Origin of the sequence: Leptospira wolffii serovar Khorat str. Khorat-H2 (genome assembly GCF_000306115.2) — a bacterium.
Lineage (GTDB): Bacteria > Spirochaetota > Leptospiria > Leptospirales > Leptospiraceae > Leptospira_B > Leptospira_B wolffii.
The window spans coordinates 655,515-713,185 of the sequence record NZ_AKWX02000004.1 but is presented as its reverse complement, the minus strand read 5'-3'; the positions used below and the strand labels follow the sequence as shown (position 1 = coordinate 713,185).

Annotated in this window: 42 protein-coding genes and 1 tRNA gene (1 of these 43 only partly in view); 34 read left to right on the top strand and 9 right to left on the bottom strand. The window is 45.2% G+C overall.

The window, feature by feature from the left end:
• From LEP1GSC061_RS03245 to LEP1GSC061_RS03190, 10 genes are all read left to right on the top strand, one after another.
• Positions 1–41, top strand: partial view of an RHS repeat-associated core domain-containing protein gene (locus LEP1GSC061_RS03245; RefSeq protein WP_016543987.1) — the 3' end only. 7,270 nt of this gene lie to the left of the window's left edge; 41 of the gene's 7,311 nt are visible here — the last part of the coding sequence; the start codon falls outside the window, past its left edge; its stop codon occupies positions 39–41.
• Positions 38–706: a hypothetical protein gene (locus tag LEP1GSC061_RS03240; RefSeq protein WP_016544109.1), complete on the top strand. Its 669-nt coding sequence runs from the start codon at positions 38–40 to the stop codon at positions 704–706. Before LEP1GSC061_RS03245 ends, LEP1GSC061_RS03240 begins: the two co-directional genes overlap by 4 nt.
• Before the next feature lie 373 nt (positions 707–1,079).
• Complete coding sequence (locus tag LEP1GSC061_RS21370; protein WP_156844475.1) at positions 1,080–1,499, top strand: hypothetical protein; 420 nt, start codon at positions 1,080–1,082, stop codon at positions 1,497–1,499.
• Between the two features lie 770 nt (positions 1,500–2,269).
• Positions 2,270–2,851, top strand: coding sequence for a hypothetical protein (locus tag LEP1GSC061_RS03225; protein ID WP_040507701.1), 582 nt, complete (start codon positions 2,270–2,272; stop codon positions 2,849–2,851).
• A 683-nt stretch (positions 2,852–3,534) separates the two neighbouring features.
• A complete protein-coding gene (locus tag LEP1GSC061_RS03215) occupies positions 3,535–3,927 on the top strand; it encodes a TIGR04452 family lipoprotein (protein WP_016544107.1) in 393 nt (130 codons plus the stop codon).
• 60 nt (positions 3,928–3,987) lie between these two features.
• Entirely contained in the window at positions 3,988–4,371 is a 384-nt protein-coding gene (locus LEP1GSC061_RS03210; RefSeq protein WP_016543988.1) for a TIGR04452 family lipoprotein, read from the top strand.
• 186 nt (positions 4,372–4,557) lie between these two features.
• On the top strand, positions 4,558–5,193 hold the full coding sequence (locus LEP1GSC061_RS03205; RefSeq protein ID WP_016543381.1) for a hypothetical protein: 636 nt from the start codon (positions 4,558–4,560) through the stop codon (positions 5,191–5,193).
• A 1-nt stretch (position 5,194) separates the two neighbouring features.
• A complete protein-coding gene (locus tag LEP1GSC061_RS03200) occupies positions 5,195–5,953 on the top strand; it encodes a hypothetical protein (RefSeq protein WP_016543637.1) in 759 nt (252 codons plus the stop codon).
• A 180-nt stretch (positions 5,954–6,133) separates the two neighbouring features.
• Entirely contained in the window at positions 6,134–6,724 is a 591-nt protein-coding gene (locus LEP1GSC061_RS03195) for an LBF_2127 family putative lipoprotein (RefSeq protein WP_016544012.1), read from the top strand.
• A gap of 113 nt (positions 6,725–6,837) precedes the next feature.
• The gene (locus LEP1GSC061_RS03190) at positions 6,838–7,041 is read left to right on the top strand and encodes a hypothetical protein (RefSeq protein WP_016543492.1); all 204 of its coding nucleotides are present in this window, start codon (positions 6,838–6,840) and stop codon (positions 7,039–7,041) included.
• A gap of 334 nt (positions 7,042–7,375) precedes the next feature.
• Here LEP1GSC061_RS03190 and LEP1GSC061_RS03185 read toward each other — a convergent pair.
• Positions 7,376–7,447 (bottom strand) — tRNA-Arg (locus tag LEP1GSC061_RS03185).
• Positions 7,448–7,592: 145 nt separating this feature from the next.
• Between LEP1GSC061_RS03185 and omp85 the strand changes: the two genes are divergently transcribed.
• Positions 7,593–9,032 (top strand): Omp85 family outer membrane protein, encoded by a 1,440-nt coding sequence (omp85, locus tag LEP1GSC061_RS03180; RefSeq protein WP_016543841.1) that lies wholly within the window; start codon positions 7,593–7,595, stop codon positions 9,030–9,032.
• A gap of 164 nt (positions 9,033–9,196) precedes the next feature.
• The gene (locus LEP1GSC061_RS03175) at positions 9,197–9,541 is read left to right on the top strand and encodes an LIC10421/LIC12816 family protein (RefSeq protein ID WP_016543819.1); all 345 of its coding nucleotides are present in this window, start codon (positions 9,197–9,199) and stop codon (positions 9,539–9,541) included.
• Here the strand turns inward: LEP1GSC061_RS03175 and tmk are convergent.
• Positions 9,535–10,128: a dTMP kinase gene (gene tmk, locus LEP1GSC061_RS03170; protein ID WP_016543914.1), complete on the bottom strand. Its 594-nt coding sequence runs from the start codon at positions 10,126–10,128 to the stop codon at positions 9,535–9,537. The genes LEP1GSC061_RS03175 and tmk overlap by 7 nt on opposite strands.
• Positions 10,129–10,217: 89 nt before the next feature.
• Here tmk and LEP1GSC061_RS03165 point away from each other — a divergent pair, with 89 nt between their 5' ends.
• From LEP1GSC061_RS03165 to LEP1GSC061_RS03125, 8 genes are all read left to right on the top strand, one after another.
• A complete protein-coding gene (locus LEP1GSC061_RS03165) occupies positions 10,218–11,357 on the top strand; it encodes a trypsin-like peptidase domain-containing protein (RefSeq protein ID WP_016543934.1) in 1,140 nt (379 codons plus the stop codon).
• A gap of 10 nt (positions 11,358–11,367) precedes the next feature.
• Positions 11,368–12,399: a Holliday junction branch migration DNA helicase RuvB gene (ruvB, locus tag LEP1GSC061_RS03160; protein ID WP_016543577.1), complete on the top strand. Its 1,032-nt coding sequence runs from the start codon at positions 11,368–11,370 to the stop codon at positions 12,397–12,399.
• On the top strand, positions 12,377–13,309 hold the full coding sequence (locus tag LEP1GSC061_RS03155) for an energy transducer TonB family protein (protein WP_052006474.1): 933 nt from the start codon (positions 12,377–12,379) through the stop codon (positions 13,307–13,309). Before ruvB ends, LEP1GSC061_RS03155 begins: the two co-directional genes overlap by 23 nt.
• A 142-nt stretch (positions 13,310–13,451) precedes the next feature.
• Complete coding sequence (locus tag LEP1GSC061_RS03150; protein ID WP_156844474.1) at positions 13,452–14,507, top strand: hypothetical protein; 1,056 nt, start codon at positions 13,452–13,454, stop codon at positions 14,505–14,507.
• A 916-nt stretch (positions 14,508–15,423) separates the two neighbouring features.
• The gene (locus LEP1GSC061_RS03140) at positions 15,424–19,788 is read left to right on the top strand and encodes an LIC12048 family lipoprotein (RefSeq protein ID WP_016543820.1); all 4,365 of its coding nucleotides are present in this window, start codon (positions 15,424–15,426) and stop codon (positions 19,786–19,788) included.
• Between the two features lie 9 nt (positions 19,789–19,797).
• Positions 19,798–24,093 (top strand): LIC12048 family lipoprotein, encoded by a 4,296-nt coding sequence (locus tag LEP1GSC061_RS03135; RefSeq protein ID WP_232218352.1) that lies wholly within the window; start codon positions 19,798–19,800, stop codon positions 24,091–24,093.
• Positions 24,094–24,116: 23 nt separating this feature from the next.
• Entirely contained in the window at positions 24,117–31,640 is a 7,524-nt protein-coding gene (locus LEP1GSC061_RS03130) for a SpvB/TcaC N-terminal domain-containing protein (protein WP_016544141.1), read from the top strand.
• 17 nt (positions 31,641–31,657) lie between these two features.
• Positions 31,658–32,107 (top strand): hypothetical protein, encoded by a 450-nt coding sequence (locus LEP1GSC061_RS03125; RefSeq protein WP_040507686.1) that lies wholly within the window; start codon positions 31,658–31,660, stop codon positions 32,105–32,107.
• 242 nt (positions 32,108–32,349) lie between these two features.
• Here the strand turns inward: LEP1GSC061_RS03125 and LEP1GSC061_RS03120 are convergent, their stop codons facing one another.
• Positions 32,350–33,402: an IS481 family transposase gene (locus LEP1GSC061_RS03120; protein WP_016543982.1), complete on the bottom strand. Its 1,053-nt coding sequence runs from the start codon at positions 33,400–33,402 to the stop codon at positions 32,350–32,352.
• Between the two features lie 308 nt (positions 33,403–33,710).
• Between LEP1GSC061_RS03120 and LEP1GSC061_RS03115 the strand changes: the two genes are divergently transcribed.
• The gene (locus LEP1GSC061_RS03115) at positions 33,711–34,469 is read left to right on the top strand and encodes a HipA family kinase (protein ID WP_016543516.1); all 759 of its coding nucleotides are present in this window, start codon (positions 33,711–33,713) and stop codon (positions 34,467–34,469) included.
• A 5-nt stretch (positions 34,470–34,474) separates the two neighbouring features.
• Here the strand turns inward: LEP1GSC061_RS03115 and LEP1GSC061_RS03110 are convergent, their stop codons facing one another.
• Positions 34,475–34,834: an LIC12806 family lipoprotein gene (locus LEP1GSC061_RS03110; RefSeq protein WP_016543649.1), complete on the bottom strand. Its 360-nt coding sequence runs from the start codon at positions 34,832–34,834 to the stop codon at positions 34,475–34,477.
• 4 nt (positions 34,835–34,838) lie between these two features.
• The gene (locus LEP1GSC061_RS03105; protein ID WP_016543397.1) at positions 34,839–35,831 is read right to left on the bottom strand and encodes a hypothetical protein; all 993 of its coding nucleotides are present in this window, start codon (positions 35,829–35,831) and stop codon (positions 34,839–34,841) included.
• A 104-nt stretch (positions 35,832–35,935) separates the two neighbouring features.
• Between LEP1GSC061_RS03105 and LEP1GSC061_RS03100 the strand changes: the two genes are divergently transcribed.
• The 5 genes from LEP1GSC061_RS03100 to carB all read left to right on the top strand — a co-directional run bounded on the left by LEP1GSC061_RS03100 (position 35,936) and on the right by carB (position 42,971).
• On the top strand, positions 35,936–36,127 hold the full coding sequence (locus tag LEP1GSC061_RS03100; RefSeq protein ID WP_016543514.1) for a hypothetical protein: 192 nt from the start codon (positions 35,936–35,938) through the stop codon (positions 36,125–36,127).
• Positions 36,128–36,150: 23 nt separating this feature from the next.
• Positions 36,151–36,699 carry a hypothetical protein gene (locus LEP1GSC061_RS03095; protein ID WP_016543971.1) on the top strand — a complete coding sequence of 183 codons (549 nt, stop codon included), beginning with the start codon at positions 36,151–36,153 and terminating at the stop codon, positions 36,697–36,699.
• A complete protein-coding gene (locus tag LEP1GSC061_RS03090) occupies positions 36,696–37,280 on the top strand; it encodes an RsmD family RNA methyltransferase (RefSeq protein ID WP_016544119.1) in 585 nt (194 codons plus the stop codon). The genes LEP1GSC061_RS03095 and LEP1GSC061_RS03090 overlap by 4 nt, the downstream gene beginning before the upstream one ends.
• Positions 37,261–39,537 carry a sulfatase-like hydrolase/transferase gene (locus LEP1GSC061_RS03085; protein WP_016543844.1) on the top strand — a complete coding sequence of 759 codons (2,277 nt, stop codon included), beginning with the start codon at positions 37,261–37,263 and terminating at the stop codon, positions 39,535–39,537. The genes LEP1GSC061_RS03090 and LEP1GSC061_RS03085 overlap by 20 nt, the downstream gene beginning before the upstream one ends.
• 125 nt (positions 39,538–39,662) lie before the next feature.
• Positions 39,663–42,971 (top strand): carbamoyl-phosphate synthase large subunit, encoded by a 3,309-nt coding sequence (gene carB, locus LEP1GSC061_RS03080; RefSeq protein ID WP_016543526.1) that lies wholly within the window; start codon positions 39,663–39,665, stop codon positions 42,969–42,971.
• Positions 42,972–42,983: 12 nt separating this feature from the next.
• On the opposite strand, the gene LEP1GSC061_RS03075 is transcribed toward carB, so the two are convergent.
• Positions 42,984–43,379, bottom strand: a complete 396-nt coding sequence (locus LEP1GSC061_RS03075) for a hypothetical protein (protein ID WP_016544036.1) — start codon at positions 43,377–43,379, stop codon at positions 42,984–42,986.
• On the bottom strand, positions 43,376–43,783 hold the full coding sequence (locus LEP1GSC061_RS03070) for a hypothetical protein (protein WP_016543512.1): 408 nt from the start codon (positions 43,781–43,783) through the stop codon (positions 43,376–43,378). Before LEP1GSC061_RS03070 ends, LEP1GSC061_RS03075 begins: the two co-directional genes overlap by 4 nt.
• Before the next feature lie 529 nt (positions 43,784–44,312).
• On the opposite strand from LEP1GSC061_RS03070, the gene LEP1GSC061_RS03065 reads away from it, so the two are divergent.
• The 6 genes from LEP1GSC061_RS03065 (at position 44,313) to LEP1GSC061_RS03040 (ending at position 53,058) form a co-directional block, all read left to right on the top strand.
• The gene (locus LEP1GSC061_RS03065) at positions 44,313–44,510 is read left to right on the top strand and encodes a hypothetical protein (RefSeq protein ID WP_016543667.1); all 198 of its coding nucleotides are present in this window, start codon (positions 44,313–44,315) and stop codon (positions 44,508–44,510) included.
• Positions 44,511–44,632: 122 nt separating this feature from the next.
• A complete protein-coding gene (locus LEP1GSC061_RS03060; RefSeq protein WP_016543913.1) occupies positions 44,633–46,096 on the top strand; it encodes a flagellar hook-length control protein FliK in 1,464 nt (487 codons plus the stop codon).
• Between the two features lie 10 nt (positions 46,097–46,106).
• Positions 46,107–46,799 carry a flagellar hook capping FlgD N-terminal domain-containing protein gene (locus LEP1GSC061_RS03055; protein WP_016544015.1) on the top strand — a complete coding sequence of 231 codons (693 nt, stop codon included), beginning with the start codon at positions 46,107–46,109 and terminating at the stop codon, positions 46,797–46,799.
• A 30-nt stretch (positions 46,800–46,829) separates the two neighbouring features.
• Positions 46,830–48,224 (top strand): flagellar hook protein FlgE, encoded by a 1,395-nt coding sequence (gene flgE / locus LEP1GSC061_RS03050; RefSeq protein ID WP_016544155.1) that lies wholly within the window; start codon positions 46,830–46,832, stop codon positions 48,222–48,224.
• Between the two features lie 283 nt (positions 48,225–48,507).
• Complete coding sequence (locus tag LEP1GSC061_RS03045; RefSeq protein ID WP_016543371.1) at positions 48,508–50,859, top strand: patatin-like phospholipase family protein; 2,352 nt, start codon at positions 48,508–48,510, stop codon at positions 50,857–50,859.
• A 213-nt stretch (positions 50,860–51,072) separates the two neighbouring features.
• The gene (locus LEP1GSC061_RS03040) at positions 51,073–53,058 is read left to right on the top strand and encodes an HD family phosphohydrolase (protein WP_040508012.1); all 1,986 of its coding nucleotides are present in this window, start codon (positions 51,073–51,075) and stop codon (positions 53,056–53,058) included.
• 85 nt (positions 53,059–53,143) lie between these two features.
• On the opposite strand, the gene LEP1GSC061_RS03035 is transcribed toward LEP1GSC061_RS03040, so the two are convergent.
• Both LEP1GSC061_RS03035 and murD read right to left on the bottom strand, forming a co-directional pair.
• Positions 53,144–54,868, bottom strand: a complete 1,725-nt coding sequence (locus LEP1GSC061_RS03035; RefSeq protein ID WP_016543601.1) for a methyl-accepting chemotaxis protein — start codon at positions 54,866–54,868, stop codon at positions 53,144–53,146.
• Between the two features lie 162 nt (positions 54,869–55,030).
• On the bottom strand, positions 55,031–56,380 hold the full coding sequence (murD, locus tag LEP1GSC061_RS03030; protein ID WP_016543584.1) for a UDP-N-acetylmuramoyl-L-alanine--D-glutamate ligase: 1,350 nt from the start codon (positions 56,378–56,380) through the stop codon (positions 55,031–55,033).
• Between the two features lie 73 nt (positions 56,381–56,453).
• Between murD and LEP1GSC061_RS03025 the strand changes: the two genes are divergently transcribed.
• A complete protein-coding gene (locus tag LEP1GSC061_RS03025) occupies positions 56,454–56,792 on the top strand; it encodes an STAS domain-containing protein (RefSeq protein WP_016543694.1) in 339 nt (112 codons plus the stop codon).
• A 3-nt stretch (positions 56,793–56,795) separates the two neighbouring features.
• On the top strand, positions 56,796–57,548 hold the full coding sequence (locus LEP1GSC061_RS03020; RefSeq protein ID WP_016543368.1) for a beta/alpha barrel domain-containing protein: 753 nt from the start codon (positions 56,796–56,798) through the stop codon (positions 57,546–57,548).
• The last annotated feature ends 123 nt before the right edge of the window (positions 57,549–57,671 follow it).

The following is a 57,671-nucleotide window of genomic DNA, read 5'->3' as shown; positions in this document are numbered from 1 at the left end:
ACGGAACTGCTGTTCATAATAAGTGCGGAGGGAGTTTGTGAAGACGGGACTTTTATTTGTCTTCCTTTTTGTTTCCGGATGTCATACGGCAGGGTTAGTCCCTCCTAAGCGGGCTATTCCCATCCGAAACCAAGAGAATACATACCTAAAATTTAAAGTGCAAAATTATGATAAATCCAAGGAGGCCGAAAGAAATCTACTCTTTCGGTTTTACAAAGATAATTACCAAGCAGTAATACAGTGGTATGATCCGGATCCACCGGCCATATTATTATGGAGTTCTCCCTATCCGATCAATCCGTCCCATAATTATTTCAAGAAAAAAGAAGACGGACAACACTTGAATCCATTATGGCAATTTGTTGTTGGAGATCGCCGAAGTAATTTTCGTTTTGATTGCGAATATTGGATCCCTCTTCCTGCAGGAGAAAATGAATTTTCCTTTATGGTATTTGATTCGGGCGGGAATCGACGAGGGTATCTTAGGCAGAAATTTGATCTTTCCCCCAATCATTCCATACGCTTATCTATCACTCCTTTGTATTTAGCGAATGAGGATGAGGAAATTGCCTGGAAACGAAGCAAGGGTTGGCCTGAGTTCTTTATCAAACTTTGGGACCGGCCATTCGATTTGCAGACCACTATCGAGCCGAATGTTCCTGGGCAAGAGGATAGTAAATGCGATCCCTTGGAGGGGGAGAAATGAAGCTGGAACCGGCGATTATTGCGGGGGGAGCGGCTTTGATTACAATGTTGTCGTTCGAGTTTGGTAGGTTTGGTGCGATTTCTGCTGCCTATTCGGCCGGAAAGATTTCGAACGGGATTTGTGGCGGTACTTTGTGATATTCTCTAATTCTAAAATTTCGCTATACTCTATCCTATTTATTTCGATTTTAATTAATTGTTATACAGGAAGCAGGGGTGGCGTGGCTAGAAGTGAATATTATTCTCCTCGTGAAATGGAAAACTTTGAGAATACGTATATAAAGTTTAAATATTCCGAAAATGAGAGTCCTCAAAATCGGAATTCCTATACATATTATTCGCTCTATGCAAATTACAGGGATTGGAAAATGTTTATGGGTTTTCCATCTAGCTTTCATCCGGAAATGGATTATTGGCGGAGTTATTACGTAGATTTCGATCGGATTCCGGAGGGAATTAAGAATGTACGTTTTGATTTTATAGAAGGTTGTGAATACCGCATGCCTACAGTGTCCGGAAAAACACAATATGGATTCACTTTTATAGATTTGAAGACCTGGAAGCAAGGGGTTTTTGATAAAGAAATCGATCTACCGGCAGGGCATACGATTCGTTTGGAGTTCGTGGATTTGCGTAAACTCACGGAAGAGGAGATAGATGCGATTCCTGAGGTATCCGGCTACAGACCAGGTTATAGGAAGCCTAATATTGGATATCATATTATCGCAACGATCGAGCCAAGCGGCAAGGATGATGAGATCCAACCGTGCGAACCGATTCGTTCGCAGGATTAAGGTTTGTATGATCGATAGAAGCGGAAAGAAAGTCGGTGAGTCTTGCGGGGGAAGTCTTTGAAGATTATATTTTTACTGCTTCAGCTAAGTTTCATGAGTTGTATTTCACTCGCGGGGATAGCCGGCCCGGAAAGAGCCATTCCTATTCGAGGCCAAGACAATACATATCTCAAATTTAGAATACAGGCCTACGACCAGGATAGGGAGGCGAAGGAAAATCGATTTTTAGAGTTTAACAGGTATCGCTATCAAGCGGTCATTGAATTGTATGATGCAAATTCACCGGTTTGGAACAATCCTTATCCGATCAATCCGTCTCAAAGTTATTTCGAGAAGAAAGAAGATGGACAACATTTGGGTTTGTTTTGGCAATTTTTTGCGGGCAATCGCAGAGAGAACTTTCGTTTTGACTGTGAATACTGGATTCCTCTCCCCGCAGGAGAAAATGAATTTTCCTTTATGGTGAACGATTTTGGTCGAAACCGACGGGGGTATCTGCGCCGGAAGTTCCTCCTCCCGCCGGACCATTCGATACGTTTGTCGATCATTCCTCTAAGGTTTGGAACGGAAGACGAAGAAATAGCTTGGAAACGGAGTAAGGGTTGGCCTGAATTCTTTATCAAACTCTGGAATCGCCCATTCGATTTGCAAGCCACAGTCGAACCGAATATTCCAGGAGAGGTCGACCAAAAATGTGATCCTATCGAGGAGAAGAGATGAGATTTCTTATGGATAGGACAGGAGAGTCTTGCGGGGGAACTTTGTAAGAAATGAAGGTCGGGGTAACTGTAATTTACATTTTTTTGATGTGTCCGCTGTTGAATTGCTATCAGGAGTCGGTGTATTGGAGAAAGGTTCCTCATCCAATTAAAGAATCCTCGGAAAATTATATAAGAATCGAGTTGCCCGGAGAACTTGCGGATGGAGATGAGAGGAAGAAAATAGAAACCTATTGGCTCTGGGTTTGGGAGGAGGAAATCGGGGAGTGGATGGATCGATTTATTTTAATTACTCCGGATCGAAATCTTTCACAGGCTTCGCTGGACCTATCTGAGCAGGCGCAGTTCAAATCAGGCTGTGAATTGCAATTTAGGGCTTCGGGAGGGAAAAAAAGGTATGAGATGAAAATAGGCGAATATCCTCCTGTCGGGCTTCGTGTACACGAAATAAAAGAATTTGAATTAAAACCTAATCAGTCCCTGCGCATTAAGATGATCTATGTGAGTCGGCCTTTTTCCAATCCAAGTTCTTGGGTAGAGGCCAGAGAAAATGCCCGCCATAAATCATTACGATTGAAGTATTCCATCGAGGATAGCGCTCTTCCGAATAAAATGGAGCTATGCAAGTTTTGAGCTGATATGGAGAGGTTAATTAATTTCATATTTCGATCATTCATCATTGCGGTGCTGATTTCATTTTCACGATGCGTCGGTCCTGCAGCCTATCGGGATATTCCTGCAAATATTGAATCTAACGATTCCTTTATTCGTTTTCGTCTTCCGGATCTTGGCGCTACATCTGCTTTAGAGGCACCGGGGGAATATACTACCGTTCAAGATAGAAAGACTTATTTTCTTGCAATATACTTGAACAATTCCTCTCTATTACGGCAACATCGGGCTTTGAGTCCTTTGGAGTCGCATTGGAAGAAGTTTTATCGAAATTTTTCTTCTCTCCCGAGTGCGATCGTTTCCGAACCCCGTTTCAATATTCTCCCCAATTGCGAATATTATTTCCCTGTGCCTTCCGGCGTTCATCAATTCAACGTCTTTACTTATAATAGAAACCACGCTCCTGTAGGTGGTGGAGGAATATACAAAACGATAAATATTCCCGCTGAACATTCTCTTCGAATCCATTTACGAAATCCTAAAGATCTGCCCGAGTCACAAATCGATCCGACTAAGTATATGTCTTATTCCGTAGGAGACCAGATTTTATTTTCTCTCGAGCCCACGCCTAAACGAATGGAGCCGCAGATTTGCGAACCGGAATTGCATTCAAAAAATGGAAAATAAAATATAGGAAAATCAGAATGAAAAAAATTTACACCTTCTTGCTTTTGCTTCTCGCGCTTGCCGCCACCGATTGCGTCGTTTTGGATGAGACCGGTTATTCGGATAGTTATACCGGAAAAGAAACCAAGAGGAGGATCCAGGAACAGGCGTTTGCGCTAGACTATTTCCAATACAATCGGACTTATTCCGCCGATATGGCTTTACTCGGAACGGTGGTGGATCAAGTGGTGGTGGAGATTATTTCGGATATAGACGAATCCAAATATTATAATAAAGAAGATGTTCACAAATGCGAATACGATATGTCGAAGACCATATTTGCACTCGGTAGAGACTCCGACGCGGGGACCGCACTGCTATTCGCTCCTGGATGTAAGGCATTGAAACCGAACGGGCTCATAATCAAATAAAGGGTTTTTCCTCAAATATATAGAGAAACGAATCTCAACCCATGAAAAAGGAAAAAACGAATGAAAAAGAAAACTTATCTACTGGTGCTTCTGTTCGCACTTGCTTACGGCAATTGCCTTCTACTGGATAATGCGGGGTTATCCGACAGCTATACGGGAAAAGAAGCCAAGAAGAAGATTAAGGACGCGGCTTTGATCGGCGACACATGGTCCTACGGTTTGGTGTACGGACCAGACTCCGCCGGTTCTTTGGCGGTATTGGATCAGGTGTTGGTCGAGCTCTTTTCGAAAATCGACGAAGGAAAGTTTTACGAGAGAACGGATGTGGATAAATGCGCGGATGACGTAAGAAATTTCGCGATTCTACTCATCTCCGATGCGAGTACGACCACTTTGATCAGTAGCAATTGCTCCGGTATCAAGGCCAACGGAGCGATTTACTAATTCGATTTCGCTCGAAGACATCTTTAAAAGGCCCGTTTCCATAAGGATCGGGCTTTTTTTTTGAAGATTTTTGTCTTTCTTTAAAGAGGAGCGGATAGGCGAAAAGGGGGAAATATGCGCATTCAAGCGAGTCTTTTAATCATTCTATTTCTTTTAAGCAATTGTCGTCATCGGGAATATCGACAAGTGATTTCTTCCGAATTGGTAAAAGAAAAGAAAGTGAGAGATGCTCTTCGGGTCCGGATTTGGGGATTGGACCAGTCGTATCTTTCTACATTTCGTCTAACTTTAGAATTGAAAAAAGCTTATGAATTCAAACCGGACCAATACGGATTCGGAAAACATGATTTTTCCGATATTTGTGAAGAAAAATGCGATAACTACACTGTGGATTTGCCTCCCGGAGAATACTACGGAAAGATTACTGTTTCCCGATCCGAAACGACCCCGTTTGTGAAGACTGATTTTAGCCATATGGAAGTGCATTTCGGATATTATAATGAAAACGGTGCCGCCCGTCCCACCGGACAATATGTGCGTTACACCGATTCCAAATGTATTACCAATCGTAAGGGAAATGAATGGGCGATGACTTCCATTCTTTGTCCCGCATTGTATGTGGATGAGACTCATCCGAATTTTTTACAACTACAGATCGATTCAAAAAGCGAACCGAGCGAAAAGGGGACGGCCATAATCTGGATCACAACATTTTTCTATTCTCTTTTTACATTGTCGCCTGCGGGATTTCTGATCCCCGTTATAGTGGGTCCGATCGGTTTTGAAAAGCAGGTATTTCATAATCTAACTCCGGAGGAATGAAATGTTCCCAGTTAAGAAAAGAAGTTTCTATCTACCGATTCTTTGTTTCCTATTCTTGTTCGAGGGATGCCTGTTTCCGGATAGGGACCGTCAATCCCTCTCTTTCCATCCGGATTCGGTCCGAGAAAACGAGTTGGATGTGATTCATACGTATGAGGTCCGGGAAGAGGGGCTTTCTGGAAGCATATATCTGATGAAGTCCGATTCGAATTTGGTGGAGCTTTTTCTTTCTAACATAGTAGTGGACAATTCCAAGTCGGCAATGATGCACCTTTCTCCTAAGTATCTGGTCGCGTTAGCTGTGGTGGAAAATACTTCGGAAGAAACTAAGATTTTATCTTATCATAAATTGAATCTAAGTCTGGAGAATCGGACCTTAATTCCTCTCGAACCGAAAGATTATCCTAAGGAGATCCGTTGCTTCAATTGGAAAGGAACGGCTAAGAACTTTTATAATTTTATCGCGATCAGTGTAGTGGCAGTCTATACTGTCAATGCGATGTTTGGTTGTCTCGAAGGGAAATGCGACGCAATTCGAGATCTCCAAAAGGAGACGGAAACACATCCTCCATTTCTAAACGATGGAAGTTATTTCTCAGATTTGAATTTTACTACCGCATTGGATTTTCGAAACGGCGAATCGGAAGGATTTTTAATCCAGCCGAAAACGGTTGCCAAAGGAGTTTTCTTATATAGAAATCCCAAAGGTTTCTCCGAGACCAAGGAATTTTTAACGAAAGGAAATTGCGAGATCAGATAAGATTTTCGTATCTACAAACGAAATTCCTCCTTGACTTGAATTCGACAAAGACCGCTCGGTTCTATTCTTTATTTTTAAACCGATCGTTCGAAACGATTCGATTAAAAATTTCCTTTTCCCTGTCTCTGTAAGTATCGTATTCTGATATATTCCAATATTATAAAAGGGAAAAAGAATCAGATGAAAATAAAGAGAAGTTTTCTTCCGATCCTTCTCGGAATTTCCGTATTTTGGAATTGCGCGGTCGATGTGAAACAAGTTCCGCGCGGCGGATTTCCCAATCCGAATCCTACCGCTTACAACGAACCGGTCTATATCGGAAAATTCGAAGTTCTGGACAATACGGAAATCGGATATGCTTCCGCCTGGAAGCATGCGTTTCGCTCTTCGTTACTGGATAATCGGGTATTCTCGGAGGTGATCGCAAATTTGCCTTCCGAAAAAAGGGTCGCGAATTCGCTCGTCTTGGATGTGGAGATTTCTCCGAACTACGAGGAAAAATACAATATGTGGTGGACCTGGCCCGCGATCTATCCGTTCACTTTTACCTGGCCGGTGCAGATGCGGACCGGAAATTATTCGATCACGATCCGGTATTCCTTATATAGGGATAATCAGGTCCTAACCCAATCCAAGATCGAGGAACGAAGTTCCGAAACGGTCACAATCTACGGATTTTATAATACGACCCCTTTCGAGAATATGATCGAAACTACGAATGCAAAAGCCCTGGTATTATGCGCCGCGAATATTTCCAAAAAACTGCAATAACATCGTTCCTTCTTTTTTCATTTTGTATCTCGATTCCCGAAAAATCTAAATCGGAAACGGACGAATGTGTATCACAATTCTTTTACGCTCATAAGAGAATGAAGGAGGTCCAAATGCGACAAAGGCATTTGGTTGCGGGCATTATGGGCGGATCCTTCGGAGTCGCATTTTGGGCGGGGCCCGTGGCTCTGATCCCGATCTTAGTTCTTCCTTTTACCCGATATTGGAACAAGGAAGAAGTAGAGGAAATTCGTATCAATTATGAGGAGAAATATTGTAAGGAACCGGTTCCGCAGGAAGGAGAGAAGAGCGGATAGGCGGCTTTTCGCTCGAGCATTGGAAGAATTTATGAGACTGCATATGGCCGGGACTCGCCGTTACATTTTTCCGCGCCAATAGAAAGCGGAAAAACCCGTAGGGTTGCTGAATAAAATGAAGCAAAATCTATAACGGATACCGACGCCGGACGATGCGGCTGAGTAAGAATTGCGTCGTCTCCCCTCCTGGTCGACTTGGCTCTGGGGCGTCTTTTGCACTCGCTTCGCCATCCCTGGCTCGCGACGCAATCGTTACGCTCTCTACGGATCGCTACGATTGCTTTCGTGCAAAAGCTTCGAGTCCCTCAGGATGCAATTTGAAGTTTTGGAAGAGTGCACCTACCGGGACTCGAACCCGGACCCCAGGCTCCGGAGGCCTGTACTCTATCCGTTGAGCTATAGGTGCGTATGTGGGAGAGTTTTTTGGATCAAGCTTGGTAGTCAACCGCTTCCTTTTGTGAATCCTGGGTTTAGCGATTTGTATCGATTTCGTTTCGGTTTTTTGCTTACATTCTGCTCCTGTTTCCCAATTTGCCCATAGGTACAGGTCCGTGTTTCTTCGTGGGTTTCTTTTATTCTACTTGGTCTTCGCTTCCGCCTTGGTGGCCGACGAAAGAGTCGCCATCGATCTAAGCGAATCCAAACGTCTTTCCAAATCCGAACTGGAAGAGAAAAGGGAAGGTATGTATCTTACCGGACTTCCCGTTTTTTCGGAAGATCCGGTCCGAGGCCAGGGATACGGTGCCAGGGGATATCTGTACCAAAACGGAAATCGTTCGGATCCTTACTTCGAATTCCAACCTTATAAATATCGTTTCGGCGCCCAGGCATACAAGACCACTAAGGGCGCCGAATATTACGAATTTACGTTCGATAGTCCTTTTCTTTTCGATACCGCGTTTCGTTTGAAGACGAGCGTGTCCTATAGCACCAATAAGAATTCCCAGTATTTCGGTATCGGGACCTCTACGATGCGAGATCTTACCTATCGGGAAAGAAACCAACCCGACGGCACTCTTAAAAGCGGAGGTTCTTTTTCCGCAAGAGAGGATGCGCTTTCTTTCGCCAGGCCTTCTCCTGCCGGTTCCGTCTTTCCTTACGAAAGCAATCGGGAATACAATACCTACGAATTCAAATCCACCACGGCCACCTTCTCCATTGACGAAACGTTTTGGAAGGCCTTCCGCTGGATCGTCGCTCCCGAATTATCCCAGAACGTCATTCGTACATTCGATTATCCTAATAATAGAATTAGCGGGAAATCGGATTATTTTTCTCCGGCCACGGATCCGAATACGGGCTGGGGTTCCACTTATCCGAACGGAACTTCGAAACTGACCGAAGATTACCAAAAAGGATTAATTCACGGCTTCCACGGCGGTTATGTGAATTATGTTCATATGGGAATCGCCTACGACACCCGGGACTTCGAGCCCGACCCCGATTCTGGAGTCCTTCTGGAGATGAATTACACCGCGTCTTCCAAAAGGGCGGGTTCCGATTTCGAATTCGAAAAATTCTTCGCTCAAGGGAAATTCTTCTATATGCCCTTTCCGAAAATTTTCGAGGAGCTTGTGATCGGAGGAAGAGCCGCCTTGCATTATACTAAAGGAGAAGACGTTCCTTTTTCCGAATACAGATATATGTGGTCCATAGACGGTCCTATCAACGGCCTAGGCGGTTTGCAAACCTTGCGAGGATACCGCCAGGAAAGATTCATCGCTCCCATGATCGGATTCGGCAATTTGGAAGTGCGTTGGAGATTCGGGACCATGAAATTCTGGGACCAGCTAGTTACCTTGAGTCTCGTTCCATTTTACGACTTCGGTAGAGTCTGGGACGGATACAGAGATATAGGAACGATCGGCTATAAATTCTCGTACGGAACAGGACTCAGGATCGTATGGAACCAAGCAACGGTTATCCTGATCGACTACGGAAAATCCAGAGAGGATTCCCAGCTATTCATAGATGTGGGACATATCTTCTGATCCTAAATTCTTTTCTTAGAGAACTTGCTTTTTCTCCACTCTCGGCGTAGGAATTCCAACGAAGAATTTTCCTTTTCAGAATAGGACCCTCTCGGATCCTATGGGATGTGTCCGAAATAAATAGAATCGGGCCTTAAAGAACTATAGAGATAACGAGACAATTTATGAAGTATAGGTTTCTTGCCTGGATCCTTGCGGTCCTCGCCCTGTTTCCCTTTTCGGTTTCCTCCTTCTCCGCGGAAGAAGAGACTAGACTCATCGAAAAAGCCTTGGTGGAAAGTTTATCCACTGCGGAGCAAAAAGAGATCGTAGGAAAATATCTGCGAAATTTAGCCAAGAAAAAGAGAAACGAGGCAAGTCATTTGAGAGAACTCGCCGTTTCCGAACCCAAAAAGGAAACGGGAGTCGCTCGCAAAAAGAAACTGATCGAACTCGCCATCCAATTGGAAAAAGAAGCTTCCATTCACGAGGAAACTCTGAAGCATTTGGATTCCTCGGTTCTTCAATAAGATATTCTTTCTTCCGCCAATTCCACCAATCGCTCCGGAGCCAATTTCGCATCCAAGCGGATTGTATTTGTAGGAAGAATTTCCTCGTAGGCTTCGGAGATTTTACGCAAGACGGAAAGAGTTTCGAATCTTTCCGTCTTTTCATTTCTACTCTGTAAGCGCGATAACGCCGTCTCCGGAGAAAGTTCCAAATAAAATACGGATATCGGCTCCGGAAATCCGCGATCTAAATTTCTACGTAGGATCTCCGACGCGGAGAATTGTTTTCCTGCCTGGTATGCCGCCGTGGAATACATGTAGCGATCCAATAAAACGATTTTTTTTTCCCTTAATGCGGGGAGAATATTTCTCTCCAAGGAGACTGCTCGGTCGTCTAAAAACGCTTGGATCTGTTCTTCCGGAGAAAGTTCGATTTCTCCGCTCAAAAATCTTCTTAGAAATATTCCGGACTCGTATTTGGTCGGCTCCGCAAACGAAATACAGGGAACGCCTTTCGAAACGAGTCGGTCTAATAAAAGTCGGCAGAGGGTACTTTTCCCGCTTCCGTCTAAACCTTCAAATACGTAAAATCCCGGTGTATATGTCATTCGCTCGGAGGAAACCCACTTGACAGTTCGGGTTTTGCTTCGAATGCTGAAGCGTATTACCGGAATCTCATTTTCGAGGACAGGAATCCATGAAAAAAACCGATAGATTCAAAAATTTCCTGGTGATAGGTATATCCGTGATGGCGGGAGTGATCCTTTCTCCCATTCTTTACTGCGGACAAGGAAACCAGGGTACTCTTTTTCTAAATGCAAAAGCGGACCGGGAACCGACTGCTGCTGCTAAATCCGCGATTACTATCCAAAAGGCTTTTGAAGAAGTATACGAAAACGTTTCACCTAGCGTAGTGTTGATCGCTACGGAAGGAACGGTTAACGTTCCTCAATACAACGATCCTTTTCAGGAGTTCTTTTACGGACCTCAAGGAAGAGTCAGAAACCAAAAAAGAAAAGTGAGCGGCTTAGGTTCCGGCTTCATTCTGAACAAGGAAGGTTACATTCTCACCAACGATCACGTGGTTCGAGGATTCGATAAATTTAAAGTAGTTTTTAAGAATGTGAAAGAGCCGGTCTCCGCAAAATTGATCGGTAGCGACCAAACCATCGACGTGGCTCTCTTAAAGGTCGAAGCCAACCAGAATCTGCAGCCGATCGAAATCGGAGATTCTTCCGCGGTAAAAGTGGGAGACTGGGCGATTGCCATCGGAGCGCCTTTCGGATTGGAGCAATCTATGACCGTAGGTGTGATCTCCAAAGTGGGTCGCGGCGGTATCGATAATTCCGGCGTGCATTATATCCAAACCGACGCAGCAATCAACCAAGGAAATTCCGGAGGACCTCTTCTGGATATCAACGGTAGAGTGGTTGGGATCAACCGTATGATCGTTTCTCCGAGCGGAGGATCCATCGGTTTAGGGTTCGCGATTCCTATTAACGAGGCTAAGGCTATCGTCGAAGAATTGAAATCCGACGGAAAAATCAAAAGAGCCAGACTCGGGGTTGCTTTGGATGACATAACCGAGGAGACTGCGAAAGAACTGAAGCTACCCGCTCCGGAGGGCGCATTCGTTCGTCAGGTTCAGAACGGGTCGGCAGCTGCGGAAGCGGGGATCGATGTGGATGACGTCATTCTAGAGATAGAAGGCGCCAAGATCAAAAACGCTTCCGATGTGGTTTCCAAAATCAGGGCTTCCAAGGTGGGGCAGAGAATTTCTATATTAGTTTTCCGTAAAGGACAAACCCTGAAAATCTCGGTCAAACTGGCGGAATAAGAGCAATAGATTGGCAGGACATACCCTAAATCCCGAGGATAAATTCGAGGAAGAGGCATCCCTCCGCCCGAGCCTATTCTCGGAATTCGTGGGTCAAAAGGAGATTCTTGCCAATCTTTCCGTATTCGTAGGCGCGGCTAAGAAGAGAGGACAGGCGATGGATCATGTCCTTCTTTCCGGTCCTCCCGGCTTGGGCAAGACCACACTAGCCGGTATCATTTCCCAGGAATTGGGTACGAGACTCGTCGTGACTTCGGCTCCGGTCCTCACTCGGGGCGCCGATCTTGCCAAACTTCTCACGGACCTGGAAGAAAAAGACATTCTGTTCATAGACGAGATTCATTCTCTCGGAAGAAAGGTGGAAGAGATCCTATATCCTGCCATGGAGAATTTCATGATCGATCTTCTCGTGGGAGAAGGGATCACCGCCCAGACCATCCAGATCAAATTGAAACCTTTCACATTGATCGGAGCCACCACTCGTAGCGGCCTGATTTCCGATCCTCTTAAGAGTCGTTTCGGAATCCATTTTCGATTGGAATATTACGACGACCCCGAGATGAAACAGATCGTTCTACGATCCTCCAAAATTCTTGGGTATGAGATAGACGAGGACGCCGCTTTCGAGATAGGAAGAAGAGCGAGAAAAACCCCTCGGATCGCAAACCACCTATTGAAACGGGTCCGGGATTTTGCGGAGATAAAAGGGGACAAAAGGATCCGTATCTCCGCCTGCGAAGAGGCTTTTTCCCGGTTAGGAATCGACGAGCTCGGGTTGGATAGAATGGACCGACAGATTCTAGAGTGCATGATCGATCGTTATAAGGGGGGACCCGTCGGCCTGAAGCCGATCGCCGCAGTGGTCGGAGAGGAGGAGCGAACTCTGGAGGATCATTACGAATCCTATATGGTAAGAGTTGGCTTGATCAATAGGACCTCCTCCGGTAGGGTTGCCACAGAGAAGGCCTACCGTCTCATGGATCGAACTCCTCCGGCATTAGGCAAGCGAATCGAAGAAGATGCAACTCCCGGCCTTTTTTAAAGTCGAAATAGATCCCCCAGGCAATTTGGGAGAAGACGACCGCCGCCTACTTTTTGCGGCGTTTTTCGTATTTGCGTTCGCGTCTTTTCTGGTCGCGCACCTATTCACTCGAAACGTTCTCTGGAAAATTCTAGGGGAGGACCCTCTTGTCCAAGTCAAGGAAAGGGCGGAGAGAGAAAAGATCTACGAGGTGCTTCTGGAGCAGGAGTTCGTGGATAAGAGAGTTAAGGACCAATACAAGGCCCTTTCCAATGTGGATTCCGCCGGTTCCGGGGGAATTACTAAAGAAGAAGGTTTCCATACAAATTCTCCTTTTCGGGAATTCGTGATGGGGAGTATTCTTCGCAGACCTTCCCAACCGAACCCCCAGTCTTCCCAGAAAAAGACCGAAGAGGAAAAAGTCTACGAGGTCGCCATTCTCAAACAGGATCCTGCGGAAAATGCCAATCCCAACGAGGAGAGTCCGAACCAAACCGCCGCCACCGGGAAGATGACCAAGATCCCGTTCAATTACAGATTCCAGGAAGACATTCGTTTCCGCTGGGATGGAAGCTCTAATATTACTGTTCCTACTAAAAAGCTCGTGGGTTACGAGTATTTCAAGAGAATGCTCCGACAAATCGAACAGAGCTTTTCCCCACCCGGAGGAGGAAACTACGGATATCGTGACGGTGCGGGAACGGTAGTGCGAGAGGCGATCATTCCCGGAGAAGTCCGTGTACAATTCCTATTAAACGACGCGGGTCAAGTCATAGATACCAGATTGTTATCCACCCAAGGACAGGAAATGGTGGATCGAGCCTGTATAGACGCTCTTCGAGGCCAGAATTTCGGAAGAGTCCCGGACGAGGTTAAGGCCCAAGGAATGATTTACGGGATTCGTTTCATTTTTCCCGGATTTAGAAGATAGGATTCGTTCTTTCGAAAGATATCGTCGCTTCTCAATGGGGACCTTTCCGAGGTTCGCAGCGATTGCATTAACGTACGGATGTTTGGAAGTTGTAGCAGAATCCGTTGAGATGAAGAGTTGATAGAAAACAATGATCTCCTTCTTGAAAAGTTTAGCTAAAACTTCCGTATTCTTTCTTACTATTTTCTTTATCCCATTTCTTTGCAGCATTGGAGAAGTTAAAAATGAAACTAAGAGAATTCCGGATTTGGTCTTTAATTTCCGCCATGAGTCTCAATTCTTTATAACAAATGAAGGGCCAATATTTGTAAGTTGTGAAGAGAGATACTCGGATAAATCGTTTCGAACTTTTATTTATAAAGGAGGATGGGATAAGGAGTGGAGAAGGTTTCTAGAAATTCCAGGATGTATTATCCAGGTGGAAATTCTTACAAACTCCGATATAATCTATCTTCTGAAACTCAGGATTGATGAAAGACGATCTATATCGAAGATTCTGATCGCAAACTCTAATTTTGAATTTAAAAAGGAAATTTATATTACAAGTTCTCGTAGTATTGAAGGCTTTGTCCTGGGGGATCAACATTCGATTGCTATAATCGAAGCGGATTTTGATTTTAGAAAAGAGCGTTTGCTAATTGGGTCTACAGAGCGAAAAGATTGGAAGGAGTTAATAAACGAAAATGCAAAGATGTATTTTCGAGACAATTTACTTTTGATAAATGGGAAAGTTGTTTCATCAAAAGAGAATTACTTGTTTCAGAGCGGAAGTATGAAAGAGTTTAGACCCGAGGAAATCGATTTTTCCGAGAATATTTTCCATATTAAAGAAATAAATAAAACAGTTGTTGTTACTTTTGCGCAGCTAAGCGATTATATTGAAATTTTAGAATCATTAAATAAGAGATATCGTATTTATAGTTCCGATAAGGATTGGCAATTCGCAGATTCACTTTTTTACCTTGATGGCAATAAGATGGTGGCTCCTTTTATTTCAAAAGATAGCTATGGCTTTGGGATTTCCTATCGAATCGGTGTTTCCTGCGATCGGGGGAAAAGTTGGATTCTTAAAAAACATCCGGATGATTTTTTTAGAATTCGAAGCTTTTACATTAAGGATGATTTTATTTACTTAATGAATTATAGAAATATAATTAAGATTAATCTCGGTGATTTGAACTGTGCTGATGACGTATAGGTTCAGATGACTTTTTTGGTATCGGTTCGCCTTTCGGAGGTTGCGTATCAGGAATTTCTGATTCATTGAATAGGATGGCCTATATATGTAATCTCAGAGATTTATAACGAAAAAAATATCGACCGATGAGGTGTTGGGAGCTATGAATTATTCAAGCGAAGAACGCTGACAAGAAGCGCGAAATAAGATGGAACCGATCTCTACGGACTTTTCCGGCAGGACCTGGAAATTTCTGCTGTGGATGTTAAGGTATACGTAGATTACGTTTTTAATGGCTTATTTCTGTCCGGAGTATTTCGGTGTTTTAGAGGATAAAAATGGTCTTTATAGAAATACGAAAATGGCGAACGAGTCCTGCCCGTGATGGCTTGAGTTATGGCCTCGCAAAACAATTATTATTAGAGCAAAATAGCGAGAAAGTCTTTCATTGGATTTAACCTTCGGCTTCTCGTTAAAGATGCCTAAAGAGAAAGTTTTTAGTAAGATAATTATGGGCCGCCAATAGCCTCATTTGCGAGGCCAACTTATCCTAGTGATGCATTTGATGTTGTGTATTCTGAAAAGAATTTCGTTCTTTCGTATATCCCATTTGAGATAAACGAAGAACCCATTTGCCCTCCTAAGGTTCCCAAAAAAACGAATTCGCTTAACGAAGCACATCCCTAAAGGGGCATTTCTTACAAACTCTCTACAAATTTTTATTGTGCGCAGCTGAAAAAAATCGACAGATTCCCTTTTTTTTGGGAACGTCCGTTCCAGGACATGTTTTCGCAGTTTTGGCAGAGAATTTTGCAAAAGCGTGTTTTTCATGCGGATTTAAGAATAAAAAGTCCCCATGTCATGGCTGCTTTGTCCGCCGGAAAGCGTATATTGCCATAGCCAATTTGAGTTAATGTGAATTTCGGAGGAGCATGGGATGAAGAGGGGTTTTGAATTCGGTAAACGGTTTTTGGCGATTGCCATCTTACTACCGTTTGTTGCCACTTGCTTGAGCGATTTTGGATTCGGTGGGCGAGGAAATGTAAACCTTTCCAAAGCGACCTGGCTAGTTGCCGAAAAAGTTCCATTTGTATCGGACAATTCCGGAGTTCCCGGACAAACGACAGTACCCGTTGTACCGGTAAATAACCTATTTAATCTTCCACCTGGAACGACAGTAAGCATCCAGGCACTAGGCGGGACTATAGATCCGACAGGAACCACCATCGTAAACGATTTCGACGGGGACGGAATACTAAACGCTAACGAAACGAATACGAATATCTGGGTGGCGGATTACCCTGCGATTGAAACCGTAATTGCTCCTCCGATTACGATGAAGATCGAAATCCAAGAAAGTGTCGCTCATAAAGCCGATTCCATCGTGAGCGAGATCAATTCCGACGACTTTGAATCCGCAAAGAATGAAGGTTCAGAGAATATCCACCAAAAAGAATTAGCACTGCGAACGGTTCAATTCCAAGACTCATACAGTAATTCAACAAGTTTTGGCGGCGGAAACAGCTCTGGAACAAACGTAGGCGGAACAGGGACAGAATACTCCGAAAGCTCGAAAGATCCTAAGACCTCGATTCCGACGGCCCAACTCGGGTTAAACTACGGAACGAACAGTTCTAACTCTTGGAATTATAGCAATTCTACCTCGGGAACTTTGAATAAATGGGCAGACAAGCCGTTTAAGAATAATATGGATGCGAACGCCTGGAGGCTTAAGTCGGATACGTCTAGCGTAAAGGCCAAGAAGTATCGCGGAGAAAAGAATGAAAAAGTCGATTCTACTTCGGTAATAAAGCCGGACGCAGGTTATGTAAGAGCCGCTCTTTATATCAAAAATAAGTCCGTAAATATGCCGGTGAAACTGAGGAATATTCTCTGCTCTTTAGTATTCGAAACAGGCACGGGTGAAATCGTCCCGATCCAAAGTTTCCGTTTACGTAACGCCGACTACAGTCTTTTTGAAGTGGAAGTATACGGTGGATCCGAATTCGGACCGTATGTAATCGAGTTGCCCGGTCTTAATAAAGCCGAAGTCGAGAAGGCCATCGCTTCCGGATACAATCCTAAGATATATATCGTAGACTATGAGATGACTCATGTTGCGGATTCCAATTATCGTTCTTCTTTACTCAATTTCACCGGAGATAACCTAAAGATCATCGAAGAGAATGCGAAGGGACGCACGGGGCTCATAAAAGTATACGGTCCGGGAATCCGGGAGATGTATCGAGTAGCGGCTTTTACTTTAAAGAACGATGCGAACCAGGAAGTGAATGATTGCCAAGGAAAGACTGCAACGAAATTTTCGCCCGGTGTGACGCTGCGAAGCGCTTTGGATAGGATTTCTCTTTGTTCGGGGCTTGAAATACAATATAAAGATTATGTTGTGAATATGTCGGAGGTTGCACCTTCCTTAGGCCAATCTCGTATTCATGTCAAAGGGATCTATTCGATCGGTGGAGTGAAGAATTCTGTACCTTGCGAAGATAAGACGTATGTAGGATCCGACGGCGCTTCTCGTACTGCTTGTGTTCAGAAACCCACGAGTAGTTGGACTTCCGATGAACTAGCGAATTCGGGTATTTGGACCATCTATAGTAAAGGTAAATACTATAATTTAACGGAGATTTGGAAAAACACGAATGGAGATCCGATCTTCTTCGATCCGACCGAGACGCAAAAAGCGATCCTATTAAAAGGGGTCGATTCTCAGATGTGGGCGGGCGACTTCTTCGATTTAGTTTTCGTTTCGGCTAAGGATTTGATCGATGGTGCACAACAATTCGAATCGACTCCAATCATTACCATAGAACAGTTCAAGATGAATACTACTTGGGATCTGAATTGGGTCGGAGGGCATCCTTACTATCCGGACAATAAATCGATCTACCTTGGGGATGCGGGTTTCGGAGAGAAGGTAGAAATCAGCATACGTTTGGATAAAACCAAATACTTAAATCCCGATTTCGGGATTCCGACTCCTGCCGGAGCGTATTCCTATTTTTCCGAATTCGCGTATAACCGGATCACGACTACCGAAAAATTCTCGATAGATCAGGCTTCCGATTTCGAGCTTAGTATGGGGTTGGGTGGAGCTAGAACAGACTGGCAACACATCGTGAAGGATCTAGATAATAATAGCCCTTATAAATTGAAATCCTGCGGAAGGACTCTGGATTTCCAGACGCAGGTATATAAGCATTGTATCCAGTTGCCTACGGATAGTACGTATGTGGATAAGGACATGACTCTAATTAAGATTTTTGTTCGTCCCGCCTTCAATAGTGCATATCGTAAGACCGTATGGCCTTTACGTTACCAGGACGTTAGGAAAGTTAGAGCTTCCTTGGCTTCACCGGCTTTTCAGGGTGCCAAGAAGATTAGCATTACGTCGAGCTACGGAACGATTTCCGTAGGAGATACTCTGTATATCGATGGAAATGAGAATTATTATTACCAAGTGAATAGTGTGGGAACTCCTGCCGCGGACGGAAGTTTTGAAGTCGGTATAGATAGCGGGGTAATCGAGGATTATAAGAAGACCACATATATTTACGTAAAGGGTAGTCTGGATAAGCCTGACGTTCGTTTGGCGGTGGATAATACCTTTATCACGGATTGGAATCAGCAAGTAGGTGCGATAATTCCTACGACCTATGAGACTCCTACAAATCTCCAGCTTTTGAATACCACATCCGTTACTTGCAGCAGCTTACAACTCTTTCATCCTTTGAGCTGTTTGGGTTATCAGCCCGATTACAGAGCCGTCAACTGGATGGGAAATTACAACTATGGGGTGGCGGCATGGAATTCATGGACAGACGGGGGCGATTTTGAAAGTTTCTTAGGCGATGGTCTCCTTCGATTGGCAACCAGTACGGGTAGTAGCTATCGTTTGGAGCCGAGTACAAAGGATTTCGATTTTAGCCAGAACCCTGCTGCGATTCCTACCGGGGCTCCGATCACCGTCGCTAACGGTAGTACTGCATTCGTCATTTGGAAGAAGGATAATTTGATTCAAATCCGGCCGTATGATGTAACTAAGGCAGCGGAAGCGGGTATATTGGACAATGCTAAGCAGATCAACTCCACCACTACTTCTCCTCTGACAAACTTATTTGCGGCGACCATTAACGATGGTATCATCTCAATCGTTTGGGATAGCGGGAATGCGATCTATATCCGTTTTTGGAATGCGGCTACGAATACTGCTATCGGATCGGAGCTAAAGGTAACGGATAGAAACGCGGTAGGAAGCGCTTATTCTAGGATCAACGTTTCCATGGGAACAGGAGCCCGAGCCTTTGTGGTTTGGAACGATGTTTTGTGGTATCCGATAGGCTCTCATAAATGGTTGGCCGGTAGGATCTTTCAAGCGGATCCGGTCGCTAATACTGCAGTTGCGACTGCGACAAGTTTCATCATCGATGAAGTCACAAACCTGGAAGATTTACGATATGAGGTGACCACCGCCGGGAACGGTAGTGATTACGTAGCTGTAGCATGGCATTATTCGTCGATCCAAGGGAATTTTTATAATATAGATTTTAGGACCTATAATATAACTACAGGAGCTCCAGTCGGACCATTGCGTGTTCTTGCATCCGGAGCGGGTCTTCTACCCTATAATGGTTCCCTTTTCTTGGAAGCTTCCGGCATTACCGGATGTCTCATTTGGAAAACTCCGGGTAACACACTTTCCGGTCGAGTATTCAATCTCCAAACGGATACTGCGTTAGGAGGATCAAACTTCCAGATCGATACGGGTGTAGGTTCGATAAATACGACGCTGATCGGAAATAAGGTATTCGTAAATTATACGAAAGGTGCGGACATCTATACAAAAGTGGTAAGTATTCCGGACAATTTCCTGTTGGTAAACACTACCGTAAAACTCAACTCATCCAGCAAGGCGACCAGTCGTAAGCCGGGCAAGACCATTCAGTCCGGAGATCAGTTTATCACATTCTGGGAACATTTGGAATCCGGTCTCTCGACTATTCGTGGAAGGACGGCGACTCTAAATCCACCTATAAGCCTATTGGGTTCCGGAGAATTCTTTATAAGTACTAAAAACGCGGGTAGTCAGACTTCTCCTGTCGGCCAAGCGTTTAGTAATAGCGGATTGGCAGTTTGGCTCTCTAACGATGTCGACAAATACAATATCCGAGCTTATAACATAGATATCAATAATCCGGGCGCATTGCAATACGGACTGAATAACTTCTTCGTAGCACCTTTAATGGAACGGGACTACACAATCTGGTCCAAGATCATCTATTAAGGGAGGCTAATGATGAAAACGATTTTTGACGCAAAGTTCAGCTTTCTAATCGGAAGCTTCGCCTTAGTATTTCTTTTTTCTTGCGGAGATTCGGGAAGCGATACCTTACATAACGTGAATCTTTCAAATGCAAAATGGTTATTTGCCGAGAAAGTTCCATTAGCTACGAATACGGACGGAGGGACAGTAGTTCCAGGCGCCACTCCCCAGGCTCCGACTCCTTTACATGATCTATTCTCCCTCACTCCAGGGAGTTGGGTTTCTATCCAGTCTTTGGGTGGAGCGATCGATCCGACCGGGACCACCGTTGAAAACGATTTCGACGGAGACGGCATTCTCAATTCGAAAGAGACAACTACAAATGTTTGGGTAGCGGATTATCCTAGGATTGAAGCCACGATCATGCCGCCCGTGACTATGAAGATCGAGATTCTGCAAAGTACCCAGACTGCGAACGATGAGATTATTAGCGAGATCAACTCCGACGATTTCGAGTCTGCTAAGAACGATGGATCGGAAAAAATTCACCAAAACGAATTGAATCTGAAAACCGTTCAATACCAGGAGCAATTTAGTAATACGACTAGTTTCGGCCTGGGGAATTCGTCTTCCGCAAATTACGGAGCGTCCTACGGCGGCTTCGGGTTGGATTATGGAACTAGCGGTTCAAATAACTGGAATTTTAGTAACTCCACATCCAAGACGGTTACGAAATGGGCGGACAAGCCGTTTAAGAATAATATCGACTCCGATGCGTGGAGATTGAAATCGGATTCATCCAGTTTAAAGGCTAGAAAATACAGAGGAGAGAAGAATACCAAAATAAACAGCACCTCTAAAGTGGATCCGAATGCCGGTTATATCCGGGCGGCATTGTATATCAAAAATCTCTCCACAAATATGCCCGTAAAATTGAGGAATATTCTTTGTTCGTTAATGTTCGAAACCGGAACAGGGGATTTGATACCGGTCCAAAGTTTCCGACTCAGAAACGATGATTATAGCCTTTTCGAAATAGAAGTCTATGGAGGATCGTCATTCGGACCCTATGTTGTCGAGCTTTCCGGTTTAAATACGAAAGAAATCGAAGCGGCTATTGCCTCCGGCTATAATCCGAAAGTTTTCGTTGTAGATTACGAAATGACTCATGTGGCCGATTCGAATTATCGCTCCAACTTGTTGAATTATAGCGGCGATAATTTGAAAATTGTGGAAGAGAATGCAAAAGGCCGCACAAGCCTGATTCGAATCTTCGGGAACAATATCCGCGAACTCTTCCGAGTCGCCGCTTTCGATGCAGTCGGCGATTTAAACGATCCTTGTCGTCCCGGCACTCTAACTAATATTTCTCCGGGAATATCTTTGCGTAAGGCCTTGGATCGCATATCATGTTCGGGGCTCGAGATCACTTACGGGGATTTTGTATTAGATCTTTCTGAAATAGCACCTTCTCTTAAGGAGCCTAGGGTGCACGTAAAAGGGATCAAGTCCATCGGCCCTTTGCAGAATACAATTCCTTGTATAGATGAGACGCATACCGGATCGGACGGGGTTTCCTATACTGCTTGTGTGCAGATTCCTGTAAGCAAATGGACGGACGAACAGATTGCTAACGCAGGTGTGTGGGTCATTTATTCCAAAGGAAAATATTATCATCTTACCGAGTATTGGAAGGACGGTAATAACGTTCGAACCTTCGATCCGGAAAATGCCCCTAAAGCCGTTCCAATGGTAAAGGGTGTGGATTCTTTACTTTGGGCGGGAGATTATATCGATATAGTTTATATTTCCGCAAAAGATTATCTCGCACAACAGATCGATTATTCCAAGAATCCTTTGACTACGACTAAGCAATTTTCCCTTAATACCGCTTGGGATTCCAGTAGCCTTGGGATTCATCCATATTATCCGGATACCGCTTCCGTCTATCTGGGAGAAGCGGGCTTTGGCGAGAAGATCGAGATCAAAATCCAATTAGATAAGACCCAATACCTGAACCCAAATTTCGGAACTCCGGAATCGGCGGGAGTATTCACGTATCTTTGGAATTTCCAGTATAACCGAAAAGCGACTCTCGACAAATATTCGATCGATCAGGTTTCCGACTTCGAAGTAAGCTTAGGCTTCGGGGGAACGAGGACGGATTGGCAGCATATCGTAAAAGACTTGAATCCCGCGAGCGAATACAAAATGAAAAGCTGCGGACGAACGCTCGATTTTTCCACTCAGGTCTTTACTCACTGTATCCAGTTGCCTACGAAAAGTAATTACGTTTCGGAAGACATTAGCTTAATCAAATTGTATCTTCGTCCATCTCTAAATAGCGCCTATCGTAAAACCATTTGGCCGTTAAGGTATACGGAAGTGAGAAAAGTTCGCGGAGAATTGGGTGCGGATTTAGCGATAGGAAACGATCTTCTAAATCTGGCCAAATCTTACGGCAATTTGGAAGAAGGCGATACTCTTTACATTAATGGAAATGAAAACGCTCCGTATATTATACAGACTATTTCCGCTCCGTTAAGCGACGGATCTTTTAATGTAACGCTCCAATATCCAGTCACTGAGAAATACTCCAAAACAAATTCCGTTTATGTGAAAGGAACATTGGCAGCGCCGGATGTTCGTTTGTCTACGGATACTAATTTCGTGTCTGAATGGAACGCGCAGTTAGGCTCCACTTTGCCGACAAATTACGATAATCCGGCTTACCTGCAATTCTTAACAGGATCCTTAAGTTGTACCACCTATGCCTTTCATCCAGTATCTTGTCTTGGATTCTCTCCAGACTTGAATGCCTTGAATTGGATAGGAGGATACAATTACGGTGTTGCAGCTTGGAATTCCTGGGCGGATGCCGCCAATTTCGACGGATTCCTAGGAAGCGGACTATTCCAAATTACCGCGAATACCAACCATTCTTATCGATTGGAACCGGGCACAACGGACTTTAAGATCGGAGAACATTCCGGAGCAAATCCGCTCTCCGAACCGGTCGTAATATCGAATGGAGACCTTGCTATGGTCGTCTGGAAAAAGGACACCGACGTATTCGGAAGATTTTATCAAATTTCTACCGGAACGAATTTATCAGGAATCCTAGATCTTACGACCGCTTCCGCCACGGGAAAATTCGCAGTCAAAACCAACGGTTCAAAGTTGGTTTTACTTTGGGATAGCGGTAATGATCTGTATATCAGCGTTCGTAACTGGGATGCGGCGGCAACGACCGCGGTGGAATCCAAAGTCGCGACTAGGCAAACCGCTGGCGGGGTCGGCTATACTTTCGATTTGGCGGTCGGAACGACGAAAGCATTAATCGCTTGGAACTCGGTATATACCACTCTGTTCTATTCGTTTCCTTCTACACATACCGTTTACAATCATGAATCGTATGCCAGACAATACGATCTCTCTACCGGAGCCGCTTCGGCTGTCGCTTTCAAATACTATACGGAAGCGGTAGATTCTTACAACTCCGGGACCGGAGCGATGCGGGTAGCGGCGGACGGAAGCGGAACGAATGCGATTCTTGCAAACGTTACTTACGACTCGAATTCCTATGGAATCAGAGCCGTTCCGTATGATTTCAACACAGGCACTATAGTAGGAAGCTTGAAGATAATAAAGGCTCAGGGAGCGAACCCCGGAACTTCTTTATCCGTAGGTGTAACCGGCATGAATGCGCTTCTGGTTTGGAGAAGACCGGATAACGCTCTTTTTGCCAGGAGTATGGATCTTTCCACCGGGAATCTGATTAGTTCCGGAGAGGTAGCAATCGATACTAAAGCGACGAGTTTCAAACTTTCCGTCGCAGATGACATCGGGCTTATCCTTTATTCTACGACAACTAACAGAATCAATTTGAGACCGTTCTTAGTTTCAGTCGGACAATTGAAAGTAATGAATGTGTTATCTTTGGACACTTCCTTGAAGGCGACGGCTCGTAAACCGGGCGTTCCTTCATTAGTGGGAAATAATATTATTTCATTATGGGAGCACGAAGAGAATTCGAAACGAACGATCCGAGGAAGAATCGCGACTTTAAGTCCTTTCCAACTCAAAGGAAGCGGAGAATTCTTCGTGAGTACTACGAACCAAGGCACTCAGACCGGACCAAGCGCGGTCGGAATCGCAAATATGGGATTGGGCGCTTGGTTGTCCCAGGATACCGATCTACCCAGAATTCGGGGTTACTATCTGGATCTCAATAACCCGGGTGCGCTGCAATACGGTTTGAATAACTTCTTCGTGGCTCCTTTGATCGAGAGGGACTATACCCTCTGGACGAAGATCATCTACTGAACGATTTTAGCTCGGTTCTATAAATGGATTTTCGTAAGAAAGGACTTCTATTTCTAACAGCCCTTCTTCTCTTTGCGGATTGTAGAGGGGGGAAGGATCTGTTAGATCGGGTATGGGATAAGATAGGAGGGGTGATAGGACTTCCTCCGGGTACCTCTTTTCCTTCTCCCGGGTCGGCTCCCGCTCCTGAAGGAAGCGATCTATTCTCCATCTCCACAAATTATAGCCAAGCGATAGACGATCCGAGTACGAAGGCGGATCCTTTATCGGGAGCCTCCTTTATCGCCCCTCCCGAGCCGAATAATTACGGAGCCGTCTCCCTTTCTTATCCGATCCAAGTGACTCCGGGAAGAGCGGGAATACAACCAAATCTCGCAATCTCTTATTCCTCGACTGGAGGAGACGGATGGGCGGGAGTCGGTTGGAATATTGGCTTAGGTGCTATTACCCGCACACCAGAATACGGAGCCTTGTATTACGACTCTCGAGACTTCTTTACTTGGAACGGAAAGAGACTCATCAAAGTTTCCGGCTCTTCGAGTAGCGAAAACGGAACCTATCGAGCCGAAATCACCGACCAGAACGCTCCTATTTTAATATTAACGAATATAGAATCGGGAGGAGTCTGGGAGGTCCGGGATTCTTCCGGAACCAAGACAATTTACGGAGATAACTCCTCTAACCGTATCTATAATCCGGATAAGATCAATCAGACTTATAGTTGGTATCTCTCCAAGGTGGAGGATCGAAACGGGAATTACATGCAGGTTACTTATGATACCTCTCAGTATGCCGTTAAACGAAATCTATATCTGAAGGAAATCAAATATACCGGAAATTCCAGGACTGGAACCTCACCTCGCCAATACGTCCGCTTTAATACGAAGAGCAGGGATGATTCCTATGTTTCCACGGCTCCCGGCTTTCTTATGAAAATGGATCGCCTTCTGGACAGTATAGAAGTCGGCTGGGACGGAGGAAAACTATGGGAATACGATCTGGTCTACGATGTATCTCCCGATTCAGGCAGACCTATTTTAAAAACGGTGGATTCCACTAGAAACACCACGAAGCCGGAGTTCTCTTATCAAACGGCAACTAGAAGTTTATTCTGGCAGAACGTGGTGAACCAAGCATCCAGCGAAATCGAAGTCTCCCCCGAATCCACGGAATATTTCGAAGGGGATTTCAACGGAGACGGTATTTCGGATATCGTATTCTTCAATCCTCAATCCGGAAACTGGAAGGCAGCCGAAGGAAGAAAAGAAGGCGGTTATAATTTCAAGACCTATGCGAATCGGTATAAGAATTATGAAGGAACCGAAAAGATCCGTTTCTTCAAAGGAAACGTAAGCGGAGACTTCAACGGAGACGGAAGATCCGATATCGCATTCTATCTACCCGAGACTCGCGACTTCATCGTAGCGGAGCACGACGGTCGAGTCTTCCAATTCAAGAATTACGGAAGATTAATGGCGGGGATTCCGGATATTTTCAGAATGGAATGGTTTCCGGGAGATTACGACGGAAACGGTCTCACTGATTCGGTATTATTCGACGAACCCACGGGACAATGGACTCTTATGCTGAATAAAGGGGGAAGCTTCGAGTTCCTACGCTTCTCCAGTAAATTCCAGAATCTTTTCCGTGGAGATTATTCTCCGAACGCGAATTTAGACAGCGTGTTCACTACGGATCTTTCCAAAGACGGAATAGATAGAGCCAAGGTGCAGCTTCTCATCGGGGACTATAACGGAGACGGAAGAACCGATATCTCCGTTTACGATTCTCGTAGCGGGAAATGGTTGGTGGGGGAAAATTATCGCAACGATAACTCATCCGATCCCATTTACTTCAAACTACAATGGAAATTGTATAAGGTTTTCACCGCACCCGAACAGACGCTTTTCGGATTCGATCGGTTCTCCGGAGACTTCAATGGAGATGGAACTTCCGACTTTCTTCTCTTCGATCGCTCAAGCGGAGAATGGACCATCGGGGAAACGAGTAACGGAACCATCAATTTCCGAACCTGGTCCAAGGCCCCGCAATTCAAAGAGATCACTCGTTGGCTACAAGGGGATTTTAACGGAGATGGTAGAACCGATATCGGTTTCTTTTCGGTAACCGACGGAAAGTTTTGGATCGGAGAATCCACACTAAACGGATTCCGCTACAAAATTTATAGCGATATGAATTACGGACCCAGTATCGATCGGGTCATGAAAACTCCTCTCCCTCTAGATGAAGTGAAATTGACTCAGAGCGGGGGAACTGTCTATGCGAATTCCAATCAGAAAACTTTAGTATTAAGCTATCTATACGACGGCAATATCAATCCGAACCGGGGAGAAATCGTTTTTCCGGGATGCTTCTCCGCCAACGACTGCTCCGGTTCTCCCGAGCTTTTGATCTATGATCGTAAATCCGCTTCTTTTAATTTCAAACAAGGTACGGGCGTTACAAATCAGGTCTTAACCGGCCTCAATCCGGAAGCGACCGCCAATCCTCTTCTTTTCGGCGGAAAACCTTCCAGGTATAGCAGCGCAGGCAAAGACGAGATTCTATATTATAAAAAGAACGGAAACGTAAATCAGTTTTCTTTGATTAAGAATACGACCGGCACCTCTTTCACTACCTCGAATTTCGCGAGTTTTACCGATACCAACGTCGCTAATTTCAATCTATCCGAGAGCATGTATTTGGTGGATAATTTCGAATCTACTAGTTACAAATCGATTCTTGTTTTGGACGACCAGTCCACCGCCACTCCCGGTTCCGGTAGATTCTATCTAGTAGGGCCTACCGGTACCTCCAAGGCATTGACTCCCGCAACCGACGTAACTTCTTCTTATCTTTTCAATCTATTCCAAAACGGAAGTTCCCAAAATAGACTGAATAAGAAATCCTTCAGTTTCTTTTCGGGAGATTTCACCAATTCCGGAAAGTCTCAGATCCTTTTCGTGGACCGAAGAACGAGTTCCCACAAATGGTATTTGGGAACTATAGGAACTTCTACTATTACGTTCACGCTTCTCGGAACTCAAACCCTTACTCTTGCTGCTTCCGAATACGACTCTAGTCAGGCGGGTTTTTCATACGGACTCTTCCAGGAGACTACAGGCGCAGAATCCATCGTATTTGCGGATCCTTCCGATAGCGGTTTTACTTTCTACAAACTCAGGATCGGGCTAAGCCCTAGTCCTAGCATCTCTATGTCCGCCTATACGGGAGGACTCGTTGGATTTACAGGTCAGTTCGATCATAAGGGAAATCCGATCATCACCTCGAGTGGGGATACGAAGATATACGATATCGCTCAGAATAAAATCGTCTCTCTCCCGACAACAGTGATCCAAAAGAACCTGGATCGTCCGGATCTAATGAGTAAGGTCTATGTGTTTCGTTGGATCCAAGGAGATTATAACGGGGACGGTCTTACGGACATCGGGATCATCCATCTAAAGGAACCCACTTGGTATTTCGCTCTTTCCGACGGGATCGTTCCGGATATCATCAATAAGATCAAGAACGGTATCGGAGGTTGGTACGAATTGGAATATTCCGATTCCACCAAATTCGACAATACCGGGGGAGATGGTGTTCCGGATCTTCCCGGACATTATCGCGTTTGTACTAAGATCACCGTAGATGACGGATTCGGAAATCGCATCCCCAAAACCTACGATTACGAGGGGGGTTATGCATTCTCCGCTTTCATCAACGGTAAAGTGGAAAAGGACTTCTTCGGTTTCGGAAAATTCACCCAGAAAGACGGGTACGGGGTTCGCACGGTTCACACCTACAATAACGTTCCTTATTCTAATTTTATGATGAACCGCGCTCTTGGAGGAGCCGAGAAAGAATCCCATGTGATCGGTTCGGACAACCAGGACTACGGTTCCCGGATCAATACGTACGATGTAAAGGTAATCGATGTGGGAGGAGGACTCACAAGCTATCTCCTCCTTCCGATTAAAACCGATAAGTTCCAGAACGGTACTAAAACCTTAACATCCGAAGTTTCCTTCCAATTCAACGGTTATAATCTTACCAAACAGACGAATTCCGATACAGATTGGTTTTCAGACAGCGCTCATACGAGCACCACTCGGATTACGATCACAGATTATGAAACGGATTCCACGACGAACCAACTGCGCGTGAAGAAGGTGGTAGAATTAGCGGCTTCGGCCAACGAAACCACTACCGTAAAGACTTATGATTCCCAAGGGAATACTATTCGAAAACAAACCAGTTATACCGGAAGCGGTCTTGCTGCAGTATCTCCTAAAATCAACGAGTATACCTATGATCCGCTCGGAAATGTCCTCTCGGAAAAGGATGTTAGCGGGAATCCGGCTCGTGGTTTGGAATACGTATATGATAACGTGCTAAAGCTTTTTGTAACCGAGAAGACTAGTTTCGGAGGTTCTCTCCGTTTTCGGACCCAATACCAGATCGATTATACTTCAGCATTCGGATCTCCTCTCCAGGTCACCGATCCGAACGGTAACAAGAGTTACTACGAATACGATTCGTTTGGACGATCCTTGACGACTAAGGTGGATACGGACGACGGAACCAAGGTCCTTGCCACGTATTCCTATAACGCCTCCTTTCCGTTGAGTGCGAAAAGCGTTCTTCCTGCCGGTGGATGGGATCCTGATTTTGCCACCAGATCCTATGTGGACGGAATCGGAAGAGCGATCTATACCGTAAAGACAGGGTCTGACGGTAAGACCGTGCGAAGCGGAAGAGTGGTGTATGATGCCGCGGGTAGAATGGTTCGTCAGGGACAGGCAGACTGGACCGACTCCAGCGAGCTGGATAATTTCGCTATGCATTTGGAAGAAAAGAATCCTACGAGCTTCGAATACGATGCCATCGGTAGGATCAAGACTTCCACCCTACCTTTGGCGCAGGGAGAAACAAGTCCCACGATTCTTTCCATTACCTACAACGATCCCTATGAAAAGATAGAAATCCATAGTTCAGGAACTAGAAAGCGCAAGGTTACAGACGGTAGAGGGCAAACGCTCTATGTGGAGGATTCGGGAGGGGATGGAATCGTCGCCCAAATCGGATTCTGTTACGATCTCGCGGGAAATCGTACGAAGAAGTCCGACTTGAATGATGGATCTTCCTTGAATTGCAGTAATATTTCCACCGGGATCAACCAAAAAGATATCTCCGGAAAGAACCAAGCCTATTGGGCTTACGACGGATTCGGGAGAGTAAGAGTCCAAAGCGACCCGGATTTCGGAGTAGAAAAGCACGAATACAACTCCTTCGGAGAGGCGGTCAAGACTACGGATGCGATCGGAAGAGTGACCACTCTGGTCTATGATTCCATCGGTCGTATGGTCACGAAGAGAATGCCGGAAGGAGAGATCTATTATACCTATGATTCCCGATCCGGAAGCGAGAATGCTCTCGGCAAACTCGTCCTCGTGGAGGATAGAAACCAGACCAAAACTTTCAGTTATGATAAGTTAGGTAGGGTGAAAAAAGAAACACGCTCCTTCAAGGAAATCCCGCTTAAAAATAGTGACCTGCCATATATTACGGAATATGCATATGACCTTCTCGGAAGGGTGACTAAAATTGATTATCCGGCTCATCCGGTCAATCATTCTCGTCTTAGGGCCTGCTATTCCTATGGGAGTGCAGGGTATATAACTGGCATTTCCGTACAAGTAAATACCAACGGAATCCTTCCAGGGCTTTGTAATAAGACCATCGTAGAGAATATCACATATAATGAGTTCGGACAGACCTCCGCCTTTACTATGGGGAACGGGATAGAAACCAGGTATTATTACGATGAAAAGCTTAGAATGGTCCGTCTGAATTCCTCGGGAGTCGTGGACGGATACAGCGAGACCTTACAAAACGCCGTCTATACCTTTAACAGTAAGAATAACATTACGAGTATTGAAAATACTGGAACTCGATACCAGACTAAGTATGATTTCGCTTACGACGGTCTGAGTCGTCTCACGAATGCCAGCGGATTCTATACGGAACCTGCGGAGACATACACTAAAAAATACCAGCAAAGCTTTGCGTATGCCCTAAACGGAAACCTGAGCGCTAAACGGGTCCATAATCCTGCCGACGGCTCCATTACGGACGAAAGAGTTTATCAATATAATAACCACCAGGCAAGTTATATCGATTCTTCCAAATACGGAAGCGGTACCGTGACCATGGCCTACGATGCCTCGGGGAATATGATCTCCCAGAGGGACAGAGTCTTGGATAAAACCAAGAAAATGGAATATGATTCGGACAACCGACTCATCCGGGTCCGAGACGAAAATAATTATACTGTCGGGCGCTATTGGTACGACGACGGTGGATTCAGGATACACAAAAGCGCTCTCATTCCGGATGGTGCCCAATCCAAACACCAGGAGATTCTTTATCCTAGCAAATTCTACGGACTCGAATACATGGACGAGGAGAATGTTCTCCGATCCATTAATAATATCTACCTAAACGGGGTCCGAATCGCCGCTCTAAACGAAGAAGGAACGGCTGCTTATTATCTCACCGACCAGGTAGACTCCATCTCGCATGTCTTAGATGACCAAGGAAAGACTCTTACTCGGATCCAGAATGATCCGTATGGGGATAGCTTTGTACAGAGAGGCAATCTGAACTTCTCCCCTAAATTTAACTCTCAGGAACTGGACCAAGAGAGTGGTTTTTATTTTTATAATGCACGCTATTATGATGCAAGTATTGCGAGGTTTGTCACCGCGGATTCGATTATCGACGGACAGGAAGACACGCAAGGCTGGAACCGTTATATGTATGTCCGGGGGAATCCGATCCATGCGAAGGATCCGACCGGGCACATAACGATCGAAGGGTTCCTTCCTTCAAGAGTGTCTGAACATCTTAAAAATGGTTTAGGAACAATGAGCGCAGATGCGACTGCGAAAAATTTGGCAACCCCTCATTTAGGTGATTTGATAATTAAGGGAGAGGGAAAAGTCAAGATAGGAATTCTTAAGAGCGGATTATATTTCTTAGATAAAAATGGAATTATTGCGGAAAGAATGACTCCGAAGACAGCAGAAAAGGTCTTAACTTATCTACTGAACAATACTGATAATGAACACGTCGTTAAATATTTAGCTAAGTATCGAATTGCCAAAATTGCCGATATTAGTAAGTATTTGGCGAGGGCGTTTAATAAAGGTGATGAAGTTGCTGAAAGGAAGGCTGCTAAATTGCTTGCCCAAAAAGCGGGAACTAAAGGCGCCGGAAGATTAGCCTTGTTCTTTACTGGAGTTGGAGTTGTTATTAATGCTGCTATCGAAGGGCTTTCTGCCGATGACCTTAATCCAAGACACGAATTAGATGAAGATGAGCGAGAATTTGAGATGTTTGACTATGATGGCGTTGCTAAAGATTCTCATTCTTCTTATATGAAAACTTGGAAAGATGGAGAGGGCGATAAATGGATCGATAAAATGCTTGAAACCAGAAGGAGAGAGCATGGAATTAAGAAAATACAAAAAGATGATGAATGATCCGAGCAGCATAGCCAATGTTTTTTAAGAAAAAGGATGAGCAGATCATCGGGTGGCTTCCCGTGCAGAAGCCGATTTTTGGATTAACGGACTTAGATTCGGTTGGCAAAAATAGTCTACAAGAAGTCGAACGGGAAGTCGAAGGAATTCTCTACGGGACAAGCATCGTTAAGGTCGAGTTCGTTTTAACCGATAGGGAGCGTGTTTTAGCTAAAAATAATACTCCCGTTTATTATTTACGTTTAAGGTTTAGTAATGGGTCAGTTTTTCGCTTAGATTTACAGGATAGATTTTGGTGGAAGTCACGTACAAACGAGCTGTGGGTGAATAATCAAGTATATGAAATTAAACGTCCTAGATATGGTATATTTGCATTTTTAAAGATAAAAATCAAACAAATGCTAGGAATAGAGGAATCAATCACGGACGTGTTAGAAAGGCTTAAAAGTGAAGGTCATGAATTGTAGATGCACGTAATTAGAAGCTTTAATGTTGTTTGGGATAACTGTATATCATAATAAGCCACTGGCCTAGTGAAGATATAAGTAACATATTTAATTTGTTTCTGTGCTAATTTTTCTTTAAATCAAGATTATTAATATTTTGTAAGCGGCTAATCAAGCACAGGTAACTTGTATTGTGGTAAATCCTGACAAGAAAGATCTGTACAGAGCTAGTATTCACCTTACACTTCTCCTGAACGCTCGTTCTAATTTTCTGGTTGGTCGACCTCCAATTCTTTTGTCTTAATCCCTTCGACGAAGACTTGAAATGGAGTTCTTCCATTCATGTTTCTACCTTGATGGGCTCGCTTGTAATTGTGTTCATCAAAGAAGATTTCCAAATCGATCTGCATTTCTTCAATTGACTCGTAGAATTTTGTTCTGCCTGCGATCCTGAAATGCTCATCGAGTAAAGTTCTGTGAAGACGTTCAACGTATCCGTTGCTTTGAGGTCTCCGAACTTTAGTGGTTCGATGTTCTATGTCTTCTAATTGAAGAAATAATTCGAATGGATGTTGATCCTCTCTTCCACAATACTCACGACCATTATCGGTAAGGATTGTCTGGACTTTAACGTTATGTTCTTCGAAGAAAGGATGAACATCGTTGTTAAGAGTTTGTACGGCGGTAACTGGGATCTTGTTATTGAATAGTCTTCCCCATGCGAATCTGCTATGATAATCGATTACGGTTTGCAGATAGACTCTTCCTACACCTTTTAAGGATCCAACCATGAAAGTGTCTATAGATACTAATTCTCCTGTAGAATCAGCCTGTATGTGCCTTTCTCTGTATTCTGGATCGAATTTTTCAAGGAGTCGGATTTGATTTTCGCTGAGAGGGATGATCTTATCTTTGTTATGTTCTTCGAGCCTTAAAAGCCTTTGGTGTTTGGTTACCAGTTTATTTCTTGTCCAAACACCTCTGACTCCACCTGAACTTACTTTAACTCCTTTAAGACTGAGTTGTTGAGCAACCTTCAGGCATCCATGAGTGGGGTGATGTAATGAATACTCTAAGACCTCTTTCTCTATCTCCTCGCTGACTCGATTCGGATGTGGGCCGATTGCTCCAGGTATTCTATCTAAGAGTCCTTCTGCTCCGTAAGTTTGGAAGTTTCTTCGGATTTCGTAAAACTGCTGACGGGAATATCCCATGATCTTACAGGCCTTACTTACATTCTCTAATTCATTCGCAAGCTCTAATGAATTTAGCTTTCTTCTAGTCGCTTTTACTGTTGCATTGGTATTGGTGGTCATCGGTTTTTCCTGATGTGAATAATTTTGTTGTTAAAATCATTTTTCTTTCAGAAGAAGCTGTGGCCACCGGTTTTTAGATGACTGTAAGGCGAATACTAGCTCAGCACAAAAAGTCGGATCGATAAATGCGATAGGGGCTTTCCACTACCGTATATCCGGAAAAGGGGGATCATTTCTTGGCACTCCGCCTTTTAAGCTCCCGGAGAAGGCGATAAGCCATAAATTCGTCGATAACGTTTGCGGACTCACTGAGGGAGCTTTTTCTGGTGACATTCCTGGCGGGCTCAGCAGCCTGTAGGAACTCCCTCATGGAAACCTACTCGGTCCAAAAGATTCTATCCTCCAAGAAAATAGGAAGTTCCTGGCCTCTTCTTGTCGAGACTACCGCAGGTAAATATATCCTGAAACTTTCCGGAACCGGGCAAGGGCAGGGAGTCTTGGTTTCCGAAGTCATCGCCGGAGATCTAGCGGATCGTCTGGAATTGCCTACCCCGAGAAGAATTTTACTCGAGCTGGGGCCGGATCTGATTTCGGAGGACGAGGATCCAGAACTTGTCCGACTTTTGCGGAATAGTATAGGAATAAATCTGGGCTTCGAGTATATACCCTATGCAAAATCCATTTTAGAAGATCCGGAATTTCTAATGGATGATTGGGAATCCTCGAAGGTCCTATGGTTCGATTGGTTGATCGAGAATCCGGATAGAACTCGAACTAATCCGAATATCATCGTCCGGGAAAGGAACTATTGGTTGATAGATCACGGAGCCGCTTTTCCTTTCCAATACAATCTTTCCGGATTAACGGAATATGCTCCGACTCGGCCTTGGCTCCGGGCTAAAGACCATCTATTTTACGATTATGTAAATCGTTTACGGGAAGTGCATATATTAAATGCGGAGAAATTGACTTTCTCTGATTTGGAAATAGTGACCTGGGGAGTTCCCGACGAGTTTTTGCAAGGAAAAGGTTATCGCCTCTCTTACGACGAAATTTCCAGAAAGAAGGAAATGTTCGCCGCCTATCTCTGGAAAAGGATCAAAGGTTTTGTCATAAGCGGATTCTGAGATCCCTAAAACAAATCCTTGATCGCCTGCCAAAGTCTTGCGTATTCTCTTCTTTTTTCCTCTTTGTCTTTTAGTTTAAGTAGGGTCTTGTTGAAACCGTTGGTCCCCTGTATGTGAACACGGTTTTCGTTCAATACCTCTAACTCGTAATAGATTCCGTCCACTTGGTAAGTGTAGTTCAGAATACTGGTGGATTTAAGCGGAATTTCCTTATCCCCTAATATCGCCTTTGCGTTTCGAAAATCCAAAGTGATACATTGGGTTTCCTTAATCATCGGCTCGCAGAATTTTCCCGCAGGAGGCGGAACAGGTTTCATTCCGCATTTTACGAGCAGTAATATTACAAATAAGGAAAACTTCTTCATGTCTTTATTCCTCAATTGGGAGCTTGGTTTTTAACGTGGGATTTTTGGCGATAATCTCCCTTGCTAATTGCAAAAGTTCCTCTTTTCGGTCTCCCGAATTCGGATAGTATTCTTCCAATAGGGCTATCGCTTTAGGAGATAAGTTTTGGTAAAAAAAGATCTTCGCTTCCAGGATCCGAGAGCTTCCGGTCAGAAAATCTTCGTTCGTATTCTTCACTCTTCGTAAAAAAGCCAGGGAAGAGACGTATTGCCCCGCCCTGAATTCGGAAAGCGCGAGTAAGAAGTCCGATTCTCTTGCGGAAAGCAGTAAGGAGCCCGAGATTTCCGTTTGGGACAGAATCTTTCTTAAAAACTCGGTGTTTCCGGAAAGCGCACTTCCTACAAGACAGGTCCAGGCATATCCCGCTTTCAATTCCGGGTTTAGTTTTTCGGGATCTATGGACACGAGTAGTTTGTTCAATGCGGAGCGGCTTAGCTTTTGGCGAATCGCCTCTCCGAAGGCGATCAGATAACGGTTGTCGGTGGACTCGGCAAATTCGGGATCCACTGCCTGGGCCCTTAAAGCTTGTCGATAGGATTCCTCCACGACGGATACATAGGATGCGTCCTGCTCTAAAAATTCTTCGAATCCGGTGTAAGCGATTTTGGAAAGAGTGACCGAATCGAAACGGAAGCCCAATAACAGAAATTCGTAATATCCAGAAAGTGCGGAGTAGTGATAGGAAATTCCTTCTTTAGGATTGGAGGATAGGAAATCCTTGGCCACAGATCGGAACTCCTTGATTTCTCCCTCTCTGGGCTCTCCTTTTACGAGTCCGTCTTGTAGGATCTTTCTCTCTTTTTCGAGTAGAAGCCTTCTATCTCCTGCAAATAGATTTTTGATATCCTGGCGGAAGAAGAACGCGATTCCTCCCAAGGCTAAGGCCAATAGGAAAAATATCAAAGGCTTATAATTCGCTTTTTTTCTATAACTTCTGTGGTGAGCCTGGTAGAGCATGTATCTGACAGATTTTCCCGAAAGCCAAAGTCTTTCACTTATTTTTTAGGATCCGATGCCTTCTCCCGCTTGACTCCCAACCGGCCCTTGGATTCCGTGTTCATATGCCTTATAATTATGATTTTGACGAGGATTACGAAACAGAAGGCGACGAGGATTTCTTAGACGAAGAGGCCGTCACCTTCGTCTGCGAAGATTGCGATCATCGTTGGGAAGGTGACTTCGAAAACTCCTTCGACGGTCCGGAAGGTCATATTTGCTCCATGTGCGGTTCTTCCAACGTAATCGAACTCTAATCTTCCGACGGTATCTCCCCGATTTGCGGGAGAGGTCTAAATCCGTCCTTGCGTTTCTTTTCATTCTTTTTTTCGTATCGAGGTCCTCGTACGGAGTGGACTTCGAAGAAGTATACGAATATTATAAAAAAGGAAATTATAACACTCTGGTTCGGGCTTCCCGCCAGGAGCTTCGATCGGGAGAAGTGGATTATAAGATTCTACTCTTGTATGTGGCTTCGGAGTCCAATTTGGAAGAGATAGATAAGACTCTGACTAGTATCTATTCCCGCACCAAGTCCCAGCCCGCCATCTTCTACAATTCAGTATATCTGTTTTTGGAAAGGGCGCTTGTGCTGGAGGCTTACGAAGCGGGTTCTCGTTGGGGAAAGATTTTCTTGGATAAGGGAGAATCGTCCATCCGGTACGGGGAAGGTGTTTACACTTACGCCTGCATTCTATATTCTTCCCAGGATTACAATTCTTCCCGGGAAATTTTGGAGTACGTGAAATCGGTTCCCCGGGATTCCAAATTAGGCAAACGGATCCGAATCCTGGAGATGAGTTTGGATCGCGTAAAAGAGGGGAAATGAAACCTGTAAAGAAAGGAAAAGGCCTTAGGATTCAAACCGGAGAATTAAAGGGGAGGGCGATCCCTTCCGTAATTACCGGCGAAGGAAAGAGCAATTTCACTCCCGGAATTATTAAGAAATCTTTATTCGATATCCTGGAATCCCTACAACTGCAGGGCCGGCTGGATTTGGGAAATTCGGCATTTATAGATCTGTTTGCCGGATCGGGGCAGATCGGAATCGAATCTTTAAGCCGCGGATTCGCTCGAGCCGTTTTTTTGGAATTGGCTTGGGATAGATACGAAGGCCTCCAGTCCGTTTTGCAAAAATTAGGGAAACCTTATCTTCTTCTCCGTAAGGACGCATTTCGTTTTCATAAAGGCTTCGATATTCCCGAAGCCAATAAGGTTTTCTTTTTGGATCCTCCTTATTCTTTCTGGGAAAAGAAAGCCGCCAAAATCAAGGCTATGGTGGATGACATCGCGGAGAACGAGCCCGGAGTCGCGGCAATCATCGTTCAGGCTCCCTCTGCTCTGGATTGGGAAGAATATTCTCCTCGTTCTTTCGGTAGGAACACTCTGAATGTTCGCATTCTGGTCTGATTTTAAAAAGAATTTCGCTCATTCCTTTCTCTCCGGAAATCCCTGGATTCACACCGGGATTTTCGTGCTTTCTCTTTCTTTAATCTGCCTATTGACGAATACCTCTCTCCATGTAATGGGAGTGGATATCAGCGAATTCGTTTCTCTTTTTTACGGGCTACTTCCGCTCTTGCTGCGGGATGTCACAGGTATTTTAGCTTCTTCTTATGCTTTTTTTCTGGGTGTACTCCTGGTCTCCTTAGGGTCGGAATATCATAACTGGAGAAAGGGGGAGAATCTTTCTCCGAAAAAGATTTATTTTATTCTATTCTTCGTTTTGATTCTTTTATTCGTCCATTCGGTCGCGGAATATCCGCAAGTATACGGTGAATTTTTCTATTATAGGCATTCCTGGGCCTTGGACCTTCTTTATTTTATAACGGATCATCTATCTCCTTGGCTCTCCCGAGCGGTCTTGGCGATTTTTCTTTCCGTTCTGATTCTTAAGGCCTTTCTCCTATTTTGGAAGAATCGACAATATGAGCTCCTAGTTAGATATTTCATTTTTATAATTCTGTTTTATTTTTTTCACAGGTTGGGATCCGCCTGGGGGGTCTTGACTGCCTGTTTTTTTTACTCCCGTAATTTTTCCTTTCGCGATTCAAAAAACGATCTGGTAGTAATTTCGATTTTAGTTATAGGTTTAGGCCTTTCTTTTCTATCTTCTTTCGGAATCAAAAAAAGTGTGGAGAGGGATTTTGCGTTTCCGATCGCTAAGTCTTCCAAAAAGATAAATGTCTTAATTCTATCTGCGGATAGCATCCGTCAGGACCAGCTCGGTTTCGTGAGGGGAGAAGAGGATCTAACCCCGAACATAGATTCTCTCGCTAAGGAATCTATGGTCTTTTGGGACCACCATACCACGATTCCTAGAACCTTTCCTGCCTGGGCGGATCTTCTAAGCGGTAGATATTCCTTCGAACATGGAATCCAGGATATGTTTCCGGATAGAAAGGATAGATCGCTTTTGGGTTCTTCTTTCGCGACCCTTCCCGCGATCTTGGATCATACCCATTCCACTTCGGTGGTATCCTCTTTTGCGGGAGATATTTTTCCCAGGGCGAACTGGGGATTTCGGGAAGTTTACGCTCCGAATTTCAACGCGGAGACTTTAACACAACAGAGGACGATAGAGTCTCAGGTGTTTTTTCTTCCAGTTCTCACGGGTTCTTTTTTCGGAGGAGGGGAATATCAATCCTCCGTTAGATCTCTTCCTACATTGGGCGACGATTCCAGGATTCTTCCGGATTTGTTTTCTAGATTCAAAAAGAAGAATATTCCTTTTTTCAGCGTATTCTTCTCCTCCGTAACTCATTTTCCTTACAGTCCGCCGTATCCGTTTTATAAGCAGGGGACCGATCCGAATTATTACGGTTTTTCTAAATATTTCCGTTTCGTGGATCCGAGCAATTCGGAGCGTCCGGACGAGAAGGAGCAGGAGCAGATCCGCGAGGTATATCGCTCCTCTCTAAAGGCCTTCGACTCTTCCGTGGGAAAGATCCTACAAAATCTGAAGGATCGGGGGCTCTACGAAGAGACTCTCATTATTCTCACATCCGACCACGGAGAATCCCTCTTCGAAGAGGACCATAGTCACGGGCATGGAGAACATTTGAGAGGAGAGGGTGTGACCAAGGTCCCGCTTCTCATCAAGTATCCGAATTCCTCTCCCAAGGCGAGAAGGGGGAACTTCCGGGGAATCACGAGTCATCTGGACATTCTTCCTACAATTCTTTCCATCCTGGAAACGGACCCGGAGTCCCGCCCTAAAGGACCGGGGCGGGATCTAAGCTCTCTAGGTTCCGAGGAATTCTGGAAGCAGGATAGGATGGTTTATTCGGAGACAGGGATCTGGTTTTCGGATAGAGGGGATCATTTCTTCCAGAAGCATCGGATTCGTTATCCGAATATCTTGGAATTGCATACAATCGATCCGGAGGACGGAAATAGCGTGACCGTTTCGGATCCTTATGCTAAGGAAACGGTCTTATTTTCCAAACATAGAATGGTCCAGAACGGAGCCCGTAAGTTGATTTACGTTCCTTCTCCCGACGGAGTTCGATATTTCTGTTACGACCGTAAGAGGGACCCCTGGAATACGAATCCTCTACCGGTCGCGATTTGTTCGGACTTAAGATCGGAGCTGGATAGAATTCTACTCGGATCAGGATATTGGAAAAAAGCCGGAGAATATTTCGTTCCTAAAGCCGAGGATTGAACCGGAGGGAGGGATTCCTCTCCGAGTCGATTCCCGAAAAAAAAGGCCTCCTCCCCTGTAGAGTTCCTACATCTTCGCCTGGAAAGGCTTGAAGTACAGGCTAGATTAAAAATCCTGGAATTCGTATGCCGAAAAGGGAAGATATCCGATCCGTTCTTATCTTGGGATCCGGGCCGATCGTCATCGGCCAAGCCTGCGAATTCGATTATTCCGGCACCCAAGCCGCAAAAGCTCTCCGAGAAAAAGGAATTCGGGTCATTCTTCTCAATTCCAATCCTGCCACGATCATGACGGATCCGGACCTTGCGGAGGCCACGTATGTGGAACCCCTAACGGTCTCAGTAGTCCAAAAGATCCTGGAAAAGGAAAAACCGGACGCAATTCTTCCCACAGTCGGAGGCCAGACCGCCTTGAATTTGGCGATGGCCTGTCATAACGCCGGATTATTAGAAAAGTATAATGTAGAATTGATCGGCGCAAAAGTGGACGCCATCAAGAAGGCCGAGGATCGGGAATTATTCAAACGGGCCATGGAAAAAATCGGGGTTAGCGTTCCTCGTTCCGGACTCGCGAATAACCTAAAAGAAGCCGCCGAAATCAAGTCCAAGATCGGACTTCCTCTGATCGTCAGACCCGCATTCACTCTGGGCGGGACCGGAGGAGGTATCGCTTACGACGAGGAAACCTTCGACGAGGTGGTAGGCAAGGGGCTCAAGGCGTCTCCTATCAGCCAGGTTCTCCTGGAAGAATCCGTTCTGGGCTGGAAAGAATTCGAACTCGAGGTCATGAGAGACCTTGCGGATAACGTAGTCATCATCTGTTCCATCGAGAATATAGATCCGATGGGAGTCCATACCGGCGATTCCATCACCGTCGCTCCCCAGCAGACTCTCTCGGATAAGGAATACCAGAATCTTAGGGACATGTCCATTAAGATCATCCGCGAGATCGGAGTGGAGACCGGCGGATCCAATATCCAATTCGCGGTAAATCCCGCGAACGGAGACGTGATCGTAATCGAGATGAATCCGAGAGTATCCCGTTCTTCCGCTCTTGCTTCCAAGGCGACCGGGTTTCCTATCGCCAAGATTGCGGCTCTTCTCTCCATCGGGTACACGTTGGACGAAATTAAAAACGATATAACCCGTGTCACTCCGGCTTCCTTCGAGCCTTCCATAGATTACGTAGTGACCAAGATCCCCAGATTCGCTTTCGAGAAATTTCCCGGAGCTGATGATACTCTCGGGGTCCAGATGAAAGCGGTCGGAGAGGCCATGGCCATCGGGAGAACTTTCAAGGAAAGTTTCCAAAAAGCGATGCGTTCCTTGGAAATCGATCGCTTCGGTTTCGGTTCGGACGGAAACTTCGCGGAACTCGTGGAGTTTCATTCCTTATCCTCTCCTCAGAGAAAGGAAAAAATCGATGCATTCCTACGCAGACCCAACGACAAGAGAATCTTCTACGTTAAAAAAGCGTTAGAAGAAGGTTATACGATCGAAAGGATCCACGAGTTATCCAAAATAGATCCTTGGTTCCTGTATCAATTTGAAGATATTCAAAAGCTCGAAAAAGAATATTCCGAAAAAGGGAACGTGATACTCGGCAAGATGAAAAAGGCCGGTTTTGCAAACCGACAATTGGCCTTCCTCTCCCGAAAATCCGAAGTCGAAAAGATTCTGTCCTCTTCTCATACTCCCGACAAGAAGAAAGCGGAGATCGGATCCATCCTAAAAAGGGAAGAATTGGCTATCGAAGAGAGTCTGAAGACTTCCAAGATTGAACCTGTCTACAAAAGGATCGACACTTGCGCCGGTGAATTCGAGGCCTATACTCCTTATTTCTACTCTTCCTATGACGAGGAGGACGAGACCAATGTCACTCAAACTAAATCCGTTATCATCTTAGGCGGAGGTCCGAATCGGATCGGACAAGGGATAGAATTCGATTATTGTTGCTGCCACGCGTCCTTCGCTCTCCAGGATCTGGGAGTGGAATCCATCATGGTCAATTCCAATCCGGAGACTGTTTCCACGGACTACGATACCTCGGATCGTCTCTATTTCGAGCCCTTGACTCTGGAGGATGTGATCCAGATCTATCGAAAGGAAAAACCCAACGGTGTCATCATACAGTTCGGAGGCCAAACCCCTTTGAAGCTTGCCAAGGATTTGGAAAGCAGGGGAGTCCCCATTTTAGGGACGAGTCCCGACTCCATAGACCGTGCTGAGGATAGAAAACGATTCTCAGAAGTATTAGAAAAACTGAAATTGCTTTCTCCTAAGAACGGAATTGCGACCTCCATGGAGGAAGCCCGTAAGATCGCGGCTTTCATCACCTATCCGGTTCTAGTTCGCCCCAGTTATGTTCTGGGAGGAAGGGCCATGCTCATCATCAGCGAAGAGAAGGAGCTGGATAAATACATGGAGAAGGCGGAGGAAATCTCGGAAGACAGACCTCTGCTTATCGATTCCTTTTTGGAAGATGCGATAGAAGTGGATGTGGACGCTCTCTCCGATGGAAAAGACGTATTCATAGCCGGAATCATGGAGCATATCGAAGAAGCAGGGATCCATTCCGGAGATTCCGCTTGTATGCTACCTCCCCAGTCCTTATCCAAAAAAGTTTTGGACGAGATTCGGTCCGCTACCCAAGCTCTTGCCTTGGAGTTGCAAGTCAAGGGACTTATCAATATACAATATGCGGTTAAGGACGAGATCCTTTACGTAATCGAAGTAAACCCGAGAGCCTCCAGAACCGTTCCGTTCGTTTCCAAGGCGCTCGGACATCCTATCGTGAAATATGCGACGCGTATCATGATGGGAGAACCTCTAAAAAGCCTTCCTTTACCTAAGGAGATGTCCTTCTCCACAGTGAACGTGAAGGAGGCCGTGTTACCTTTTAATAAGTTCCCGGGAGTGGATACCATACTCGGGCCCGAAATGAGATCCACTGGAGAGGTGATGGGGATTGCGGACACCGCAGGTGAGGCCTTTCTTAAGTCCCAGTACATGGCGGGAGAAGAATTGCCTTCCCAAGGAACCGTATTCGTATCGGTGAACGACAAAGATAAGAAGGAACTCCTAAAATACATCAAGGACCTGTCGGGACTCGGATTCAATCTGATCGCTACCGAAGGAACTCATAAGTTCCTGTCCGAGAACGGAATCCTATCCTCTAAGATCAATAAGGTATACGATAATCAATTTCCTACCGCATTGGATTATATCCGGGAGAATAAGATCCATCTCATTCTCAACACTCCTTTGAGTAGAGTGACCCGAGACGATAGCTTTGCGATCCGCCAAGCAGCCATTCGATATAAGATTCCTTGTTTGACCACGGCGAATGCCGCGAAGGCACTAATCAAGGGAATGATGGAGATGACGGACAAAGGATTCACGATCCGTTCTCTCCAGGAAATCCATTCCAAATAGTCGATTTAGAGTCTATTCTATAGTTCCGCCCAGACTCGTACAATCTGCGGTAGCCGTACTCAAATCCCATGGCGTCGAGCCTGTGCCGAAATACGCCTTTCGGATGGAATATCCGCCGATATAGCAAGTGGCGATTCTCGCATTCGCGCAAAAAGACACTTTCAGAGAAGAAGGAGCGTATAACGCGCAGAGTTTGTTCGCAGGCATGGTTCGATCCACGCTCCAGTCTAAGCAACTGGATGTATCCGGAGAATCGCAAGAGGCTTGGTTCGGAGCATAATCTATGATGGGAGTCGGGTTGTCGCAACACCCGGGAGAATCGTTAGGTAGTGGAGCGGACAGATAGAAGAGGAAAAACGTTAGAGCGACAACTAGGGAGCCTGCGTTGAATAGCGTATTTCGTTTCATAAAGCGGAATAATCCCCTTCTAAAACATTTTGGCAGTGTTGGGAAGAGCCCGAAGCATCCCAAGAATTCCCATAGTAATATTTGACGCTTAAGCTCGTTCCTTTGCCCAATAGGGAGCATTCGTAGAGTTTTCCCGTCCGGTCGCAGGTATTTCCGTTTTGATAAGTCCCGCCTTGGAATTGGCAAATATTTTTGTGATCCGCTTCCGAAACGGTATTTTGGTATTCTATACAATCGTTTTGCAGAGTGCAGGAGCCTGAAAAAACCGGAGGAGGCGGGTAGAGTCCTTGGTAGATAAGATAATTCAGAAGATTGACTTCGGGAATGGCGCAAGGATCGAAATTGCAATCACAACCTCTAAACAAGGAGCCCAGAAGTAGAAGCGAGAAAAGATATAATTTCATCCGAATGATTCCTAACGCAAAATCGGAATGCGTTATCCAAAGTGGAACCATTGAGAATAGTTCTGCCTATCTTTTTTCGGGTTTCGCGATGGAAAACGCTTCCGAATCCGATTTCTTTAAGGAATTTAATTTTACAATTTCATTATAAATGAAACAGTGCAGGTGTTTTCAAACGGTTTCCTGAAAAATAGTTATGGGAGTGCGATATTTATATCTCAATTGGGATATGGATTCTTCATTTGTAATATTTTATTCTTATTCGGAATGCGGAATATGCGGGTTTGCATCTCAATAAGAAGGCGCAGCGTGTTTGCCGGAAACTCGGATAGAATTCTGAATAAGCGGTATCTTTGGGCGATGATGAGAGGGCGCTTGGCGTAACATGAATTCTCGCCGTTTTTTAGTTCCTACATCTTGGCCATGCGCAAGGGGACCCAGAAATTTGCTTCAATTAAATTATATTGAGACTCAAAATCAATTGACTTTGGAAATACCGGACTAAAATGACTGAAAACGAGGTAATTATCATATGGAAGAATACTGCCGCCCGATTCGCATTTCCGAAAGAGCCCATTTCGTCGTGGATCTTTGCGCCAATTGCGGGCACGTGCATCTGCATTTTGAAAATGGATCCCTAAAAATGGATCTCCAGAAACTGGACGATTTGCACAAGACGATCCAAGAAGCCCATTCCTGGATTCTGGAAGAGATGGCCGGGTTCAATTAAGGTCGAATCATTCTCCTGGATCATTCTTAATACGACATAATCAAACAAAGGAAGAAGATAATCTTTTAAGTATATCAAGGAATCCACGGATCTTTCGATCCTTATACTGCAAGGGGCAAGTTATGCAGATTCGAACGGAAGGACCAAACAGAGAAGAGGCGATACAGATCGCTTCGGAGAATAAGACTTCGCAACTTTCCGAAAAGGCAGCCCCGTCTTCCGGACCGAATTTTATGGATCTGATGAAATCCATCCAACTGCGTTCTCAGAAAGCGTTGGAGGAAGGTCAAAAGACTCCGGAAGTTCGGATCGAACGTAATGAGGAGAAGGAAGAGGTCAGAGAGCCCGAGCTATTCTCCGAAGTGGAAGAGAAAGAAGAAGAAATCGTAGAAGAAGATTCCGAAACGGAGGCCGACGATAAGGTTTCCTTTCTTGAGAAAAAAAAGATCCAGAACGGAGAATTCTCCGACGAGGAAGATCTGGAATGGGAAGAATTAGACCCCGAGTCTCCTTTCGCAATTCAGATGACTTCCTTTTTGGCCAATCTAGAACCTAAGAATGAAAAGGAAGCACTTCCCAAGAATAAGGAAGAAGCCGCGCCGGTTCAAAAAATCGTAAAGCAATCCAAACAAGAAACGACTCTGCAAACCGAGAAAGAGGAAATCCACTCTTCGCATTCCAAACCGTCGTTCGAAACGGAAAAGCGTCCCCTAAAGGAGAATAAAAAGTCTCCCGAGAAGGAAAGTCTGGAAGAAGGTCTTAAAAATCTGGAGGAAGTTCGTAAATTCTCCAAACCGGCTAACGAAGAGAAGGCGCAAGCGGCATTAAAGGAAATTCATAAAGAAAACATAATACCCGAATCCGAAAACTGGAAGATTACAAGAGAGAAGAAGCAGGAATCTTTTTCTCAGATCTCCAAGGCTCAGGTTTCCAAGGTAGCTTCCGCGGACGAATCCAAAGGCGATACTTCCGGGAAAGGAGCCCAGAACCAGGAATTCTCCCAGAGACAGGGCCAGGAGACCACTTTGACTCTTTTGAAAGCCGGGATGGGGATCCAGGAAAAATCTACAGAGATTTCCAATTCTTCCAATGCTCGCGCCAAGTCGAACTCAACTCCTTTGGCGGATCGTTCCGCGATGAAGGAGAATTTTCAGAGACTCGTTCAATCCGCGAAATTGAATATAGTGGAGAACGGTAGATCGGAAGCGACTCTTCGTTTGAATCCGAGAGAACTGGGCCGAGTTTCCCTACGCATCAGCGTGGAAGAGGATCGTGTCCAAGGAAAGATCGTAGTAGAGTCGGATCAAGTTCGTCGTCTCTTCGCCGGAGATCTGGAGCAATTAAAGAAGGATTTTAAGGACCAAGGATTGCAATTGGAATCCTTGAGCATAGAAGTCGAGGATTCGATGCAATTTTCCTGGAACGGATCCGGTTCGGACCGTGCCAACGATTCGGAAGGATTTTCAGAGGGAGTCTCTTCTTCCGTTTCTTCCTCTTCAGGCTCGCAAGTTTCCGAACTTGACTCTATAGAAATTTCGGAATCCGCCGAAAAGAATACGGAAAGACGCTTAAACGTTTTGGTGTAAGGAGAGAGTAATGCCTGACGCAAACGCCGTTTCCAACGAAGCCACCCGTACTCGTTATCTCGAAGGAGACAGAAGCTATAATTTAAAGAACCACTTCGAGAAATTGGAGAAGGAAGAAAAAAGCGGTCTCCAAGGAATCGAAATACGTTCCACCGCGAAAGCATTAGGAAAAGATGATTTTCTTAAGCTTTTAATCACGCAATTATCTTCTCAGGATCCTACGAATCCGGTCAAGGATCAGGACTTCATCGCGCAGATGGCGCAATTCTCCTCTTTGGAACAAATGAATAATATCTCCCAGGGAATTGGAAAAATGACGAACCGCCAGAGTTTCTCCCTGGTAGGAAAGATCGTATCCGGTCCGGACTTCGTGACGGGAGAGAACGTCGTAGGAATGGCGGGAGCGCTGTTTTTCGACGGAGAAGGTAAATCTTTCGTGCGTGTGAACGGAAGAACGGTGGAGATCGATGCGATTACTCTGATCACCGATCCGAGCGTATTGAATCAACCCGAGCCCGGGCAGAATGCGGGAACTTCTACAGCAGCTCCTAAGGGACAGCAGGCAGAGGGGAATCCGATGCCCGGTAGTCAATTGAAAGACGCAACGGCAAATTCTTCTCAGGAAACGACAGGCTTCGAAGAAGCAAATACAGGTGCCCCGGGCTGGAGTTTTCCGGGCAAACCAAACGATAGCAATTATTAATCAAATAGAAAGGTTCGAGGTAAAAGCGCCATGATGAGATCTCTTTATTCGGGAGTTTCCGGTCTGAAAAACCACCAGGTTAGGATGGATGTGATCGGTAACAATATTTCCAACGTTAACACCCACGGTTTCAAAACGGAAAGGGTTACTTTCCAGGATATGATTTCCCAGGAATTGCGCGGAGCTTCCGAGCCTAAGGAAAATATCGGAGGGGTAAACCCGCAACAAGTTGGTCTGGGAGCGTTGATCGCCGCGATCGATAAGATCATGACCCAAGGCGCATTGCAAACCACCGGAAAAAACACCGACGTTGCGATTTCCGGAGAAGGCTTCTTCATAGTGAAGGACGGAGATAAGCAATTTTATACGAGAGCGGGTGCTTTCAACCTGGATAAGAACGGATACTACGTGAATCCTGCGAACGGACTAAAGGTCCAAGGTTGGAATTCCCGTCTGGACGAGAAGGGAAACAAATACATCAACTCGTCCGCATCCGTTGAGGATATTATTATTCCTGTATATTCTAAAGAACCGGCAAAGGCAACTTCCAAAATCGATTTCAGATCCAACCTGAATTCCTCCGCCGCTGCCGTTCCTCCCGACGCAACTCAGGAAGAGATCACCGCCATGATCAACGATCCGGATCCTAAGGCGAGAAGGGGACACGTCACTACTATTAAAGTATTCGACGATCAGGGAGAACAAAGGGAATTCAAAATGGAATTCTATAAGGTTCGCGAGAATACTTGGAAGGCCCGCGTTTCTTTGACTGACGCGACTCAACTTTCCGTGGATGTTGCGGGAACCGGCGGACAGAATACCCAGGTACCGGGCCTGACCGAATTGGAGTTCGGATTTACCCCCGACGGTAAAATCGTCTACGTATCCGACGGAACCGATATGATGAATACCGGTAAACTCAACGCGAAAGTTTCCTTCAAGATTCCGGGAAATCCTCAGACGCAGAGCTTCGACCTTTCCTTGGGAGAGGCCGGAATGGTGGACGGTATCACTCAATTCTCCTCCGATTTTACTACGAAAGCGGTTAAGCAGGACGGATACACGATGGGATATCTGGAGTCCTTCTCCATAGACAATTCCGGAACGATTACCGGCGTTTATTCCAACGGTATCAAACAACCTCTCGCTAGAATTGCAACCGCTGTATTCAATAACCCGGCCGGTTTGGATAAGGCGGGGGACACTATGTTCGCATTTTCCAATAACTCCGGAGAACCGATGATCGGAGAAGCGGGCGTTGCGGGTAGAGGTAAAATCAACGCGGGTCTTTTGGAAATGTCTAACGTGGACTTGTCCGACCAGTTTACGGATATGATCGTAACTCAGAGAGGTTTCCAAGCCAACTCGAGAACGATCACCACCACGGACCAGATGCTCCAGGAAGTTCTGGGTCTCAAGCGCTAATAACTAAGACAATCTCCTAACGTTTTGGAAGCGCTCTCGGGAATTTTCCCGGAGCGCTTTTTCTTTTTTAGGAGCTTCGGGAGACCGAGGTCTAATGTTAGGATCTTAAACTCCCCAGGGAAAATTACAATCTACGAATTCATTTACAAGAACTCGAAACTGGAGAATGTGACTGTAACGTTCGTCGTAAATCGTCCGAACGCATGCGGATCTAAGGGAAGCGAAAATACAAAGAACTTAAGGGTTCTCGATACCATGGAGAATCCTAGGAGATCCGAATTCCGTGAAAAGAAAAAGAAAAAACGCCTTGGCATCCTCCAAGGGAACGAACTCCGGCTGGCTCCGCGAGATTCAAAGTTTTAATCATGAATTATTCAGAAACTGGAACGATGAGGAGTCGACCGCATTCGCGGAAAACTGCGAATCCAAAAATTTTCCAAGCAGCTCCGTAATCATAGAACCTGCAAAAAAATCCGATTGGTTGTATTTTCTTTTGGAGGGGAACTGCGAGGAATTCGCCTCTTCCGAAGCGGCGGATCGACTCATTATGCGAAATCTTTCCACTCCGTCCCATTTCGGAGAAGCGGGTTTTTTCGGATGGAGCGAAGGAAGATTCGGTATCCGATCTCTAAGCGCGATTCGGACGGTACGCATTTCCAAAAAGAATTGGGAGAAATGGCAAAGTAAATTTCCTCGAGCGGCGTCTTCCTTTCATAACAGAATAGAAACTAAACGTTATTTTAGGATGGCTTCTTACAAGCCTGATTCCCGCGAGGTTCTGGGTTTTATCTCGAATTTGGAGCTCTTATTTCATATCGATCGTAAGAAACTCTCCGGCCTGGCTCCTCATTTGCAGTGGCTTTATGTTCCCGGCGGGGAGAGATTGATTCGACAAGGAGATCCGGGAAATTCGTTATATATCATTCTTTCCGGTCGTTTCAGATTCAGCTTGGAGGACGAACACGGAAATATTATCGGAGAAGGAGAATTCGGTAAAGGCGATATTATAGGGGAGATGTCCCTTTTGACGGGCGAACCTAGGTCCGCATCCGTATATGCCGTCAGATCGGGGCAGGTCATTCGAATCTCCAGGGACGGATTCCGCGATTTCATTTCAAGGTCTCCGGAAGCCTTGTTTACGATCACCGAAACGATCGCAAGAAGATTAGGAGAGCGCAATAAACAGACCCATAGGTCCGGTAGAAAAGTGCATACGATCGCACTCGTGCCCGTTACCGAAGGATTTCCTCTTAAGGACTTTTCCAAAGAACTTTCAAAATCTTTAAAATACTTCGATTCTACCCAGCTTGTAAACGAGGAAAAACTGGGTAGATTCATAAAGAGTACCGTTTCATCCAAAAGGAACGGAAATCGATTCGGCATCCCGGATTTACTGGCATGGTTTTCCGGATTGGAAAAGGAATTCGATAAGGTACTTTTCGAAGTTGAAACCGAAGGAGACCCGTTGTGGGTGGAGACGAGTCTTAGACAAGCGGATCGGATTCTACTCCTCGCCGAGCCGGATAAGCCGATTTCCGAGGACTCTTACGCCTGGAATCTGATCCGGGGCGCCAGTATGTCGGAAACGATTAAAGAATCCGTAATATACTTGGAGGATTCCTATTCCAGATGGGCGGAATTGGAGAATATGTTGGAACTCCTACCCGGGCAGAAGCATTTGGTCCGAAAGAATCGCCCCGGAGAATTCGATCGAGTCGCTAGAAGAATGGAAGGTAAGGCGGTAGGAGTCGCTCTTGCAGGAGGAGGAGCCAAAGGGTTCGCCCATTTGGGAGTACTCCGAGCCTTGAGCGAGTCGGGGATTCCAGTGGATATCCTAGGAGGTACGAGTTCCGGTTCGATAATGGCGGGACTTTTCGCTATGGGATACGATTTCGAAGAGTCTCTCAGATTGATACGGGAAGTTTGGATCGAGGCTAAACTCACTCGGGATTATACTTTGCCTTTCGTTTCTCTCTTAAGAGGTGCGAAATATTCCAAGGCTATTCGGGAATTCTTCGGGAATCGGAAAATCGAGACCCTTTGGATTCCTTATCTCGCAGTCGCCTGCGATCTCACTCATTCGCGTCCTAAGATCTTTGATCGAGGAGAATTATGGAAAGCCATTCGCGCGAGTACTTCCCTACCGGGGATTTTTCCTCCGTTTTATAACGAAGGGGCTCTCTATGTGGACGGGGGACTCTGGGACAATTTGCCCGGCTCTCTAGTAAGGGAAAGGGGAGCGGATATCTTAATCTCAGTGGATTTGGGAACTGGATCCCAGCCGAATAAGGACCAGACTTACGGATCTTTGGTGGAAAATAAGCAGCCTGGTGAGGGACCCTCTTCCCTCCAATTGATCGGAAATCGTTTCCTATCTAAAGAGCAGAGATATTCCTATCCGAATATCGGGGAATTATTCATGCGATCCCTTCTTCTTTCCAGTAGAAATAACCTACTCCATACTAAGGAAGTCTCGGATATTTTCGTGGAGCTTCCTGTCCGGGATTTTTCCACTTTCGATTGGGACGAATACAGAAGGTTATACGAGATCGGTTTCGAGCATTCCCAATCCAGAGTTAAGGAATGGTCCAGGATCGTTAAGGAGAAGGTTTACTCGGATAAGAAGACTGTCTGATTCCGATAAATAATCCGATTGGATTATTATCATATTAGAATTAGCCGATACGATAAATAGAATGTAGGATATCCGACAAGGGACCGAATCATTTTATCGGGTTCATTCGTCGATTAACCGGAGCATATGAGGGGTTCGGTTTTTGGGTATGATCGGAACGGCCAAAAAACTCCTTTTCACGATTTCGGAAAAAAACTAGGATGGACCGAAGGAATGGAATCCAAATTTAAGCAGTATATCGTGACGGATTCCAAAAACTTGGGACCTAGGTTATCGGCTCTCTTTACTAAGATGCAGCCGGAACTTCTAGGCCTGCAGGACTTTTTCGACTACCCCGAAATCAGGGATTCTCCTCAGTTCGTCAACATAGTCTTTTATATAAACGATACCAGCCTCGAAGCGGAGAATCGACGCATCCGGGAGCAATTGCGCTTGAACCCTTTGATCTTGGGTCGTTTTATTCTGAATGCGGATCTAGGTTACGAGGGATTCAAGAAGACCGAAATCGAGGACGATTTGATTTTCGGTATCCTACCCGAAAATACTACGGACCTGCATCTCTCTAAGAGTTTTGCCAACGCATTTCTGCATCTTCAGATGATCACGGATCAGTTCGATCTTCTACATAAGATCAATACGGCGAAATACGAGATCAATCGATTGACCCGTATAGGCATCAGTCTTGCCAACGAAAAGGACTTCGATAAACTGCTAAGAGAAATCCTTTATAGCGCGAGGGAAATTTCCAACGCGGATTCAGGATCCTTATACCTGGTAGAGCAGGACGATATTGGGTTCATTAAGAATCTGAGATTTAAGATATCCGCTTTGAGTATAGATAGCGAGGAGTTCATTCTCCCGATCAATAAGTCGAGTATCGCCGGTTACGTAGCGGAGACCGGTAAGGTTTTGAATATTCCGGACGTTCATAATCTACCGGAAGGTTCCGAATTTTCTTTTAACGGAAGTTTCGATATTCTCTCCAGCTATTATTCCAAGTCTATGCTTGTGGTTCCCATGAAGGGGCATAGAGGGGATGTTGTGGGAGTACTGCAACTCATCAATCGTAAGAGGAATTTCAGCCAGAAATTATCGATAGAGCAGATGAAAGGAGAGGAGGTCCAACCTTTCGACGATTATTCCGCGCAGTTGGTATTGGGAGTGGCGGGGCAGGCTGCGGTCGCCATTCAAAATAACTATCTACTTAGGGAAATCGAAACCCTATTCGAAGGATTCGTGACCGCCTCCGTAAACGCGATCGAGGCTAGGGATCCGACCACGAGCGGTCATTCCTTCCGAGTAGCCCAATTGACTGTCGGGTTAGCCGAGACTCTCGATCGAGCCGATTTCGGTAAATACAAGGATTTAAGATTCTCCAAGGAACAAATCAAGGAAATACGTTATGCTTCCTTGTTGCACGACTTCGGAAAAGTCGGGGTAAGGGAAAAGGTACTCGTTAAGGCTAAAAAGCTGGAGGACCTGGAAGTCGATTTGATCGACTGGAGGTTTAGGTATTTAAAGAAAGACTTCGAGACGAAATTCGCCCATAGAAAGGTGGATTATCTTAAAAAACACGGAACTGTCGGATACGTCGATTTCGAGAAGGCCTTGGAATTCGAGTTTTCCGAAGAATGCAAGCGTCTGAACTCCATGTTCCAGATCATCAGCCAATCCAACGAGCCTTCGATTCTGGAAGAAGCCAATTCCCAATTTCTGGAAGAAATCGCGAAGATGCAATATACTACGACGGAAGGGGAGAGTTTGGATCTTATCTCTCCATACGAATTTAAATTTCTTACGATTAAGAAAGGTTCTTTGGATTTCGAGGAAAGAAAGGAAATCGAGTCCCATGTGGAGCATACGTTTCAATTCTTGAGTAAGATCCCTTGGACTAACGACCTGAAGATGGTTCCTACGATCGCGCACGCTCACCATGAAAAATTGAACGGTACCGGTTATCCTCGGGGACTCGCGGGAGAAGATATTCCGATCCAATCCCGTATTATGACGATCAGCGATATCTTCGACGCTTTGACCGATCAGGATCGCCCTTATAAAAAGGCGGTCCCTTTAGAAAGGGCTTTGGACATTCTCGAGATGGAAGCGAAAGAAAACCATCTGGACGGGGATCTCTTGAAAGTCTTTAAGGAAGCGAAGATCTGGGAAAAATTGAATCACCAGGGTCAGATTCCTAAATAATAAATTTTTGATATACTTTTTCGAATAAGACCCTCCTTTTAATCAAAAAACTGGTGCGTAGTTTCGCGGACCGAAAGTCTCCGTATCAAGCCTTGAGAAAACTCATCGTCTCTCGGAGTCGCTTTGCTATTTCTACAAGACTCGTGGCACTACTCGCGATCTCTTCCGAGTTAGCAGCACTATTCTGAACGGTGACCGAAATATTAGATACAGCGTTTGCCGTCTCAGAGATCGCAACTTTTTGTTCTCTGACCGAGACCCGAATTTCTTCCGACTTGGAATCCACTTCCTGTACCGCTCCTCGTATTTTTTCCTTCTTCTCCTGTTGGCGTTTCATGATACCCGCAATATTATCGCTGGAATCCTTAACGAACTGTAGGCCTTCGGAAATTCCGGCATAGACTTTTACGGAATGATCCACGAATCCTTGCCCGGATTGGATTTCCAAATTGCTGGTCCGGATCAAATCTTCTATCGTCTTTGCGCTTTGATCCGTTTGTTCCGCGAGTCTGGTGATTTCGCTTGCCACCACCGCAAAGCCCCTGCCGTGCTCTCCGGCTCTAGCCGCTTCGATCGCGGCATTCAAGGCCAAGAGGTTCACTTTTTCGGAGATCTCTTTGATGATTGCCGTAATGGATTGCATTTCCTCGGAACTATTTTCGATTTTCGCCATGCTTTCGGAAAGGTTGCCCATCGTATCCCTTCCTGCTGCGACCTTGGAATGCATTTCGGAAATTCTTCCCAGAGAGATTTTTGCGGCTTCTCCCACTTCTCCGATCAATCCGTCCAATTCTCTCATTTCGATGGAGAACGATGCGATCAGTTCGTATTGAGATTCCGCATTACGTGTTACTTGGGTCATTCCCGCACTGATTTCTTCCACCGATGCGGAGATTTCCTCCACGGACGCCGATTCGGATTGGGCGTTTGCGGATAGATGGTCGCTGGATTTGGAAAGTTGCTCCGAAGATTCCAGAAGATTCTCCGAAAATACTAAAATCGTGGAAAGCATGGATTTGACTTTGATTTGGAAATCCCGGAACGCTATGAGAAGAAGGTGCATCTCGTCCTTCTTTTGGGCGTCCTCCTCCACCTGAATGGGATTGCTGAAGTCCGCGTTTAAAATGGAATTCGTGACCAGCTTTAGCCCTCGGATCAGACGGACGGAAAAAACGATCGCGATGAATAGAATATACGCTATGGAAAATGTGGATAATAACACGAAGCCTACGGAACTTGCTTTGTATTCGATTTCGGCGTTTTCGGAAATCTCTTCCGTGATATGAATCTGAAGTTGTATCAGTTTTTCAATTTTCTCGGTTACAGGATCGATCCTAGGATACAATGATTTAGAGGCGAATTGAGAAAGCGCCTCTCTATCCTGGGCCTTCATGATATTCTTGGCCTCTACGATTACTTGGTCCGCTCCCTGAAACAAGGGCTCCAATTCTCCTATGATTTGCACTTCCTCTTCTACCAGATGGGTTTCCTTATAGGTTTTCCAGGAATCTCGGATTTTCAAGTCCGCAGTATCCAAACTCTTGATACCTTCTTCGAAATTCAATTCTCCGCTTTTGGTCTTATGGATACAGTCTACGATAAAAATGGCATAATTATCAGAAATTTGTTTCAGAAGTTTGAGGGGAACCAAACGGTCGTTGTGGATATTGGTGATATCCGTGATCCGAGCCTTATTACTTATGAAGGCGAGAAATACGAGTAGGCTAATCGGAAGAATGACGGATCCGAAAAGCAGGGTGAGTTTGGTACGGATCCCCAATCTCTCCAAAAGATTGATTATTTTGTTCATCGTCGTTTCCTTAAAGGCTCTTTTCCAAGAATAGAAAATAGAGAATCGAGCTTTACGAAGGGACGTATCTTGGGCGCCGGCATGACAAAAGTCAAGCCGGATCGGCGGACCTTTAGGGGAAGAAGCCTCAAAAAAAAACGAGGCAAGAGAAAGAGACTTAATTTAGGGTTCTTCTTTGGCCCAGTCGCTTACTAATTTCAGAAAATGCTGTCCTCTCTCTTCGAAGTTCTTGTACTGATCGAAGCTTGCGCAGGCCGGAGAGAAAACGATCGACGAGATTCTCGCTCTCCCTGTTCGAACCGCATTCTTCAATAGATTAAAGCCTTCTTCCAAATTTTCCGCGGTCAAAAGTCTATTTCCGAGAACCGGAGAAATTTCCGAAGTCCATTTTTCGCGGGCTTCTCCTATAAGTAATACCCAACCGATTCCGGAAGCGAGAAAATCCTTTAAGGGCTCTAGAGGTTCCTCTTTAGGTCTTCCTCCCAAAATCAGAAGGGTATTCTTTTTATCCTTCCATCCGTTCAGTCCCGCAAGCATACTATGCAGATTCGTGGATTTGGAATCGTTGATAAAATCGATCCCTGCCGCTTTCCCGGCATCCTGAAAACGGTGAGGTAGTCCTTTAAAGCCGGAGATTAAAGATTGGATCCTTTCCGGATTCGCTCCGATCGCTTCCGCGGCTAAGATGGAAGCGGCGAGATTCTCCAGATTATGGCTGCCTTTTAGCGGAAAACTCCGGGTATCGTATTCGTATTTAGAAGTTCGTATCCCGGTCCCGTCCTCCGAAATTCTCGCATCCGCTCCCTCTACTTTTCCGAAAGTCAAAATTTTGCAATTCCAGCCGAGAGATGAAATTCTCTCTTTATAGAGCTTAATGCTAGTCACGAGAGTATGAGAAGAATTTTCCGAGTCCACGATCCTAGTCTTCGCCGAGAAATAATTGTCCATATTCTTATGGCGTTCGAGATGGTCGGAGGCCAGATTTAATATTACGGATACGTTAAGTTTTAAAGGACCGGAATCTTCCAGTTGGTAGCTGGAGAGTTCCAAGACGGCGAGAGGAATGGGACGAAAACAAAAATCGCTGAACGCTAGGCCGATATTTCCCCCAGCCAGGGATCCGGGAAAATCCGCCGAAACCAAATGACAGGTGAGCGCCGTAGTCGTGGATTTTCCGTCCGTTCCGGTAACTCCGATTAGCTTACCCGAGAAATAGGATCTGGCTAATTCCACTTCGGAAACTACGGGAATCGCCAAAGATCGAGCCTGTAGTAGGATCGTATGGGTGGGAGAAATTCCCGGGCTTTTGACGATCAAGGCGAGAGGAAGTAGGTCGGAAAGGGAAACGTCTTCGTTTACATAGGCGATCGAGGAATCCTGAATCGGTTTCGCGTCGCAGATTACGGGGATTGCTTGCCTTTCTTGGAGGAGTCGGAGAGCGGCCAGGCCCGAAACACCTCCGCCCAGGACCAGAACTCTTTGGCCCAATAATGAGGTCGGAAAATTTGCCATGGTGGGGAACTTTGTTGACAGGCTATTTTTCGCACCGAGAATTGTCTCTAATTTATCGAAAGGGTAGGTTCCTTTGCTAGACCATAAGGTACAGGACGGAGTTCTAATAGTTTACCTCAAGGGGCGTCTCGACGTCTCCATCGCCAACGAGGTCGAAGAAAATCTGAACGATCTAATCGATAACCAAGGACATACTAAAGTCATCCTGAACATGCAGGATGTGGATTACATGTCTTCCTCCGGATTCAGAGCTTGCATTTCCACACTCAGAAAATTAAACGCAAAAGAAGGCGGCCTTAAGATCTGCGGAATCAAACCCGCGGTGAAAAGAATTTTCGACGTGATAGAATTAACTTCTCTTTTTGATATCCGTGAAACGGAAGAAGAAGCACTCAAGTCCTTTCGTTCCTAACCGATGATGGCGTTACATCGGGTTCTGCAAGAAATCGTAGATACGAAAAAAAAGGAAATCGAACAGATTCCTAAATATGAGCCCGAGCCTTATAAGGGCTTGGGTTTATGGCAGTCCTTGCGCTCTCGGAAATTTTCCATTATTGCCGAGTGTAAGAAAAAAAGTCCGTCCTCAGGAATCATCCGAGAAGAATATGATCCTCTCAGCGTCGCCAAGGTATATTCCGAATGCGGAGCCTCCGCGATCTCCGTTTTAACCGATAGAAATTATTTCGGAGGAAGCCTCGAGGATCTTCGTACGGTCTCCTCGGAGTTGCATATTCCGATTCTTAGAAAAGATTTCATTCTGGACGAAAGTCAAATTCTGGAAGCGAGAGAATTCGGGGCAGCGGCTATTCTGTTGATCGTTCGGATTTTGAGTCCGGACCGCTTGGCTTCTCTCATCAAATTTTCCAGAAGTTTGAATATGGACGTACTCACTGAGATTCATACGGAAGAAGAAGCCGATATTGCGAGTAAGGCCGGCGCGAATATAGTAGGGATCAACACTCGGGACTTGGACGATTTTTCCATTCATAAGGAGCTTGTGCCTAAGATCGCAGGGAAATTATCTCCGAACATCGTGAAAGTCGGAGAGTCCGGTGTGAAGAATAAGGCGGATCTGGATGAATTTCGCCCCTATGTGGATGCGGGACTCGTAGGAACTTACTTCATGGAAAAATCGGATATCCGAAAGGCATGGTTGGAACTATTCTAATTTAAGAGTCCATGTATTCTTATGATTCTTCCCGAAATTTCGGTCCTTCTTTCATAGCTCCATTTCTAAACGACTAAACGGAAATTCTATTCCGGCATTTTTAAAAATACCCCGCCCTTGTGG

Coding starts and splice junctions, on each gene's coding strand:
- LEP1GSC061_RS03020 (WP_016543368.1), top strand. CDS start 56,796: ATGATGGCGTTACATCGGGTTCTGCAAGAAATCGTAGATACGAAAAAA.
- LEP1GSC061_RS03075 (WP_016544036.1), bottom strand. CDS start 43,379: ATGAAACGAAATACGCTATTCAACGCAGGCTCCCTAGTTGTCGCTCTA.
- LEP1GSC061_RS03105 (WP_016543397.1), bottom strand. CDS start 35,831: ATGCTCTACCAGGCTCACCACAGAAGTTATAGAAAAAAAGCGAATTAT.
- LEP1GSC061_RS03215 (WP_016544107.1), top strand. CDS start 3,535: ATGAAAAAAATTTACACCTTCTTGCTTTTGCTTCTCGCGCTTGCCGCC.
- LEP1GSC061_RS03060 (WP_016543913.1), top strand. CDS start 44,633: ATGCAGATTCGAACGGAAGGACCAAACAGAGAAGAGGCGATACAGATC.
- LEP1GSC061_RS03210 (WP_016543988.1), top strand. CDS start 3,988: ATGAAAAAGAAAACTTATCTACTGGTGCTTCTGTTCGCACTTGCTTAC.
- LEP1GSC061_RS03085 (WP_016543844.1), top strand. CDS start 37,261: ATGTTCGCATTCTGGTCTGATTTTAAAAAGAATTTCGCTCATTCCTTT.
- LEP1GSC061_RS03055 (WP_016544015.1), top strand. CDS start 46,107: ATGCCTGACGCAAACGCCGTTTCCAACGAAGCCACCCGTACTCGTTAT.
- LEP1GSC061_RS03175 (WP_016543819.1), top strand. CDS start 9,197: ATGAAGTATAGGTTTCTTGCCTGGATCCTTGCGGTCCTCGCCCTGTTT.
- flgE (WP_016544155.1), top strand. CDS start 46,830: ATGATGAGATCTCTTTATTCGGGAGTTTCCGGTCTGAAAAACCACCAG.
- LEP1GSC061_RS03135 (WP_232218352.1), top strand. CDS start 19,798: ATGATGAAAACGATTTTTGACGCAAAGTTCAGCTTTCTAATCGGAAGC.
- LEP1GSC061_RS03125 (WP_040507686.1), top strand. CDS start 31,658: ATGTTTTTTAAGAAAAAGGATGAGCAGATCATCGGGTGGCTTCCCGTG.
- LEP1GSC061_RS21370 (WP_156844475.1), top strand. CDS start 1,080: ATGGGTTTTCCATCTAGCTTTCATCCGGAAATGGATTATTGGCGGAGT.
- LEP1GSC061_RS03130 (WP_016544141.1), top strand. CDS start 24,117: ATGGATTTTCGTAAGAAAGGACTTCTATTTCTAACAGCCCTTCTTCTC.
- LEP1GSC061_RS03115 (WP_016543516.1), top strand. CDS start 33,711: ATGGAAACCTACTCGGTCCAAAAGATTCTATCCTCCAAGAAAATAGGA.
- tmk (WP_016543914.1), bottom strand. CDS start 10,128: ATGACATATACACCGGGATTTTACGTATTTGAAGGTTTAGACGGAAGC.
- carB (WP_016543526.1), top strand. CDS start 39,663: ATGCCGAAAAGGGAAGATATCCGATCCGTTCTTATCTTGGGATCCGGG.
- LEP1GSC061_RS03195 (WP_016544012.1), top strand. CDS start 6,134: ATGAAAATAAAGAGAAGTTTTCTTCCGATCCTTCTCGGAATTTCCGTA.
- murD (WP_016543584.1), bottom strand. CDS start 56,380: ATGGCAAATTTTCCGACCTCATTATTGGGCCAAAGAGTTCTGGTCCTG.
- LEP1GSC061_RS03120 (WP_016543982.1), bottom strand. CDS start 33,402: ATGACCACCAATACCAATGCAACAGTAAAAGCGACTAGAAGAAAGCTA.
- LEP1GSC061_RS03040 (WP_040508012.1), top strand. CDS start 51,073: ATGGAATCCAAATTTAAGCAGTATATCGTGACGGATTCCAAAAACTTG.
- LEP1GSC061_RS03200 (WP_016543637.1), top strand. CDS start 5,195: ATGTTCCCAGTTAAGAAAAGAAGTTTCTATCTACCGATTCTTTGTTTC.
- LEP1GSC061_RS03155 (WP_052006474.1), top strand. CDS start 12,377: ATGCAACTCCCGGCCTTTTTTAAAGTCGAAATAGATCCCCCAGGCAAT.
- LEP1GSC061_RS03190 (WP_016543492.1), top strand. CDS start 6,838: ATGCGACAAAGGCATTTGGTTGCGGGCATTATGGGCGGATCCTTCGGA.
- LEP1GSC061_RS03165 (WP_016543934.1), top strand. CDS start 10,218: ATGAAAAAAACCGATAGATTCAAAAATTTCCTGGTGATAGGTATATCC.
- LEP1GSC061_RS03065 (WP_016543667.1), top strand. CDS start 44,313: ATGGAAGAATACTGCCGCCCGATTCGCATTTCCGAAAGAGCCCATTTC.
- LEP1GSC061_RS03110 (WP_016543649.1), bottom strand. CDS start 34,834: ATGAAGAAGTTTTCCTTATTTGTAATATTACTGCTCGTAAAATGCGGA.
- LEP1GSC061_RS03070 (WP_016543512.1), bottom strand. CDS start 43,783: ATGAAATTATATCTTTTCTCGCTTCTACTTCTGGGCTCCTTGTTTAGA.
- LEP1GSC061_RS03225 (WP_040507701.1), top strand. CDS start 2,270: ATGAAGGTCGGGGTAACTGTAATTTACATTTTTTTGATGTGTCCGCTG.
- LEP1GSC061_RS03090 (WP_016544119.1), top strand. CDS start 36,696: ATGAAACCTGTAAAGAAAGGAAAAGGCCTTAGGATTCAAACCGGAGAA.
- LEP1GSC061_RS03035 (WP_016543601.1), bottom strand. CDS start 54,868: ATGAACAAAATAATCAATCTTTTGGAGAGATTGGGGATCCGTACCAAA.
- LEP1GSC061_RS03100 (WP_016543514.1), top strand. CDS start 35,936: ATGCCTTATAATTATGATTTTGACGAGGATTACGAAACAGAAGGCGAC.
- LEP1GSC061_RS03140 (WP_016543820.1), top strand. CDS start 15,424: ATGAAGAGGGGTTTTGAATTCGGTAAACGGTTTTTGGCGATTGCCATC.